The following is a 57,671-nucleotide window of genomic DNA, read 5'->3' on the forward strand; positions in this document are numbered from 1 at the left end:
ATTGCAATTGCAGATTTATTTGATGAAATTAGTTCAGGAACATACTCAAAAGAAGTTAGAGGACCTTTTGAAGTGCTTAATATAATCAGGGAAGAAAGTGTAAAAAAACTTGACTATAAATACTGCGATATGTTTTTAAGGCACATGATAAATTTCTATATTGGAGAAGAGGTAATTCTAAGCGATAAGCGAGTATGCAAGGTTGTTAAAGTGAATATGGATAATCTACTAAATCCTATATTGCTTCAAGGTAATGTGTTGATTGATTTAAGTAATGAAAAGGACATATATGTTGAAAGCTTTTTTAACGGGGTTAAAAATGAATAGTGCTATAGAAGAACCTTGAAAAACCAAGGTTCTTTTTTGAGTCTTGATTTATATATTGTTAATGCAGAAAATCATAAATGCATGATATATTAAGTAAAAAAATGCTATGGTATAATATGGATATAACCAATGTAACATGCAATGCAACTAAGGTGTTACATTTAGAAATTCAAAGTTGGTGGAGATTTAACTTGCTAAGAATTATTATAAAGTTGTATTAAGTAACGGAGGTGCTATATGAGTTTAGGAAGAAAAATAGCAGATGCTAGGAAGGAAAAAAATTTAACGCAAGAACAGCTAGCTGAGCTAATGTCAGTAACTAGACAGTCAATTTCAAGGTGGGAATCGGATCAGTCGTATCCGGAGATGGATAAGATAGTTTATCTGGCAGAAATATTGGGTGTAAGCTGTGATTATCTACTGAATGATAATTGTGATAAAGTGGAAGTGAAAAAAGAAAACAGCAGCGCAGTAACCCGTCTTTTATACGGTTCAAAAGGAAAAAAGGTTAAGTTAAGTTTTTATAATGATGCCATTGATTATGACCTTTTAAATATTACTTGTGTAATTGAAGATTTTGATGGGCAGTGGATTAATGTTCAATATACCAAGGGCAAGAAAACGGAAACAAAATTACTGCCTATTTCCTCAATACTTTCTATAAAGTATGTGAAGGAGGAAAAATAGTATATGGAATCAATAGGTTATATCTTTGGAATAGCTGCACTGATTTGGTGTGTAAGCTTATCATCAGAAGTTGCTAAGCTTAAGCGTATGATTAAAGAATGTGGTATAAGTAATTCTGAAAAAGCATCTTTAAGAGGTATTTTAGGAAAGAATATAGGCAGGCTTGGAAAAATTAAATTTGAAAGTGATGCTGAAGATTACGAGATATTATCAAAGTATTGTCTGCTTGAAGATATTGATGAAGATTGGTTATTGGTGAAAATAGAAAAATCCGAAATTGAAAAGCTAATAAGAATAGAATCAATAAAAGGTATTCAATTTAAATAATTCTAGATTTGTAATGAGAGAATAATTGGTATTGTCTCAAAATATTAAGCTCATATTTATATGGGCTTTTTTTATACAAAGAAATAATATTTAATTTAGCCTACTGATAACAACTTCCACTTGAAGCTATAGTGCAAGTGATATTAAAAGGCAAATGAAACAAAATCCCTTTATCAAATGATAATAATTACAATTGATAACTAATAGGTTAAATCGTTGGAAATAATATAATTTGGAAATATTTTATTATCATTTGATAACAAAATGGAAACTGCTGCATATACTATAAATATATCCGGATGAATAAAAAAATAATAAAGAGGTAAAAGGGATGGAGTGTGAAAATTTAAAAGGCTTAACTACTGATGAGGTTAAGGAGCTTCAGAAAAGGTATGGTTTAAATGAGTTTGTTAAAAATGAAAAGCCTAATCCAATTAAAAAGTTTTTGGGGGTTTTTAAGGAACCTATGTTTTTGCTTCTAGTAGGAGCAGCTTTACTATATTTTATTTTGGGAGAGCCAAGAGAAGCAGGCATACTGCTTATATTTGTAGTGTTCGTAGCTACAATAACCTTTGTTCAGGAATGGAAAACAGAAAAGACTATGAATGCTTTAAAGGAACTGACCTCGCCACATGTAACAGTTTTGCGTGATGGAAAGAAAGAGGTTATAAAGAGCTTTGAGCTTGTACCAGGAGATATAGTGTTTATATCTGAGGGTGAGAGAATACCTGCAGACTGTATAGTTATAGAGACTTCTAACTTTTCAGTGGATGAATCAGTGCTTACTGGTGAATCAGAGCACGTGTTTAAATATGCAGCTAAAGCAGAGGATGAAAGTAAAGGGGACTATTGGAGAACAGATATGCTTTATGCTGGAACCCTATCTGTTTTTGGAACCTGTACAGCAAAGGTTTCAGCTACAGGCTTCAGCACTGAATATGGCAAGATAAGCAAGGCCATCAGTGAGACTAAGGAAGAGCTGACACCACTCCAAAAGAAAACTCAGCATTTAGTAAAGATATTAGCTATTGCTGGGCTAGTACTCTGCATTATGGTAATAGCTTTAACTTATGTTTATAACCATGACATAATACAAAGTATTTTGTCTGGCATAACCTTAGCTATGGCTATTATTCCAGAGGAGTTTCCTGTAGTTTTAACTGTGTTTTTATCTTTAGGAGCTTTTAGATTAGCTAAGAATAATACACTAATGAGAAAGGTTTCAGCAGTGGAAACCTTGGGCGCAGCTACAGTTTTAGGAGTAGACAAAACAGGAACCATAACAAAAAATTTAATGGAAGTAAGAAAGATTTTTGAAGCAGGTAAGCTAAGTGACTCAAAGAGCTTTAGCTCAGAGAAGCTAGCAGAGCTTATGATTATGTCCTGTGAAAAAGATCCTTATGATCCTATGGAAAAAGCCATTGTAGATTGTACCAGCGGTGTAATAGCGGATAGACATAAAATATACAACCTAGATATAGCTCATAAAATAGCTTTTGATTCAAAGACAAAGAGAATGGCTAATATATATACTTTGGAAAATGGCTATTATGTGGCAGCTAAGGGTTCTCCAGAAACTATCCTGCCCCTTTGCAAGCTTCGGGAAGCAGAATTTAATAGAGTTCAAGCTGTTATAGATAATTTAGCTTCTAGGGGGCTACGGGTTCTTGCCTTTGCAGAGGATTACTCAGATGGGCTTTATGAAAATCTAGAAGAATATAGCCTGAGCTTTAAAGGACTCGTAGGGCTTCAAGATCCTCCAAAGGAAGGTGTAGAAGAGGCTATAGAGCTCTGTAGAAAAGCAGGTATAAGAGTAGTTATGATAACGGGAGATTATAGTAAAACAGCAATGGCCATAGGCAATGAAATAGGTCTTCAATTTAAAGATTTAGTTATAACTGGTGAAGATATTGATAATATGTCAGAGGAAGAACTCAAGGCTGCAGTTAAACACTGCGATATATTTTCAAGAGTTATTCCAGAACATAAGATGAAAATTGTTAAGGCATTAAAGGCTAATGGTGAAATAGTTGCTATGACAGGGGATGGAGTTAATGATGCTCCTGCACTAAAGAACGCTGACATAGGTATTGCTATGGGAAAGCGCGGTACAGAAGTAGCAAAGGAAGCTGCGCATATGATATTGATGGATGATAACTTTACTACCATAGTTAGGTCAGTGAAGGATGGCAGGAGAATTTTTGATAATATAAGAAAGGCTATGGTTTATATAATGGTTATCCATATTCCTATAATGGCCTTAGCGTTATTTTCTCCATTATTTAATCTTCCGCAGATTCTTTTGCCAGTTCACATAGTTCTACTAGAACTAATAATAGACCCAACTTGCTCCATAGTGTTTGAAGGTGAAGAAGCAGAGCCTTATATAATGGATCAGCCTCCAAGGTCACCTAATGAGCCACTTCTTACTAAGGTTATGGCTGTAAAAGTAATTTTGCAGGGGCTAGTTATGTTTGCAGCGGCCTTTGTACCTTTCCACTACTTAGTTGACAGTGGAATTTCAGTAGAAATAGCTAGAAGCTTTTCGCTAATGACACTAATTGTATCTAATGTAGTGCTGGTGCTTGTAAATAGATCAAATACTCAATATTTATATAAAGTATTTAAGGAGCCAACAAATAAAGCCAGACTATATATAAATAGTTTAGCTTTGGTTATGATATTTGCCATAGTCTACATTCCTGGACTGCAGTCTATATTCAAGACTGCAGCAATGGAACCGGCTATGCTTTTGGTATCGCTATTACTAGGCGTTATAGCTACAGGCTGGTGGGAAGTAGTTAAGCTGTTTTCAGCAAAAACAGAGATTGAAGAAGCAGTAGTTAAATTAGAAGATAAATATGATACAAATTAACTGTAAGGTGTTTCCACTTTAAAGTTGGATATAAGCTTAAGCTTTTGAACTTTTGTTAACTGCTTTATAGCGTATTCTCTCTTTTGAGCAGATATTTTATCTTCATAAGTCTCATAATATACAAGTTTTACGGGGAGTCTAGCTCTTGTATATTTTGAGGCTTTTCCTTTTTGATGGGTTTCTAATCTTTTCTCTAAATTGTTTGTCCACCCTGTGTACAAGGTTTTGTCAGAGCATTCAAGTATATAAACATAATTCACACATATCACCAATAATATTATAAACTAAAAACAACAGCATTAAAATGGATAAGTCATAAGAAGCTTTCATATGCAATGGTTATGCAGGGGTGTTAAATTTTTGTTATTTATTAAAATTATTTGCCAAGGTCATATTTAGATATGATATAATTTTCAAATATAACATTTTAATAATCAAAAGAACTTTTATGAATTATTGGGGGTACAGAGATGTTTGAATGGAAGAAAGAATACGAAACTAAGGTAGATAAAATTGATGAGCAGCATAAAAAGTTATTCGAAATTGGAAACAGATTGTACGAGCTTATTAAGAATGATTTAGTTATTGATAAGTACGACAAAATTATGGATATTATAGTAGAACTTAAAAATTACACTGTATTTCACTTTCAATTTGAAGAAAATTATATGATGGAAATAGGATATAAAAAGTTCCTATCTCATAAGGTACAGCATGATGATTTTATAAAAAAATTCAATGATATTGACTTTAAGAAAATTGATAATAGCCAAGATAAATATATGTTAGAATTAATGAATTTCATATACGAATGGATTGATGGACATATACTTGGTACAGATATGCAGTATGTTCAAAAATAATTAATTAAAGTTGTGGTAAAAAGTCAGTAATAATGCATATTTTGTTAGTGAGCAATATAATTATATTAAACAAATATGTAGAGGAGATATTATGAGATTTTTATTATGGCCCTTTGAGGCAATCTTCAAGTTAGCATCTGGCATAATAAAAACTACTGGAAGGCTTACAGCTATTATTTTAGGAATTGTTTTTATGATAGTAGGGGTAGCTGTTAGCTTAACTATAGTTGGTGCAATAATAGGTATACCATTAGCATTATTTGGATTTATGCTTATGGTTAAAGGATTCTTTTAGTAAAGCTCGAGTTTAAACTCGAGTATTTTATTTTTCAATTATATGTAACTTCTAAGCATCGCCATTAATAAACTGTTAAGGGGTGGTTTTATGCAAGCAATTAATATGAGCAATGCAAAGGGCATTGATGTTTCAAATTATGATACCAATGTGGATTGGGCCAAGGTAAAAGCTGCGGGGTATTCTTTTGCATTTATAAAATCTACAGAAGGGGTAACCTTTGTAGATCAAGAATTTAATAGAAGCTATAGCAATGCTAGGGCAAATGGTATCATTGCTGGTCCTTACCATTACGCAAGACCTTATAATGATGCCATAAAGGAAGCGGATTTTTTTGTGGATACTGTTAGATCTTTTAACGGTTTTCAAAATGGAGATTTGCCACCAGTACTTGATATTGAGTCAAATGCTGGTTTAGGGCGAGCAGAAATAGTTAGCTGGTGCAGAACCTTTATTAATAGGGTAAAGGACAGAACAGGTCTGCAGCCTATGTTGTACACATATTTATATTTTGCAAAGGATTATCTTGACGAATCCTTAGGTGATGTACTATTGTGGTTTGCAAGATATGGAGTAAATGTGCCAGAGGATGTTGCAGGATGGAGTAAGTGGACTTTTCTTCAGTATTCCGATACAGGAACAGTTGATGGCGTTAATGCCACTGCGGTAGATTTAAATCTCTTCTATGGAGATGAAACAGAACTAATAGCTTTTGTTAATGGCAAACAGGGCCTAGTTCCAAGTCCAAATCCAACTCCTATGCTTAGATTAGGGGATACAGGAAAGGCTGTAGAGGGACTTCAAAAACAGCTTGCAGAGCTTGGATATTATACTGACAATATAGATGGAATTTTTGGACCTAATACGGATAAGGCAGTAAGATTATTTCAATCAATAAATGGCTTAGCTGTAGATGGTATTGTTGGTCCAAATACTTGGGATAAGTTGATGAATTCTCCAATAAAAAATCCTGGAACAATAAATAATACCGGTGTTTTGAAATTAGGAGATAGCGGGGATGCTGTAACGAAGCTTCAAAGTAATCTAGCAAGCCTTGGATTTTCACCTGGAACTATAGATGGTATATTTGGACCGAATACTGAAGCTGCAGTTAGAGGTTTCCAAGGGGCATATGGAATAACCATAGACGGAATTGCTGGACCGCAGACCTTAAAAGCAATAGATATAGCTCTAAATCTATCAAAGCCAACCTTAAGTGTTGGAGATTCTGGAGCAGCTGTAGCTGAACTTCAGCAGTATTTATTAAATTTGGGTTATTCAGTAGGCCCAGTAGATGGCATATTTGGGCGAAACACTAAGAGAGCTGTACTGGCATTTCAAGGAACAGTAGGCCTTACTCCAGATGGTATTGTTGGACCAAAAACCTGGGTAGCTATTCTTGTTAGAAGTTAATAAAAGGATTATACTAGTGAAATTTTACTAGTATAGTCCTTTTTTTATTTGTGAAAAGCAATTAAACAAATATTACACTAAATGATATAATATGGTTGTACATTAAATTATAGCTTATTTGGGGGGGCTAGAGATGAATTTAAAGATATTAGTAGTGGAGGATGATTTTTCAATAAATGATATACTAACTTTTGCATTAAAGAGTGAGGGATATGCAATAGCAAGTGCCTTTAGTGCAAAGGAAGCTAGAACTAAATTTGAAGAGTTTAACCCTGATTTGGTGTTGCTTGATGTTAATCTTCCGGATGAATCAGGGTTTGAGCTCTGCAGATCAATAAGTGCCGAATATAAAATACCAGTTATAATGCTTACTGCAAGAAATGATATAATTGATAAAATTCTTGGGCTGGAATTAGGTGCTGATGATTATATAACAAAACCCTTTAATATAAAAGAGGTTTTAGCCAGGGTAAAGGTTGCTCTTAGAAGAGTTGATAGATATAGAGAACAAACTGAGGATAATGTATATATAAAGCTAAGTGATAGTGTAAAGGTTGATTTGGAAAAGAGAATAGTTTTAAGAGGTAGTGAAGAAGTTAAGCTAAAGCCTAAGGAATATGATTTGCTGGTGTTTTTTGTTAAAAATAGGGATAGGGTATTCTCTAGAGAAGAGCTTTTGGATAAAGTATGGGACTACGATTATGAGGGAGATTTAAGAACAGTAGACATTCATGTTAGAAGATTAAGAGCAAAGCTGGATTCAAGTGGCGGTCAATCTATAATAGATACAGTATTTGGGGTTGGGTATGTAATGAGGCGCAGAGATGAAAAATAGCATTAAGGCTAAAATTACTCTAGGATTAACTGTAATTTTTATTATATCCGGAATACTGTTAAATATTTTTATAAGACAAATATTCACTTCTAATTTAGAAAAAAGCATAAAAAGCACTATGTCCGATTTAATGAAAAGCTCTAGAGAGGTTATAGTAAGCAATATAAATAATGATAAAACACAATTTGATGAGCAGGCTCTCTATAAAAGCATATCTAAAGTAGTTGGGTCATCGGTAATAGGTAATTATTATCAATATGAACTAAGGGATACAAAGGGAAAAGTGGTAGATTCCAATATAATCGATGAAATGAGCGAGCTGCTTGAAAAGGGTACTAGTTCAGCCTTAGAAGGCAGGGCAGTGATAAATATTAAATATTCAGAGGAAGATGCTATTGGGATTTTGTCATATCCTATTTACAGCGACAGTAAGTTTATTGGAATAATAAATATAGCCAGCAGCTTTAGTGATATATATGCTGATAATATAAAGACAATAAATATGATAACACGTATTGAAATAGGTATTTTTGTATTCATTTTTACTGCAGCCTATCTTTTTGCTAGTAGTATGATAAAGCCTATACTAACGCTTACAAAGCAAGTGCAGAGTGTAGAGGAAGGCAACTACGATGGAAATATAGAAATTAAAAGTAAAGATGAAATAGGTATATTAATAAAAGAATTTATGCTGATGAAGGATAAGATAAAGGATCAAATAGAAACTATAAATAAAGAAAAGGAAAAGGTTGAAAAGCTTGAAAAAGTAAGGAGAGAATTTTTTAATAACGTTACACATGAGCTAAAAACACCCCTTACAGCTATATCTGGTTACTCTCAAATGCTGCTCCAAAATAGGACAGAGGATGAAGAGTTTAAGCATAGGGCTGAGGAAAGAATTTATCTTGAAAGTGAAAGGCTGCATAAACTAGTTCTAGATTTAATTGAAGTATCCAAGGGTACTTTGTTTTTGGAGGAGGACAAAATACAAATTGAAGTGGACAAGCTTTTAGGCGACGTATGCTCAGATATGAAAATTAAAGCAGATAAATATTTTGTAAGCATAAACAAGAATATAGCTGAAGGCAAAGTATTTGGACAGCAAAGAAAGCTGCAGCAGCTTTTTATTAATTTAGTTGATAATGCAATAAAGTATTCTTTTAAAGGAAGCACAATATATGTAACCGGAAAGAAAATAGAAAATGCATATGAGATAAAAGTTAAAAATACAGGTAAACCCATAGATGAAAATATATATAATCGCATTTTTGAACCTTTTATAAAGGGAAAAGATGAAGTGGAAAAGGGAAGCAGTGGCCTTGGGTTATATATTTGCAGCGAAATAGTTAAGGAGCATGAAGGACAAATAACTATTGAGAATGGAAATGAAATAACAGTTAAGGTGGAGATACCCCTTGTTAAATAAAATAAAAAATAAAAAGTATTTGGAAACACTTTGGAAACAACTGATACAATTTTAGAAAATAGTACTTGGTATTATTTATATATAGAGCAGGAAGCTGCCATAAATAATACTTTTAAAAGGGGTGCAACATTTATGAGAAAGGGTAAATTAATTATAGCTGTAATCTTATGCATTACTACTTTTATGTTAGCTGGGTGCAGCAGCAAAGAAAAAGAAATAGAACTAAGTAAAAATGTTAAGCAGCAGCTTATTGACGAGGAGAATGCTTCTATAAAGCTTCAAAAGCTTAATGAACTGGATTTTGGAAATGAAATATATTATCCAGTACTCTGGAAGGATGATGAAAATATCATAGCTACTAATAGTAATGAAAATTTGAGTTCTAGTTACGAAGATATTAACAAGCAAAAAGAAGGGGATATAAACATTTATAATATAAATATTAAAACTTCACAGCGTACTAAATTAAAAACCATAGAAAAGGCATATTGCGGTGATGTAGGTAAACAAGGATTTTATGGCAAGTTCTTATTTATGAAGGACAACGCACTATGGACGTATAGTGCTGGTGATAATAGTGAAAAGCTGATCTATGATTTAACAGAAGCTATTAAAGAATTTAAGGAACCGGGCTTTGGTGCTGCTAGTTCACAGCAAACAATTAAGGACAGTGACATTTTGCCTAAGATTAAATCGGGCTTTGTTAAAGGCAGTGATAAATATATTTATATCATGAGCTATGTTTCTGATGGTTCAGATGCTAATCAAGTACTAAGAATTCTAGATTTAAGTACGGGAAAAGTATATAAGAATCCATATATTAAGGGGTTGTTTGATTCTTTTGAAGAGCCTTATGTAGGTTGGGTATACAGTAAAGTAAGTGACAGCTTTTATGCTTGTTCAGCAAATAAAGGAAGGCTGTATGAGTATAACCTAGCAAGCCCTAATAAGATTAAAAATGTAAGAGCTATGAAAGGTCTAATATCAGATATAACAGAAGATGGAGATAAATTATTATTAATGGCAGTAAATTCTAGTAGTGCAAAATATAAAAATACAACTGCTATAGAGCAATATAATATTAAAAGTAAAGAGCTTACACAGCTGGTATATGATAAAACAAAAAGATCAGATTATAGTAAAGTTTCTGCTTACACTGGGATTTCAATTAATAATAATATAGTTAACTATGATGTAGAGACTATAACTATAAATAAAAATAAACCAACTGGTATTGATCATATAACTTATATAGGAAACTATGATGGAAGCTCAATAAAAAATGTAAAAACCATGCCTATAGAAAAGGTTGATAATAAAGGAAATGCAGACAGTATAGTTTTTAATGCTAAAGGTGATAAGTTTATATATTCTATATATTATTTTGATCAAGGAGAGGATTATTTAAAGCTTTCAAAAATAAGGTCTTGGGTTTATGAGGTAAAATAAAGCTGATAAGTACATTTTCGGAAATATTTTCAATAAATATCTTCTAATATGTGAACAAAGCGTGTATAATATGGGTATTAGATTCCCATAGGAGAGTGATTTTTATAAAAAATAAGAAGCAGATGGTATTAATTTCTTTAATGTTATTGGTACTTATAATAAAAATTACTTTTCCATCGGGTGTAGTAAAATACCAAAATAGCAATAGAAATGAAGTAAGTCAGAAAGTAATAAAACTTCCCAGCGAATCTAATACTTCTGTTCTAAATAAGGATGGAGAAAAATTTAGTGTAGGAAACGTATTTTTTAATATATATAACTTTTTAGCAATCTCATTATCTATAACTGTATATGTATTTGCAATATATTTTCTGTATCGAAGATTTTTATTTGAGGGTAACAAAAAATTATATTATATATCAACAATCTATTTTAATGTGAGTAAATATAAGGGCGTGAATATTTCTTTCTAATATTAAATTAAAAGGAGGAAATATGATGAATGCTCAAGATATATTAATTGCCGTTGTTATAGGAGTATTTGCAGTAGGCGGTGCTTGGTTTACAATAGCATCACACATAGAAGGCAATAAGCAAAGTAAAAATAATGATAATAAATAAAATAAAAATTTTAATGTATATGGAAATAACTTAATGATTTATGAAGAAGTTAGAGGGCGTAAGCCCTCTAGGCTTTTTTCTTTATTTTAAATATTAAAAGCGCAATTATAATTTTCATATATTCTATTTTAAATTATCCATTTTTAATATTTCTATATATTTAAATTTTAAATAATTAATTATGGCACGTACAAAATTAGGAGGATATTATGTTTGAAACTTTAAAACGATTATTAATTGGAAAGCCACTGAGAAATGATGCACTTAGTGGAGAAAAATACAGCGTTGCAATGGGACTACCTATACTATCAAGTGATGCTATTTCTTCAGTTGCCTATGCTACAGAGGAAATATTGCTTGTGCTATATCCTGTAGTTGGAATACTAGCATACAATAGCATGATAGGAGTTTCCGCTGCAATTGTAGGACTTTTAGTGCTATTAACTTTTTCCTATAAACAAACTATTCAAAACTATCCTAATGGTGGAGGGGCATATATTGTAGCTAAGGAAAACTTAGGACTTATTCCTGGTATTTCAGCAGGAGCTGCTCTATCAGTTGACTATATACTTACAGTTGCGGTAAGTATTTCAGCAGGAACATCGGCTATTATTTCCGCATTTCCATCTCTAGAAAGACATAGAGTGCTTATATGCCTATTAATTTTATTGCTTATAATGCTTGGAAACTTAAGAGGTATTACCGAATCAGCTAAAATCTTTAGCATACCACCTTATGCTTTTATACTAGGAATGGTTACTATGATATTAGTTGGAATTGTTAAATTTAAAGTTACTGGTATTGTACCACCACCACCAAGTAATGCAGCAATTGCAACACAAAGCTCAGTGACTATAATTTTGCTTCTTAGAGCCTTTTCATCTGGATGTTCTGCGTTAACGGGAGTTGAGGCTGTAAGTAATGCAGTACCAAACTTTAGAGAACCTTCAACAAAGCATGCTCAAATTACTCTTATGCTGCTGGCGTTTATAGTACTTATAGTTTTTGGTGGTATATCCGTTTTAGCTAGCATATATAAAGTTGCTCCAGTAGCAGGAAAAACTGTACTTTCACAAATTGCTATGGGTGTTTTTGGACAAGGTTTTATGTATTACTACATACAGGTTACTACTGCAGTTATACTTGCAATGGCAGCAAATACTGCATATTCAGGTTTTCCAATGTTAATTTCAGTAATTTCTCATGAGGGTTATGCTCCAAGACAATTTGCATTAAGAGGAGATAGACTAAGCTATTCTAATGGAATTATTGCTTTATCAACAGTAGCTGCTATTCTTATTGTTGTATTTAAAGGGGAGACACATCTTCTTATTCCACTATATGCAGTAGGAGTGTTCGTTTCATTTACCCTTTCACAAACAGGAATGTTTATGAGATGGGTTAGAACCAAAGAACCTGGATGGGTGCATAAAGCAATCATTAACGGAATGGGTGCTTTAGTTACAGGTGTAGCAGTAATAATCATCGGCGCTACAAAATTCACTCATGGAGCATGGATTGTTATAGTTATAATTCCAACCTTGGTAAAGGCTATGCTTAAAGTTAAAGATCACTATAATGCAGTTGCTAAACAGCTAAGAATTGAAGAAGATGAATTAGCTACCATAGATTTAGATAAAGAACTATATAGAAACCGTGTTATTGTTCCAATTGCCAGCGTGAATAGGGCGAGTATAAGAGCTCTTAGATATGCAAAAACAATTTCGGATCATGTAACAGCCTTTAATATAACTATAAATGAAGAAGAAAAAGAAAAAATAGAGAAAAAATGGGCAATACTTAATACTGATATTCCTCTGGTTGTAAGAAATTCTCCATATAGAAAGATTGTAAATCCTCTTATAGAATTTATTGAATCAGAAGAATACGATATGAAAAAAGGCGATATGATCACAGTTGTAATACCAAACTTTACTGTTAGAAATATGTGGCATAAATTGCTTCATAATCATACTAGAATGTTTATCAGCGGCGAACTATTGAAGCATAAGCACATAGCTATTGCAACAGTGCCTTTAAAGTTAAAGGACGACAATATTATTCTTAAGGATAAAAAGTAATTAAGTAATCACAGTTTTATTAGCTCCCTTAACTAATTATATTCAATTAGCTAAGGGAGTTTTTCTATTTTCTTTACTCTTCTATTATATATGGTACAGAAATTACTATAATATTTCTGCGCTTATAAAGCATATTCTTTATAAATAAGGAAGTCTGATTGTGAAGTATATTATGCCACCATTTTGTAATAACAAGCTGTGGTATAACTACAGTAACTGTTTCTCCAGGCTTTGAAGCATGTTCCTCTGAATTTATAAAATCTATTAGAGGGTCTATAATCTCCCTATAAGGCGATTGTCTTACAATTAGGGGAATCCCCACATCGTACTCTTCCCATTTCTTCTGTAACTTTTTAGCTTCTTCGCTATCTACAGAAACATAAAAGGCAACAATATTCTTAGAAATATACTTTGAATAGTTCAAGCATTTTAAAAAGGCCTTATTTAAAGAATTTACTAGGATAATTACGTGCTGCTTATCATCAGAGGGCTCAAGATTCTTTGGCCTTATATTTAGAGGAAGCTTTAGCTGCTCTGCGATTTTTATATAATGTCTCTTTATCCTAAGCATAACAAATACAAAGATAGGTATTAGAACACATACAATCCAAGCACCATGTTTAAACTTAGTTATTCCAATTATTATAACTGTTATAAATGTAACTAATGCACCCATACCATTTATAACTGCTTTATGTTTCCATCCAGGTGTTTTTTCTCTAATCCATTTGGTAAACATACCTGTTTGTGAAAGTGTAAAGGATATGAAAACTCCTACGGCATACAAAGGCATTAAGTTATGCGTATCACCGCTAAATACTATTATCAATAAGCATGAAGCAATGCATAATAATATAATTCCATTAGAGAAGCTTAATCTTTTTCCTCTCTTAGCAAATTGTCTAGGAACAAATCCATCTCTTCCTAGTAATGATAAAAGAAGTGGAAGATCAGCATAAGCAGTATTAGCAGCCATTATTAAGATAAATGCTGTGGTAACTTGTACAGCATAATACATGAAACTTGTACCAAAAACTTGTGTAGCAATTTGAGCAATAACTGTATTTTCTGGGTTCGGAACTGCATGATATATTGTAGCTAGATAAGATAATCCTCCAAATATAAACAATACAACTCCAGCAAGCAAACCAAGTACAATTTTAGCATTTTTTTGAGAAGGTTCTCTAAAGTTTGGAATACCATTACTTACAGCTTCAACACCAGTAAGTGCTGTACACCCAGAAGCAAAAGCTCTTAAGAATAAAAAGAGAGTTATATCTCCTATTGCCTTTTGCTGTATAGGGTATAATGGTTGTGGATTATATCCAAATACAAAGTGTCTAATAATTCCAGTAATAATCATAACTGCAACTGATACAATAAATAAATAAGTTGGAACTCCAAATAGTCTTGAAGAATCCTTAATTCCCCTTAAATTACCTAGAGTCATTAATATAATAATAGCAACAGAAATAACTACTTTATGTGCATATAACGCTGGTACTGCTGAGTAAATAGCTGCTGTACCTGCACTAACGCTAACGGCTACAGTCAAAATATAGTCAATTGATAGTGATGCTCCTGCTACAAGACCAGGAATTGTACCTAAATTGTCATGAGCAACAATATATGAACCACCACCACATGGATAATTGTCTATAGTTTGTCTATATGAAAATACCAGTAAAAATAATAAAAACACTATACATAGTGCAGCATAAAACATGTATTTATATGATAGTAATCCAAGTATAGGAATTAATACTATCAAAATCTCTTCTCCTGCATAAGCAACTGAAGAGATAGCATCGCTAGACAAAATTGGTAAACCCCAAAATACATTAAACTTTTCTGCTGTAAGTTGGTCCGTTCGTAATGTATCACCTATTAATAATCTTCGAATTCTTGAAAACATACTTTCACCTCTAAATTCCTAAATACCAATCAAGTATATATTAAGGGTGGGGTTTACTCAACCTTGCTTCAATGTCCATATATTCGCTTTAAAGTTAAATCCGATAACTCACAGATTAAGAGACTAAAAGAGGTTTATTAGAATTTAAAAAGCTTGTGTTACTTAAGTTTTACTATTAGTATTAAAAAATTTTTCAATGAGCATTTTTATAATTTAAGTTCTTAAAGCTCCAGTACCTTATTATCTATTTCATCTTTAATTCTTGAAATGAAGTCTGATAGCTCTACAAGCCCCTCCTCACCGTTCTTCCTGCTTCTTAAGGAAATTTTATTTTGATCTTGTTCCTTTTCACCAATAACTATTATATAAGGAACTCTTTCATTTCTAGCTTCTCTGATTTTGTAGCCTATTTTTTCAGTTCTGTTATCTAGAGACACCCTTATATTTTTATCTTCTAGAAGTTTAACAATACTTTCCGCATAGTTGCTAAATTTATCAGAGATAGGAAGCACATTTACTTGAACAGGCGCTATCCAAGTTGGGAACTTGCCGCCGAAGTGTTCAATTAAAATAGCTATAAACCTCTCAAGGCTTCCAAAGATGGCTCTATGAATTACTATAGGACGATGTTTTTCGTTATCACTTCCTATATAATGAAGATCAAATCTCTGTGGAAGCTGGAAATCAAGCTGAATAGTTCCGCATTGCCACCTTCTGCCTATGCTGTCTTCTAGATGAAAATCTATTTTTGGACCATAGAAGGCACCATCGCCTGGGTTGATTTTATAGTCCATGTTTATTTCGTCTAAGGCACCTTGAAGAGCGCTTTCAGCTATCTCCCAATCCTCGGCACTTCCCATGGAGTTTTCTGGCTTAGTTGAAAGCTCAACTTTATATTTAAAGCCAAACCTAGTATATATCTCATCTATCAGGGATATTACCCCTTTGATTTCATCCTTAATTTGTTCTGGAAGCATGAATATATGGGCATCATCCTGAGTGAAGGCCCTTACTCTCATAAGTCCATGCAGTGCACCTGATAGCTCATGTCTGTGAACCCTTCCCATTTCAGCAGCTCTAATAGGCAGCTCTCTATAGGAATGAGCTTCAGACTTGTATACTAACATTCCTCCTGGGCAGTTCATAGGCTTAATAGCAAATTCCTCTTCATCAATATTTACAGTATACATATTTTCCTTGTAGTGAAACCAATGTCCTGAAGTTTCCCACAGCTCTCTATTAAGTATGATTGGAGTTTCAATTTCTATATAGCCATACTTTTTATGAAGCTCTCTCCAATAATCTATCAGAGCATTTTTTAGCACTACCCCATTAGGTAAAAAGAAAGGAAAACCTGGACCTTCTTCCATTAGTGCAAATAGTTTAAGCTCTTTTCCAAGCTTTCTGTGATCCCTTTTTTTAGCCTCCTCCAGCATATTTAAATATTCCTTTAGCTCTTCCTTTGAAGCAAAAGCTGTTCCATAGATTCTTTGAAGCATCTTATTGTTTTCATCGCCTCTAAAGTAAGCTCCAGCAACAGATAAAAGCTTAAAAGCTTTAACTTTGCCAGTGGACTCTACATGAGGACCAGCACACAGGTCAACAAATTCACCTTGCTTGTAGAAAGAAAGCTCTTCATTTTCTGGAATGCCTTCAATTAATTCAACTTTGTAAGGTTCATCTTTTTCTTTCATAAGTTTCATAGCTTCTTCTCTTGAAAGCACAAAACGTTCTAGCTTTAAATTTTCTTTTACTATATTTTTCATTTCTTTTTCAATGTCTTCTAGCATTGCTGCAGTAAAAGTCTCATTAGAATCAAAATCATAGTAAAAGCCGTTTTCTATGGAAGGACCTATAGTTAGTTTTACCTCAGGATATAATCTTTTTACTGCCTGAGCAAGTATGTGTGCGGCAGTGTGTCTAAGAGCAAGTAGTTCTTTTTCATTATTCATAATAAAATCCTCCTTAAAATATAATCAAAAAAATAAAACTCATCCCTAAAAAAGGGACGAGTATCATCGCGGTTCCACCCAAATTACAGTAATAGAAAATTTATTACTGTCACTCAAAACCTATAACGCGGTTAACGGATATACCTACTAAAATTCAGTATTCAACTCAGAGGTGGTTTTCAGCAATACTTGCACAAGAAGCCTTGCACCCGATGGACTTCTCTCTCTTAGAACAGTAAATTGCGTACTCTTCCTCATCAATGCTTTAGATATAATATTTAATTAAAAATAAAAAAACTCCTCCCTAAAAAAGGGACGAGTATTATCGCGGTTCCACCCAAATTACAGTAATAAAAATATCACTGTCACTCAAAACCTATAACGTGGGCTAACGGATATGCTTACTGTAATTCAGCATTCAACTCAGAGGTGGTTTTTCAACAGCACTTGTTCAAGAAACCTTTCAGCCTATGAGTTTCTCTCTCTTTTAACAGTAGTCCGTTTACTTTTCCTCTTCACAGTTTTTATTTTCTATTATTATATGTCTGAGCAAAAAATATGTCAATATACTTTTGGAATAAATTATAAAAATTTTCTTAAATGTAATTTTGAAGCATTAATGTGGATAATTAGGGGGTACATTTTATGAAATTTGAAGTATAATAAATTGATGAAAGTATTTTAAAGACGAGGAGAAATTATAATGAAGATTTATAAGCAAAAGGATTATACATTTATAAAGCTTGTATTTTCAATTTTTATTGTAGCTATGGTCTTTGGAGTGATTCTTTATGCCATAAATTGTGCAAAACCTACAGTGAAAAATGATACTTTAAAAATATCTGGTTTATATAAAGTGGAACTAAAAATTGATGAGATTCAGGACATAACCTTGAAGGATGAATTGCCTAATGGATTCCATAAAAGTAATGGAATAGATCTCTTTGGCAGAGCATATCTTGGGAATTATACAGCAGAAAACTATGATAAGATTAAAGCATGTGTATTATCAGGAAAGGCTCCATACATTTATATAACTACAAAAAATGATGAAGTAAAATATATAATACTTAATCTTAAGGATAAAGCGCAAACAGAAGAAATGTATAATGCTATAAGTTCAAAGATAAAAAAGTAGTTAGGAACTTAAGTCAAGTATATTATTTTCAAATAGATTAAAACTAATAACAAAAAACAAAAGGAAGTGTTTGTTATGACCTTGAATGAGCTTAGGGAGCTAAACCCACATTTAGATATTAAAGGCGTAACTAACTTAGCCTTTAAAAAGTATGGTAGGATTGTAACAGGGTATGATTTTACAGAGCTTATAAAATATATGGAGAATAATACTGAAATACCTGAGGTGGGAACTATCTATTCTTCTTCTGAAGCTGTTATGAAAGCTGACGAAGTATCAGAACATATAGAAAAAGATATTTTTGGTGAGATGCCTATACAGGTAGGGTACTGCAATGGAAAAAGTTCTAACTTGAATGCACTTGAATACCATAAGAGCAGTGAACTAAATATAGCAGTTACTGATATGCTACTTTTTCTTGGAAGAGTACAGGATATTCAGGAATGGCAGTACGATGTAAAAAACCTAGATGCATTTTTTGTTCCAGAAGGAGTAGCAGTTGAACTATATGCAACTACACTTCATTTTGCACCTTGTAAAATAGAACCTAGCGGTTTTAAATGTATCGTTATATCACCAAAGGAAACTAATCATAAGCTCCAGCATGAATATGACAAGCAAGGTGAAAATAGGCTTCTATTTATGAAGAATAAATGGCTGCTGGTACACCCTTCTAGAGAAGATCTCTTGGAGAGAGGAGCTTACTCAGGAATTAATGGTGCAAACTTAGAGGTATTTATTGATTAAAAGTAAGGTTGGTTTAACATAATCATTTATTAAACAATAATAAATAATATGGAGTTCTTATAATAAAACCTGTGATTAATGTCGCAGGTTTTGTTATGTTAAAACCAGTGTGATGTGTTAGCGCTTACATGAGCTATATAATTTCCTCATTGAGTATAGCATATATAAATGTAAATAACTCTTTAAAACACATATAAGTCCAAGAGGCATAAAGTAAATATTGACTTTAAAGGAAGTATGGTATATATTTAATATGTTAACACTGTAAGCGGTTACACAAATTACATATTATAAATTGTTAGTAGTATAATAATTCTTAGTTATATAAATAAATTATTTTTTAAGGAGTGATTACTTTGGATTTAAGAAAATTTATCGACCATACTCTATTAAAAGCTGATGCTTCAGAGTCAGAAGTAGTAAAGATTTGTAAGGAAGCTAGAGAATATGGCTTTGCATCAGTATGTGTAAATGCTTTTAGAGTTCCAGTAGTAAGGAGAGAATTAGAAGGCAGCGATGTTAAGGTTTGCTGTGTTGTAGGCTTTCCTCTAGGAGCTATGACTAAAGAAGCTAAAGCTTTTGAAACTAAGCAAGCTGTTGAAAATGGTGCACAAGAAGTAGATATGGTTCTAAATGTTGGAGCTATGAAGGATAAGCAATACGATGTAGTGCTTGCAGACATAAAGGCTGTAGTAGAAGCTGCAAAGGAAAAGGCTTTAGTTAAAGTAATATTAGAAAACTGTCTATTAACTAAGGAAGAAATAGTTAAAGCATGTGAATTAAGCAAAGAAGCTGGAGCTGATTTTGTAAAGACTTCAACTGGCTTTAGCACTGGCGGAGCAAAGGCTGAAGATGTAAAGCTTATGAGAGAAACTGTTGGAACTCGTATGGGAGTTAAAGCATCAGGTGGAGTTAGAACTACTAAAGATGCTGAAGAAATGATAGCTGCAGGAGCAAGCCGTATAGGAGCAAGTGCTTCAATTTCAATAGTAGAAGGAACTGAAGCATCAAAATCAGGATACTAAGATATAGTTTAATATAATAAATTATATAAAAGAAGTGCGTACAGCACTTCTTTTCTTATATAAGCAATTATGATACTGCAGGAGAAAATTAAAATTATATTAAAACTGTGATAGTTATATTGACTATATAGCACATAAAAGATTATACTTTAAGAAAATGGGTGCTTAATAATATAGAAAATTTTCTATAGGAAATATAATTCTTAGAGGAATATAGGTAAAGAAAATGAAAATAATGAAAAAAATTTATGAATATATACCCCAATATGCTATAAAGCCTTTGATTTTATGCGTAATAGTTAATTTTTCTGTATATTCAGGGGCGCGTTTGTTTTATACAGATAGAGTTTTTCATGATTTGACATCCAATTTAGATGATAGGATTCCAGTAGTACCAATATTTGTAGTATTTTATTTAGGTAGTTATCTTTTTTGGATTTTTAATTATATATTAGTAAGCCGGGTAAGTAAAGATAATTGCTATCGTCTTGCTATTTCAGATTTATTAGGAAAACTAACTTGCTTTATTATTTATATAACTTTTCCTACAACTAATATAAGACCTGATATTACTACATCAGGCGTTTTTACCAACATGCTTAAATTTTTATATAATGCAGATGCAGCTAATAATCTTTTTCCATCAATTCATGTACTAGTTAGCTGGTATTGTTTCATTGGTATTAGGAATAATAAGACTATACCTGCTTGGTATCGATATTTTTCTTTATTTATGGCAGTAATGATAAGTATTTCAACCTTAACTACAAAACAGCATGTTATAGTTGACGTTATTGCTGGTGTGGTGTTAGCTGAACTAACATGGCAGCTTTCTTTACAGCTGCAGCTTTATAGGGCAAAAAAATTAATAAATCAGGAGGCATAAATGAAAGTTCTTAGTGTAGCAATACCTTGCTACAATTCAGCAGCTTATATGGATAAAGCAATAGAATCGCTGCTAATTGGAAGTGAGGATATAGAAATTTTGATTGTGAACGATGGTTCTAAGGATAATACTTCAATAATAGCAGACGAATATGAGAAAAAGTATCCCAATATAATACGGGCAATCCACAAAGAAAATGGTGGGCATGGAGATGCAGTAAACACAGGCTTGAAATATGCAACTGGAGTATATTTTAAGGTTTTGGATAGTGATGACTGGTTTGATAGAGCTAGTCTATTAAAGGTACTTGAAGTATTAAGAAGTATGATTAACACTTCTACATCATTGGACATGCTTATAGCAAATTATGTATATGAAAAAGTTAGTATAGGAAAATCAACAAGCATTAATTATAAGAGTGCAATGCCAGAAGAAAAGATATTTACATGGGATGATTTAGGACTTCTTAAAGCTAGCCAGAATATACTAATGCACTCTGTTATTTATCGTACAGAGGTTCTTAGACAATGTAAGCTAGAGCTTCCTAAGCATACTTTTTATGTTGATAATATTTTTGTATTCAAACCATTGCCCTACGTAAAGACAATGTACTATGTAAATGTGGACCTCTATAGATATTTTATTGGAAGAGAAGATCAATCTGTTAATGAAAAAATCATGATAGGACGTATTGATCAGCAGATTAGAGTTACAAAGATAATGATTGATAGCTTTAATCCTAAGGATATAGAAAGTAAAAAGCTGCGTAAATATATGACTCAATATTTGACAATGATGATGACAATTAGTACAGTACTTTTATTAAAAGCTAATACAGAAGAAAGTCTAGATAAGAAAGAAGAACTTTGGAACTATTTAAGTACTAAAAATGAGAAATTATATGAAGAAGTAAATAAAAAATTCTTAGGGCTAGTAGTGCAAATGAAAGGTTCTCTTGGAAGAAAGATAATATTATCAGGTTATTCCTTAACAAGAAAAATCTTTGGATTTAATTAATATATTATTTTAAAATACAGATGCCTGAAAATTTGATTTGTCAAGTTTTCAGGCATATCTTCATTTAATCTGCAAGTTCATTTTTTACACAATTTAAAGCCTCTGCTACAACGTTATGCATATCAAAATATTTGTACATTCCAAGGCGGCCGCCAAATATTACTTTATCCTCTTTATCTGCTAGGTTCTTATATTTTGCATATAAATTATTGTTCCTATCATCATTCATTGGATAGTATGGTTCGTCGCCATGCTGCCAGTTAGAAGGATACTCCCATGTGATCACCGTTTTTGGATTTACATTGCTACTTTGACATCCGAATTCAAAGTGCTTGTGCTCAATTATTCTTGTATAAGGAACTTCAAATTCTGTATAGTTCACAACGGCATTGCCTTGATAATTCTCCAGGTTTAAAACTTCTGTTTCAAAGCTAAGGGAACGATATTCAAGCTCACCAAAGCAATAATCGTAATATTCATCAATCATTCCAGTGAAAACAATCTTATTTGTAAGAGCAGCTAGTTCTTCACGATGCTTAAAGAAATCAGTATCAAGGCGGATTTCTATGCCGTCCAGCATTTTCTCTATGATTTGAGTATAGCCTCCAACGGGTATTCCCTGGTAGGTATCGTTGAAGTAGTTATTATCATAGGTAAAGCGAATCGGAAGCCTTTTTATTATGAAGCTTGGAAGTTCTGTTGCTCTGCGCCCCCACTGTTTCTCGGTATAGCCCTTAACTAGTTTTTCGTAGATGTCTCTTCCTACCAAACTGATTGCCTGTTCCTCAAGATTTTTTGGCTCTGTAATGCCTGCCTCCTTAATCTGCTCTTCAATTTTAGCTTTTGCCTCTGCTGGAGTAATTACCCCCCACATCTTATTAAAGGTGTTCATGTTAAAAGGCATATTGTATAATTCTGACTTATACCTGGCAACAGGGGAATTTGTGTATCTATTAAATACAGCAAACTGATTAACATATTTCCACAGTTCATCACTGCTAGTGTGGAAAATATGTGCTCCATATTGATGAACTTGAATTCCTTCTATCTCTGCAGTATAAATATTCCCACCTACATGAGAGCGCTTGTCTATAACAAGGCACTTTTTACCTCTTTTGTTAGCTTCATATGCAAAAATAGATCCAAATAGCCCGGCCCCAACAATAATATAATCGTACATTTATAATAGCCCTCCTTTTGTAGTTCTTATGTTTTAACTTTTTTGTTAAATTCTTTATTGTGCTATTTACTTGATACATATTATTACCTTTTTAATATATCATAATTTTGTTGTATCTTGCAAAAAAATGAAAAAGTATAATATTAACTAAGTTTTGGAGGAAAATTTAATATAAATGTAGAACTATATAAAATAATGTAAATATATGTAGCATTAGCATAAAAATTATAATTTATTCCAGAAATTTTAGCGCTTAAGGGTATTGGGGGGAATTCTATATGGAAAAATTGTCTGGAAAATTAGGAAAGAAATTAAAAAATTATGTAATTGATAAAAGTATTATTGAATTTTTAATTGTGGCAGTGGTAATAATATTTTTGACCTTTCATGTTGCATTAAGGAACTACATGCTATTTCATACAGTAGTAGAAACCTTTGGTGTTATAATAACATCCTGCATTTTTATTATTGCTATAAATACTTACCATATAAATAAAAACAGCTTTCTATTAATAATAGGTATTGGATATGGCTTTGATGGACTATTTTATATGCTTCATAATTTGACACTACTTAATATTGGTTTTTATACAAACAGCTTGGTAAATTTAAGCAGCCTATTTGCCTTGTATGCCAGGTTTTTTGGAACAAGCTTTACTTTAATTGCAACAGTTGTTTTATATAGAGGAAATAAAAAAGTTAATCCCAAGGCATGTCTATTGGGAGCAACTATAGTTGCCATTATATTATTGCATGGAGCGAATTATCAAGAAAAGCTGCCTGCAATTTTTATTGAGGGACATGGGTACACTAATTTTAATATCATATGCGTAGCTTTGCTTGATATAGCTATATGTGTCTGCTTTATTCTCTTTAGTATGATGGAGGATAAGATTGAGAGTAAATTATACTGCTATATTCAATGGGCTATTATAATAAAGCTGGTTTCTGATTTTATGCTTGCTGGTTTTAGCAATGAATATTCAATGGAAAATGTGGTAAGCCATGTTCTTAAAATAATTTACTATTATTTTATTTATAAAGCAATAGTTGAAAAGAGCATAAAAGAACCCTACAGGCTTCTATATGGCAAGCTGGATGAAACAAGTGCAAGTCTTGAAATAACAACCTCTGAGTTAAGGGAAACCAATGATATAATTGAAAAGGATAATGCTTATATAAATGAAATAGAAGAAATCTTGAATAGCAGTGAGCAGTGCTACAAATTAATTATTGAAAATTCCAGAGATGCAATATTTGCAGAGAGTAACGGTAAATTTATATTTTATAATGAAGGGGCTAGAAATATAGTTGGACTGAATAATAAATATGATATATACGGAAGTAGTATTAAAGATTTTATTGTTGATGAGGAAAAAGGTAATTTTGAGAAAAAATTAAGATGTATATATGAAGAAAAAATTACTGTACCCTTTTCTCAGACAATAATTAAAAAGGCTGATGGAAGTAAGATTGATGTTGAGGTTTCGGGAACCTTTTTTTTACATAGAGGAGAACCTGCGATATTGACTATAGTTAGAGATATCACGCAGGTAGAGGAACTTAAGAAGGATGCAGTAGAGAATACTAAGCTTTTAAATGAAAGCAGGGAATATAATAAACTTGTTAATGAGTTTTTTGTAAATATTTCTCATGAGGTTCGTACCCCTCTTAATGTAATTCTTGGAGCTATTCAGGTACTAGAGGTATACTCTAGTAATGGTGAAGGGATTGTTAATGAAGAAAAATTTAATGATTATCTTAAAAGCATAAAACAAAACTGCTTTAGATTACTAAGATTAATTAATAATTTAATAGATGTATCCAAGCTAGGTTCAGGCTTTTTACAAACAAACATGAAAAATGGAGATATTATATGCACTGTAGAGGATATAGTTCAATCCGTAGCGGAGTATATTAATGCTAAGGGAGTCGCTCTAGTATTTGATACTGAAGTAGAGGAAAAGATTATGGCTTTTGATGCTGATAAAATTGAGAGGATCATGTTAAATTTATTATCAAACTCAATTAAGTTTACTAGGCCAGGTGATGATATATCAGTATTTATAATTGATAAGGGCGGCAGTATATCTATATCTGTTAAGGATACTGGAATTGGAATTCCTGAGGAAAAGATAAATAGTATTTTTGATAGATTTGTTCAAGTGGATAAATCCCTAACAAGAAACCAGGAAGGAAGCGGCATTGGTTTATCCTTAGTAAAATCTCTTGTGGAGCTTCATGGGGGAACAATAGATGTTAGTAGTACTATGGGAGAAGGAACAGAATTTGTTATTAACCTTCCAGTAAAAATTATAGAGGATGAAAATAGTCCATCTGAAGAAATCATCTCACACACTAATGTGGAAAGGATAAGTATTGAGTTCTCAGATATATATACATATAATTAATAATGATTATTTGTGTCGATAGATTTTTCTATCGACATTTCATTTTTAAAGTAACATGTATACCTTCTTAAGCTTATTATATAACATGTAATAAAAGGAGGTGGTGGTATGTTTAATATAGGGATAATTACCTTTAGGGAAGGGTTAGAAATGCTAGTTGTTATTATGGCACTAGTAGCCTATGCGGGGAATATAAATAGAAAAGATTTGTTAAAGTTTATATATGGCGGTGCCATAAGTGGTCTTGGAGTTAGTATTTTAACAGGAGCAGTTCTTTTAATGCAGGCAAACAGACTTACAGGGTACTCTAAAAATCTTTTTAATGGGTCTATAATGATTTTTTTAGCATTCTTTATACTTTACTATATGGTTTGGCTAAGAAGACAGAGTAAATATGAGGACCTCAATATAGAAAGTAAATATAATGTAAAAGCAACGGGATATGGATTTTTTATATTTATCTTTCTAACAGTTTTTAGAGAATGCTTTGAGATTATTATGTTTACGCTGCCTACTATGACGGAAAATATATGGACCGTAATATTTGGCAGTATTATAGGACTTACTTTAGCTGTAGTTGTGGTTATGCTAATATACAAGGCAGCAATTAAAATAAGCCTTAAGATAGTTTTTGATTTGCTTACTCTTTTCCTAATTTATATTGGTTCTGAAATGTTTGGTGAGGGTATTCTAGAGTTATTCCCTTCTGCTAATAGTTCTCTGCAGATAGCAGGAATGTTAGTATTTGGTTTGCCAACTCTTTTCATATTTTTGAGGTGGAAGATAAAAGATTATACAAATAAAAAGTAGAGTAAGGGGTTTTGTTTCATAGCAATGCTCAGTTGGTGAATAGGAGATGAAAAAAATTAAGCACTCCATAGTTAATTATATATAACTATGGAGTGTTGATTTAATTACAATAAATTTTTATGGTTATCTATTTATAGACCTAGCCATTCGAGTATAGGTATGTCTCTTTCCTTTTATAGCTATGCTGTAATCCATAATGTTTTCTGGTATAGCTATGCCTGCATAACCTGCATCGCCTATGTGGTGTAAATCCGTACCAGTCATTTTACACATCAGAGCTATTTGCTTTATAGTCTGAGAATCTGCACCTTCCTGTGATGTACCAATAGCTGTTAAGGCAAGCCTTTCTTTACCATGAATAAAGGTAACCAAATCTTTTATATATTCTACTGTAATTCCAGGAACGGTTCCTGGGGCAGGCAGAAGAATTATGTCAGCTCCTGCTTCAATAAATTCAGCAACATCTTTCTTATTTATTATATTTTCTCCAGCTTCCTTTAGAGAGCCTGCAGCATGCATTTTTCCTGCAGCCAAAATTATTTTATCATTAAGTACACTATTTATTTCTTTTAGAGAGTTTATAATAGCTTTATTTGACACTCCTGTACCTGGGTTTCCTGTAAGCAGGATTAAATTAGCACCCATTTCATAGGCCTTTTTAGCTGTATCAGCTGTTGCAAGCCTTCCTTTTGAAATAGGACGAATTTCACCTATAGTTTCCTGTGACAAGTCTACTGGTTCTAAGTTTATACCTACAATTCTGCCAGTGAGACGTTTGATTTCTTTAATTATATCTTCGCCATTAACCTTAGGAATGCCATTGAATACCGGACTATATACATCGAAGAAGTTTAGAAGCAGAATATCTGAACCAAAGGCACAGGCAAGCTCTGCATTGCTTAAATTAACTAGAACTGGCTGTAATACACCTATGATTTCCGTTATTACAATTCTTCCTTCGCTTGCAGCAATAGCTTCTAAAAGTTCGCTTTTAGTCATAGCTGCATAATCAGAACTATTACAGTCTAATAATCTTTTTGCCATATTTCTTTACCTCCAGTGAAACCACATTCAATTACAATATGTGAAAAAGAGAGGATAAAAATCCTCTCTAATATTTATTGTTTTACTTACATAACTTTTTAAATTCATCAGCCACAAATTGTACTTGTGTTCCAACTATAACTTGCAGGCTGTTCTTACCAGGTCTTATAACACCTGCTACGCCAGCTGATTTAATAACCTTTTCATTTACTACAGCTTGGTCTTTGATTTCTAAACGTAATCTAGTTATGCAATTGTCTATAGAAGTAACGTTTTCTTTTCCTCCAACACCTTTAAGAATAAGTGCAGCTACTTCTGTATAATTGTTATTTGAAAGTTTTACATTCATTTCTCCATCTAAGTCATCGTCTTCTCTACCTGGTGTCTTTAAATTAAATGTAGTAATTACAAAACGGAATACTACATAATAAATAATTGCGAATATTAAACCTATTACAAGCAGTAAAAGTGGATTTCGTGCCATCGGAGCCTTGAAGCTTAAGAACCAGTCTACGAAACCAGCACTGAAGTTAAAGCCTGCTCTAACTGGTAATGCTGCACAGACAGCAACAGAAATACCTGTTAATACAGCGTGAACTACATAAAGTCCTGGAGCTAAGAACATGAATGCGAATTCTATTGGCTCTGTAACACCAGTGAAGAAAGAGGACAGTGCGCCTGCAAATAATAGACCATATACAACTTTCTTTTTCTTGTCTTTAGCTGTATGATACATAGCTAATGCACCTGCTGGCAAACCAAACATCATAACTGGGAAGAATCCAGTCATATATTGACCAGTTACTCCAAAGGTTCCTTTTCCTGACCAGAAGTTACCAAGGTCATTAATTCCAGCTACATCAAACCAGAATACGGAGTTAAGTGCATGGTGTAGCCCAAATGGTATTAACAATCTATTGAAGAATGCATAAACACCTGCACCAACAGCTCCTAAAGATATTATACCTTTACCAAAAGCTACTAGTCCGCCATAAACAGCTGGCCATATGAAGAATAACACTGCAGATGCAAGAATTGATGCCCCTGCTGTTACAATAGCAACACTTCTTCTTCCACTAAAAAAGGCTAAGAAGTCAGGTAATTTTGTTCCTTTAAATCTGTTATAGCAAGATGCGGCAATTAAACCGGCTACAATACCAATAAACTGTGTTTGAGTCTTTCCAAAAGCTGGTGCTACGTTTTTAGGATCAATATGTTTGAACATTCCAACTGAGGTTGTAGATAATAGGGTTGTAATTACAAGCCATGCTACAAGACCAGCAAGACCAGCTGCTCCATCATTATCATCTGACATTCCAACAGCTACACCAATTGCAAATAGAATTCCCATGTTATTAATTAATGCGCCACCTGCTTGTAACAAGAAAGCTGCAAATACATTGTTAGCACCCCAACCAGTAGGATCTATCCAGTAACCAATACCCATTAAAATACTTGCAACAGGCAAGCAAGCAACAGGAAGCATTAATGATTTCCCAAGTTTTTGTAGATACTTCATCATAATGAAGTTCCCCCTCCTTTAATTGTTTTCTTTTGATAAACATCATGCCGTACGCTCATGACATTTATCATTAATAAAAATGAGGCATGTTGTGAACCAATGGACTTAGTTTTAATAAAAACAAAAAAGAGCAGAAAAGGAATACCTTTTCAGCTCTTGCCCATTCGGTTACACGCTGATAAAAAATAAAAATATTACGTTGTTGTTTTAATTATATATATGCTCTATACATATGTCAATATGCCTTTTGAAAAAAATGTAAAGGTTTTTAATAAAAGTTCATTTCGTGATAGAGAATAAAATGTGAAATAATATTTTTGAAATTGAAATTTTTTGATATTGACAGAATAATAACAGGTAACTATAATTATTTGTATAACGTGTAACTGTTAAATCAGGCATGAGTTCTGTACTCGTGCTTTTTTTGTTATATAACGTAGATTACAGTAAAATTATAAAGATTGATTGCTTAATCAGGAGGTTTTTAGAATGTTTGAATTCTTTAAAAAAGCACATAATTTAGTAGCGCCAGTAGATGGAAAAGTAATTGATTTATCACAGGTTCCAGACCAGGTTTTTGCAGAAAGATTAGCAGGAGATGGAGCAGCAGTAGATTCTGTAGGAGATACAATAGTAGCACCAGCTGATGGAACGCTTGTGCTTATATTTAGAACAAATCATGCTTTTGGTATTACTTTAGATGATGGAGTAGAGCTTCTTGTTCACATCGGACTTGATACAGTTGCTTTGGAGGGAGAAGGATTTGAAAGAATAGCAGAAGAAGGTCAAAGAGTTAAAGCCGGTGATCCAATAATAAGGGTAGACAGAGAGCTTATTTTATCAAAAGGATATTCACTTATAACGCCAGTACTTATAACAAATCCTGATATAGCTAAAGATTTAAAGAGCTGTATTGGAGATAATGTAAGAGCTGGTAAGGATGTTATGATAAGCTACAAAACTAAATAGCCTAAAAATTTATAATAAAAATATCCCAGTTCAAAAATGAACTGGGATATTTATTTATTGTGATTCTTTAGAATAAGTCCTAAGCTTCTCTACGTGGATAGCTATATATCCTATCTCATCAGCAGCTACCTTAAGCTGCAGGCTATTTTCTATTATCTTTGCTGCCTTTTGAGCAAGCTTGTAAGAAACCTTATATTTTCGCTTTATTGTATTTAATAAGTCGTTCTTAATGGGTGAGTTGTTCATTATTCTCTCAATGGCAAATCTTAAATGAACAACAAATCTAGCATAATCTAGAGAGGATTTATCAAGTTCAATAGCAAGTTCATCCTCCAGCATTTCAGTTATACTGCTTGATAAAAAGGCATACTTTATGGTGTTTGAAAGCTTACCCTTATTTCTTGCTGAATGGATATGCAGTGCAATAAAGCCAGCTTCTCCATCAGGAATATACACCCCAGTTCGCTTTTCAAGAATTTCTACTGCTCTTAGAGCTATTTCGTACTCTTTTCTAAATAGTGTTTCTGTCTCAATAAGAAATGGATTTGTAATTTCATCATTTTCTTTAAGCCTTTTTAGAGTAAAGGATATATGGTCAGTAAGAGAAATATGTATTTTTTCATCCAACTCCTCTTTAAACTCACCTGCAATGAAAGATATTATTTCTTCACAAATAGCCACTGTTTCAGCATCTACTTTATTCATCAGTTCATTAAATTTACTTAGGTTTTCAGGATTCTGCATGGCGAAGATTTTATCAATGGCAGTAGTATTCGTTATTATATCGTCAGCGTGCCTTCCAAAGCCAATCCCCTTTCCGAAAAGTATTTTTTCCTCTTCAGCCTGAAGTGCCAAAACTACATTGTTGTTAAAGACTTTTACTACTTTATAATTTTTATCTTCCATGCACATCACCTTACTCCCATAATAATAGTTTCTGTAATTATTTTATGTAAAATTTATAGATTATAAGACAAAATTAGTTAATTATATAATCTTATTTAAAATGGAAAAAGTCAATATCCAATTTTATCATGTTACTATAAAGTTAAAATATATGATGATGCTTGTAGAAAATTGATAAGTTTCCATTTAAAAACCAGGCATTTAATATAAAAATCAAAACATGGAGAAATATAAGTTTTGGTGAAAAGATTTGCCACTACTAAAGAATAATTAATGTCATACGAATATTATTTATAGAGAACAAACTTGTTTTTGCGGTGAGGAGGAAGAAAATTGTCAGGTATAATAGCGATAATATTGGGGTTTGGGTGTTTAATAATAGCATTTATTTTTGAAAAAGGAACAGTGGGCGCTTTACTTTCACCAACGGCTGCTATGATAGTTTTTGGTGGTACTATAGCTGCTGTAATGCTTTCTTTCCCTATAGAGAATTTAAAGAGAATAGGAAAAGTAATAGGTATAGCATTTAAAACAAATAAAAAAGAATTGCCAGAGTTAATAGCTTATTTTAAAGACTTAGCCTTTAAGACAAGAAAGAACGGACTTTTGAGTATTGAATCTGAAATATCTGCAGATGAAAAGCTAGATCCTTTTATTAAAAAAGGACTTCAGATGGTAGTAGATGGTGTAGAACCTCAGTCTGTTAGAGATATATTAGAGCTAGAGGCAGATATGACTTCTGAAAGACATAGGTCAGGTGCGGCAATGTTTGACTCAGCAGGAGGGTATGCTCCTACTATGGGTATTATAGGTACAGTTATGGGTCTTGTACACGTACTTGGATCTTTGTCAACAAGCAATCCAGATGAGCTTGGAAGCAGTATAGCTACTGCATTTATAGCTACACTATACGGTGTTGCCAGCGCAAACCTTTTATGGCTTCCAATAGGCTCAAGACTTAAGAATATAGATAAAGAAGAGGTTACCGAAAAGAGTTTAATAATAGAAGCTATACTCTATATTCAAGAGGGAGTAAATCCTAATACTATTGCAGAAAAGCTTAAGGGCTTCTTGAACAAGGAGGAGCTTGCTAAGTACGAAACCTTAGATAAGAGGGTGGAAGCATGAGAAGGAAGAAGCGTGAAGAAGGACATGACAATAATGAAAGATGGCTTCTTACCTATTCTGACTTAATAACCCTGCTTATGATATTCTTTATAGTAATGTATTCTATGAGTAATTTAGATAAGCAAAAATATCAGCAAATAGCAAGTGGATTAAATAAAGCAATGGGCAGCGGTGGCGGAAAAAACATTATTGGTGTAGACAAGGGAGTGGCCGTGGACCAGGATTGGCAGCCAACTAACACAGAAGTTGTACAAGCAGAAGAAAAAAGCAAACTGGAAGAAGTAAAAAAGCAGGTAGATCAATATCTTCAGCAAAATGGACTTTCACAGAGCGTAGATACCAAGGTAGAAGAAAGAGGACTTGTACTAAGTTTTAAGGATTCACTGTTCTTTGATAGCGGTCAGGCTGATATCAAGACAGATGAGGTTAAAAAGCTTGTAGATATAGGTAAAATACTTAACATGAAGGCAGTAAGTGACAATTATATAAGGGTTGAAGGACATACGGACAATGTTCCAATAAGTACTTATCAGTATAAATCAAATTGGGATTTATCGGTTATTAGAGCTAGTAATGTTGCTCAGCTTTTAATAGCACAATCTGGAATTGTTCCTCAAAGGGTATCGGCTTTAGGCTATGGAGAATTCAGGCCCATAGCGGATAATAACACTGTAGATGGAAAAGCTAGAAACCGTAGAGTTGATATTATTATTATGAGTAGTAAGTATAATGAAGTAGAAAATAATAAACAATAACAAGAACCGTACTTTGCAAAAACAAGGTGCGGTTTTTTATACGGAAATTTAAAAGTAGTAATGTTTTTAATAACTCCCGCATATAATGAAATGCACGAAAGATTTATATCTAGTTTTTATAAGCGGGGTGGGGAATTTGAGTACTTATGGTAAAAAGGAGAAGGTATGTGCAGCTTGTATACACTGGAAGGGTGAAAGAAACGTAGATTTTTCCTTTATTGAAGCAATAAAGAAGCAAGGAAAATGTATGTCAGAAGAGGCATTTTACAATCTAACAACTTCAAAAGGCTGCAGCTGTGGCTGTTTTAAGAGTATTTATTGTTGAAAAAGTATAGGGTAGTAAGTCAAATTATTTGGCTAACTACCCTTATTTTGTTCTATAATATATAATATAACTTGATTAGAGTAACCTAAGGAAAAAATTAATAGGTTTTAAGTGTACTATTATTGATATAGAATGGTGCTGTGAATATATTAGAAAGAGTGATGTTATGTATTTTTTAAAAGAGGATGAAACCTTAGATGACCTTCAGTTAAATGGAATTCATGTAATACAGAAAAAAGAAGCTTTTAGATTTGGGGTAGATGCAGTATTACTTGCTAACTTTGCAAAGGTTAAAAAAGGAATGAAGGCTGTAGACCTTTGTACAGGTACAGGGATAATACCCTTCATTTTAGCTGGGAAGACAGAGGTCAAAAGTATTACCGGCCTAGAAATTCAAGATGAAATGGTAGAGATGGCAAATAGGTCCGTAGAGTATAATAAACTGGAGGACAGAGTTAGCTTTATTAACGGGGATTTGAAAAATTTAGAGCTTTTAAAGTCAATGGAAAAAGCTGATGTTGTTACTGTTAATCCTCCTTATAAGCTCCAAAATTCAGGCATAATTAATCCTAGTGACAAGAATGCTATAGCTAGACATGAAGTGTGCTGCACTTTAGAAGATGTAATTATAGCATGTAGAATACTTCTAAAGGATAATGCTAGAATGTTTATGGTGCATAGACCAGAGAGACTAGCAGATATTCTATGTCTTATGAGAAAGCATAAAATTGAGCCTAAAGTCATAAGAATGGTACATCCAAACACCAAAAAGGCTCCTAATATTGTGTTAATTGAAGGACAGAGAGATGGAGGAAAGTTTTTAAAGTGGGAAGCACCTCTTTATGTATATAATGATCAAGGTGGCTACTCAGATGAAATCAATAAAATATACGGAAGAGAAGGTGTTTAGATGAGCGGAAAACTTTATTTAGTTCCTACTCCTATAGGAAACTTAAAGGATATAACCTTAAGAGCACTTGAGGTTTTAAATAGTGTAGATTTAATAGCGGCGGAGGATACAAGGCAGAGTTTAAAACTTTTAAATCACTTTGATATAAAAAAGTCCCTTATAAGCTATCACCAGCATAATGAGCAGGGAAAGAGTGAAGATTTAATTGAAATTCTTAGAGAAGGAAAGAGTATAGCATTAGTAACTGATGCAGGCACTCCGGGTATTTCTGATCCTGGCAGTGTAATTGCAGTTAAATGTATTGAGGCGGGGATAAGTTTTGAAGTGCTGCCAGGGGCTACGGCTATTACTACTGCACTTGTGTATTCAGGCCTTGATACAACAAAGTTCTTGTTTAGAGGATTCCTTCCGAGAGAAAATAAGGATAGAAAACCTATCATAGAAGATTTAAAAGATAGAACAGAGACTTTGATATTTTATGAGGCACCACATAGGCTTTTAGATACACTAGAATTTTTAGAGGAGCATCTTGGAGATAGAAAAATATCAATCTGCAGAGAACTCACAAAGCTGCATGAAGAAATAATAAGGCTTCCGTTAAGTGATGCTATAAAGTACTATACCGAGAATTCTCCTAGAGGAGAATATGTACTTGTGGTTGAAGGCAAAAGGCAAGAGGAAATAATGAAGGAAGCTCAGGCTAAGTGGGATAGTTTGTCTGTAGAAGAGCATATTAAAAAGTATATTGAAGAGGGGCTAAGTAAAAAGGACGCTATTAAAAAAGTTGCTAAGGACAGAAATTTGCCAAAGTCTGAAGTTTATAGGTATTCCTTGGAGTTATAGAAAAATATGGCCAGCAGGGCCATATTTTTTTGTCTTTAAAATAAAAAAGTGTAATAAAAATTTAGAAGTACCCTGTAAAATTTAGCTGTATAAGCGTATAATATTAGGTAGCACTGTGGTATAAATTGCATTTTTAACAGAAAGGCCAAATTTACCATTGTTGTTTTTTAGAATTTGATGTTATAATAATAATAGCGGATTTAAGCGACATTTGTAAACAGAGAGAAATACAGTAATAATTAGATAAAATGTGGAATTTCCGCTGAGGAAAGGGGTGTTACTTTGAACAAAAAGATACTATCTCTTTTGGTAGCAGTAGGATTAGTATTTAGTGTTAGTAGTTCAGTTTTGGCTCAGCCAACAGAGCAAGACCTTCAAACACAACAGAGCCAATTACAAAAGGACAAGGCGAATTTAAAGCAAGTTCAGGATAAAAGAAATGATTTATCCAATCAGATAGAGATGCTGGACACTAAAATAGAAGCTGCTATGAGACAGCTTAATGATACTAAGAAAAAGATAGACTCTACTCAAAAGGATATAAAGCAAGCAGAAAAAGATGTTGCTAAGGCTGAGGATGATATTAAAGCAGAACAAGAATTATTCAATGACAGAGTCAGAGCTATGTACATAAATGGTACAAGCAGTTATCTAAGTGCTATATTTGAATCTAAAGGTATATCAGACTTTATTTCAAGAGTAGAAGCTATAAAGAAGATAAACGAATTAGATAAAAAGGTCATTAAAGAATTAAGGGACAAGCAGGAAGTGATTAATAAAAAGAAAGCTGATTTAACAGCTGAAAACGAAAAGCTTGTTGCTCTTAAAGCTGATAATGAGAAGACTTTAGCTGACCTTAATGTTAAGAAGGCAGATCAGGATAAGCTTGTACAAGATTTAAAAAGCCAAGAAAGATTATTTGCTTCAAAGGTTGATGCATCACAATCTGTAGTTAATGCAAGTTTAGCTGAGATTAAGAGAATAAGGGATGCTGCTTCAAAGGTAAATCCTTCTAGAGGAGGGGCAGTTAATCCTTCAAATGATAAAATAATTGCTTATGCATCAAACTTTTTAGGAACTCCATATGTTTGGGGAGGAACAACTCCATCAGGTTTTGATTGTTCTGGATTTGTTCAGTACGTATATAGATATTTTGGAATAAGTCTAGGAAGAACCACCTATGATCAAGTAGATGAAGGAGTGGCTGTTTCAAGAGATCAGCTTCAACCAGGAGACTTAGTGTTCTTTGGAAGTGCATCTGCACCACATCACGTTGGTATATATGTTGGAAATAATTCATATATACATGCGCCACAAACTGGTGATGTAGTTAAAGTATCTGCACTTACAAGATCAGATTTTTGTGCTGCAAGAAGAGTTAAATAATTTATAAAGGTTATTATAAAAGCTATAAGGCATTTGCCTTATAGCTTTTTGCATATTTATAAACTGTTGAAACTAGGCTGTTATAATAACATATTGGAGTTTGCTTCATTTGCCAGAGTGTGGTAGTTATTGTTATTATATAACTAAGTTTAAAATAAATACTTTTATTTATAATCTGGAGGAAAAGATATGTTAGCATTTTTAAAGCAGTCAAATAGAGGTTTATATGATTTAACAATTAGGCTTATTATGTTAACAATAGTAGCCGGCATGTTTGTATTTATTAGAATTGTTTATACTAGGTCCATAGGCTATATTTTTCTAATATGGAATGTATTTTTAGCGTGGCTTCCACTGTATTTCAGCTTGATTTGTACAAATATTAAATTTAAATACAAGTCCTGTGGTTATTTAGTTGGTTTATTATGGATTATTTTCTACCCTAATGCACCTTATGTACTAACTGATTTCATTCACTTATCAAGGTATAGATTTTATGAGGACATAGTATATGGAGAAATCTCAAGTTCAAATTTTGCCATATGGTATAACTTCTTTTTGATAAGTATTTTTATCATTATTGGTTTAGTGTTGAGCTATGTGTCCCTATCAATTATGCACAAATATATAAGGGAAAAATACAACACTTTTATAGGGTGGGTTTTTGTTGTTATAATTTCAGTATTAAGCGGGTTTGCTATTTATTTGGGAAGGTTTGTTAGAATAAATAGCTGGGAGATAGTAACCAGTCCAATGAAGTTAATTAAAATTATGATTAGTAGTTTTAATCTACAAGCACTAAGCTTTACGGCTCTGTTTGGCATATTAACATTGTTTATTTATATATCCTTCTTTTTGATGAATAAATATTATGCTGATTGTGCTGAAATGTATTAAAAAAGAAACTATAGAACAAAAAAACAAAGACCTCACAGATTTCTCTGTGAGGCGGGGATAGAGTGAGTTTATCTATTGAAAAAGTGGGTAAATGCAATTACTTATCGTTCTTTAATTCTGCCATACAAGCTTTGCAGATATTCTTACCTTTGTAGTTAATAACATCTCTAGCATCACCACAGAATATGCAAGCTGGTTCATACTTCTTTAATATTATTTGCTCTCCGTCTACATAGATTTCTAATGCATCCTTCTCAGCAATGTCTAAAGTTCTTCTCAATTCGATTGGAATAACTATTCTTCCTAATTCGTCTACTCTTCTTACTACGCCTGTTGATTTCATAATTTTTTTCCTCCTGTAAATTACATCTTTCGACATATCTTTAATTAAATAATAACAAATGTGTCATAAAAAGTCAATATCTGATTTAAATGTTTTTTGATAAAATTACAAATTTCTTATCAAATTCCATCTATAGTTAATATACTACCATATAATTCAAATGTCAATATTTTTTTATAAAAATATACAAATTTTTACTAATGCTATAAACACTGATAAATCAAGGGATATAGAGAGCAAAAGTGTTGATTTATCAATGTTTAACTTACTTATATTGGAATAAATATGTTTTATTGCAGCTACAAATAAAATAGTAATAATATGGATAAAAGAAATATTTAATGTCGAAGGCTTGTACACTATTAACGTTTAGCTGTCTATAAGATATAATTATTCTTATAATTGATACAAAATGTAAATGAAATATCATAATAAAAACATAAAATTGGCTAAAAATATAATTAATTTAATTAAAATAGTATAAAATTTGCATAAAATATGGTAACCGATATGCAGCTATTGTAAAATTTAAGTAATTTTTTTAAGTAAAGGCTTTCATAATTCTGGTGTTAACTTTTTTTCTTTAACGTTATAATAAAAGAAATAAAATTCTAATATAAATAAAAGCGGGTGAATAAATGGGTTATTCTTTTGAAAAAAAAGCAGCTAATATAAATGTAAATCATATTTTTAACTATATAATGCAAAGCATTCATGATGATAGTGCTGGAATAATTTTTGAAATTTGGGATAAAGAAAATGTTCTAATTGAATTGTTGCCCTATATGAACGAATTAAAGACTGTAGGAAAGTGCAAGTACCATATAGATGATGCCTTCACACATATGAATTATGTATATAAGAATTTTAAGGCATTTTTGAGAGGAGAAATTATTATAAGAGGAATAAGCAATGAAATGTTCAGCAGGAGTATTAGTGGTTTTTCAATTGGGGATTATATGTCTCTTGCAGCTTTTACTCATGATATAGGAAAATATAGGGCTTATAAAAATATAGGGGATAGTGTAAGCTTTAAGAATCATGAATTTTTTGGAGCTGAAATAATGGAGGAAGTGTGTACTAAGTACAATTTTCCAAGCGAAGCTAAGAATTTAATTATAAATTGTATACAGGCTCATATGTATCCTCTTAATATAAGTAAAAGTGATAAGAGCGAACTAATAATGAAGGAGTTTTTTGAAAAATATAAGGAATATGTTCCATATATATTAGTATTAGCTTATTGTGACTTGGAAGGAAAGAGATTATATGAGAATAAAATAGAAGAGAAAAATCACTATAGAAAATTGATAGAAAAAATATTTTTTGAGTATAGCACAATTATGAATAGTATAGATTAAAAACTATAGATATCACATATAGCATTAGGATATTGATATTAATGTATGGTTATATCTAATGATAGTAGTTGTAAAGAGGTCTAAATAGCATATGTAATATATTTAATGTTACCAATATTACAAGGTTTAAAAGCCTAATAATGGTCATACTAAATTTGAAAAAAAAAAGTACCATGATATAATATGCATAAGTAATGTAAAAGATTACGGACTCAAAAGGGGTAACATGCCGATGGGAATAGGCATGAATAAGTTACACAGTGTGACCAGTGAAAGGAGAAAAGAGTATGAAAATTTTTATTGACACCGCTAATGTAGACGAAATTAGAAAGGCTGCAGCTTTAGGGGTTTTAGATGGAGTTACAACAAATCCATCATTAATAGCTAAAGAAGGAAGAGATTTAAAAGAGGTTATTGAAGAAATATGTGGAATAGTTGATGGACCTATAAGTGCAGAAGTTATAAGTCTTGAAGCTGATAAGATGGTACAAGAAGGAAGAGAACTGGTAAAACTACATAAAAACATAGTTATAAAAATACCTATGTGTGAAGAGGGATTAAAAGCTGTTAGTGTACTTTCCAAAGAAGGAATAAGGACTAATGTTACTTTAATATTCTCAGCACAACAAGCTCTTCTTGCAGCAAAAGCTGGAGCTAGCTTTGTAAGTCCATTTATGGGAAGACTTGATGATATAGGAAATGGTGGAATTCAAGTTATAGAAGATATAGCTCAAATATTTGACTACTATGGATTAAATACAGAAATAATATCAGCAAGTATAAGAAATCCAATGCACGTTCTAGATGTTGCAAAGGCAGGATCACATATAGCAACTATACCTTATGGTGTTATCATGCAAATGATAAAGCACCCACTAACAGATGCAGGTATAGCTAAATTTATGGCTGATTATAATAAGTCACAAAAGTAATAAATTTAGTTTGTTTTAAAATTCTAAGTTTTTTATGATAATAAATTTAGTGATAGAGAAGAAAAAGAGAAAGTATTTTCTCTTTTTTTTTAATGTACCAATTTTGGGACAATTAAAGTAGTATAAATAAGACATGGGTAAAAACGTACTCGTGTCTTTATTTTTTTAACAGATTTATTGAATGAATTAAAAAATTTTTGTTGAGTAAAGGAATTAAAAAAAATATAAAATAATTTACATAATATGGATTGAGCTGTCTGAAGATAATAAATAAATGAAGGCATAAAAGGTAGAAAACATTAACTATTCCACAAACTATTAAACAAGTTATCAACAAGTTAATTGTGGATAATGTTAATAAAAAAATTGTCTGTTGAAGGGAGGATAAGTAAATCAAGTGTTAATAGTTATCCACAAAAACTGTGTATAAAAATTGCAAAACTGTGGACAAGTGTGGAATAATGTGAACAAATTGATGCTTTGAAAGGAATTATGTGCATAACTTCATTTTTTTGAATAATAAAAATGTCGAAAATTATGTAAAAAAAGCGTACGAAAATAATTGAATGCGAACATGAGTTTGCATTACAATGAAAACACGGCAAGGAATTATAGGATAGAATTATAGAAATAAGATACAAGAGGATTAATAAAGGGGGCGAAAATATGAATTGTGAATACATTGAAAAATTGCAAGGTGCTTGTGCTTTTATACCATGTTATTTAAAGGGAAAAGGAAAGGCTACAAAAATTTGTTATATAGATGGCAGGGAAGAATATATAGGATATTCCATAGACAAAACAATGAAAGATTATTGTGCCATAAATTTAAAGAGCTTAGATAGTATTAAAATAATGTGTAGAAAAATAACTGGTAAGAAGTCCTTAACTCCTCTTTATGTTCAAAAGGATGTAATATTCATACCAGTAAAAACTTTGAAGCCTATAGATAGAGGAGATAAGTGTATAGGATATGTTAATATCAATTTTATTGAAGATATGGATTTAGAAGAGGGAATTTTAAGTCTAGAAGGAGGGCAAAGCGTTTTCTATCTAGAAAAGTCTGAAACAATAAAGAAGAGAATTGCTGATTGTGCATTGATAAAGAAAAAAATTCGAAGGTAAACAGGAAAAAAATTGCTACTTAGTGTTATAATATATGATATCATTGAAGACTACTGAACTTTTGTTCAGAACTGTAAAAGAAAGGCAGGAGGAGAGTAATGCCTAGGCAGAGTAGCAAGGGATGTCTTGACAGAATTAGGGAAACATACAGCTCTTTAAATGGTGCAGAAAAAAAGGTTGCAAAATATATTTTAGATAATCCTAAGGATATTATACATTTTTCAATAACGGAACTGGCTGAGCATAGTGGAGTAAGTGAGGCCACTGTTTTTAGACTATGTAATAGGTTAGGGTATAAAGGGTATCAGGAGCTTAAGATTAATTTAGCTGGTGATATTGTAGGGCCTATGGAGAACATTTACGAGGAAATTAGCGAAGATGATGATATGTATATTATAATGCATAAGATACTGAAATCTAACGTTAATAGTATTGAGAGTACGATGAAAATCAATAAAAGTGAAACTATTGATGAGGCAGTAAACTTAATACTAAATGCAAAACAGCTTTTATTCTTTGGAATGGGTGGGTCAGGTGCAATCGCTGAAGACGCATATCATAAGTTTATCAGAACTGGAATTAGGTGTGCTGTGAATACGGATTCTCACTATCAGGCAATGCTGGCTTCCATGGCAGGTGAAAAAGATATTATTATAGCTTTTTCAAATTCAGGAAGTAACAAAGAGTTGATAGAATCTATTGAAATTGGTCGTAAAAATGGTGCTAAGATTATTTCGGTAACTAGTAATGCAAAATCTCCATTAACAAAGGTGTCTGATGTAGTTTTAGTGTGTTTTGGTAATGAATCCATGTTTAGAAGTGAAGCTATGGAATCAAGAATAACTTCTCTTATATTGGTAGACTGCATGTATATAGGGGTTGCTCTTAAGAGAAAAGAAGAGACCCTTACTAATTTGAAAAAAATAAGGCAGGGGATTGCTGTAAAAAGATTTTAAAACGGTACAAATTTCGTATCGTTTTTTTATTTAAAAAAATAATTTTCATATTGCATTTTATAAAGGACATGTTATAATAAATTTAAAGAAAATTTTTTTCATAATTAGGTTTAAAAAAATAACAATTATTCGAAATATGAAAATAATTTTCTGAATATGGTTTATAATTTAGATAAACTTAATTATAAGAGATATTAGGTTTATACATTATTAAAGGAGGGGGTAGCGTGAAGTATATAGTGGGTGTAGATATTGGGACTACAAGCACTAAATCTATTGCCTTTGATTTGAAAGGCAATGTAATTACTAAAAAGAATATAGAGTATCCTATTCTAAACCCAGAGCCATCTTGGAGTGAACAGGAACCAGATGAAATGCTTTCAGCTGTAGTTGAATCCATAAAACATGTGGTAGCTGAAAACGATGCCAGGGGAAATAAGCTAATAGGAGTGAGCTTTAGTTCTGCTATGCACAGTGTAATAGCTGTGGATGAAAAAGGAAAGACTTTAACAAACTGCATAATTTGGGCAGATACAAGAAGTAAAGAATACGCTGAAAAAATTAAAAGTAGTGAGTTAGGCCATGAAATTTACATGAAAACAGGTACTCCGATTCACCCTATGTCTCCTTTATGCAAGCTTTGCTGGATGAAGGATAATGCAAAGGATATCTTTGAGAAAGCGTATAAATTTATATCCATAAAAGAATATATATTTTATAAATTTTTCAATGAATATGTTGTTGACTATTCAATAGCTTCTGCTACAGGACTTTTTGACATATATGAGTTGGGGTGGAATAAAAAGGCTCTTGATTTAGCTGGCATAAGCGAAGATAAGCTTTCAAGGCCTGTATCAACAACTGAAGTGATTAAGGGTATGAGAAGTGAGTATGCTGATTATATGGGGATAGACGTTAATACTCCATTTATACTGGGAGCAAGTGATGGATGTCTTGCGAATTTAGGTGCAAATGCTATAAAACCTGGGGACGCAGCTGTTACCATTGGTACTAGTGGTGCCATAAGGATAATATCAGACAAGCCTAAAAATGATGAGGCAGAAAGAATATTCAGCTATATACTCACTGAAAATCACTATGTTTTAGGTGGACCTGTAAATAATGGAGGAATTATTTTTAGATGGTTTAGAGATAATTTTTCACCACTTGAGATAGAAACTGCAGAAAAAATAGGCATTGATCCTTATGAATTGCTTACAACTCAGGCATCAAAAGTAGAACCAGGTGCAAACGGGCTGATATTTCTCCCTTATCTTCTAGGAGAAAGAGCTCCGCATTGGGATGCTAATTCAAAAGGGGTATTCTTTGGAGTAAATATAACCCATAAGAGAGAGCATTTTTTAAGAGCTGTACTGGAAGGTGTTATTTATGGAGTTTATGATGTAGGAAGAGCTTTGGAGGAAACTACGGGAAGTATAGATACTATATATGCTACAGGAGGTTTTGTACGTTCTCAGCTCTGGGTACAGATGATGGCAGATGTATTTAATAAGAAAGTGGTGATAGCTGAAAGCTATGAAAGCTCATGTTTAGGGGCAGCAGTTTTGGCAATGAAGGCTTTAGGAGAAATTGAAGCTGTAGAACAGGTTGAAAAGCTGGTACCTATATCCAAGATATTTATGCCTAATAGAGAAAATCATGAAAGATACATGAAAAATTTTGAGATATACAGAAGATTATATTCAAAGCTTAAAGATGAGTTTGTGAATATTGAAATGTTACAAAAATAATTAGTTCGTGGGGAAGTTTAACTTTAAAAAATAAAAGGAGGAATATATTATGCCTTTATTTATAGTGGCTATTGGGGTTGCCTTGTTATTATTATTAATGATTGGTTTTAAATTAAATGGATTTATATCACTAGTTTTAGTTTCGCTAGTAGTAGGTATTATGGAAGGAATGCCTATACAAAATGTTGTTAATTCAGTTAAAAATGGTGTTGGCGGTACCTTGGGAAGCTTGGCTCTTATCCTTGGCTTTGGTGCAATGTTAGGTAAGCTTATGGCTGAAAGTGGGGCGGCTCAAAGAATTGCTGTTACACTAATAGACAAGTTCGGTAAAAAGAGAATTCAATGGGCTGTAGTTATTACAGGATTTATTGTAGGTATAGCTCTTTTCTATGAAGTTGGATTTGTACTTCTAATTCCTCTTGTATTTACTATTGCAGCATCTGCCGATATACCACTATTATACATTGGTGTACCTATGGCAGCTGCTTTATCAGTAACTCACGGCTTTTTGCCACCACACCCAGGTCCTACAGCGATAGCTGGGGTTTATAAAGCCGATTTAGGAAAGACTTTATTATATGGTATAGTTTTAGCAATACCAACCGTTATTATAGCTGGACCTCTATTTACTAAATTTTTAAAAAATATGGAACATCCAATTCCAACAAATCTATACAATCCAAAGATATTCAAAGATGAAGAAATGCCTGGCTTTGGAGTTAGTATATTCACAGGATTAATACCAGTTATACTTATGGCTATAGCAGCATTTGCTAATATGTATCTGCCAGCTAAGTCACAAGTAAGATTGATTTCAAACTTTATTGGGGATCCAGTAATAGCTCTATTAATATCTGTTTTAGTTGCAATATTTACTTTTGGCTTAAACACAGGAAAGAAAATGCCTGAAGTTATGAAAATAGTTTCTGAATCAATCGCATCAATTGCTATGATACTTCTTATAATTGCTGGTGGTGGTGCCTTTAAACAGGTGCTTATAGATAGTGGAGTTGGAAAGTATATAGCAACTGTTATGACAGGAAGTAAACTTTCACCACTTGTACTTGCATGGCTTATAGCAGCTATTTTAAGATTAGCTCTTGGATCAGCAACTGTTGCGTCCATGACTGCAGCAGGAATAGTTGCACCATTAATAGCAGCAACAAATGTTAGCCCAGAGCTAATGGTTATAGCTACAGGTGCAGGAAGTCTTATTTTCTCACACGTAAATGATCCTGGATTCTGGATATTTAAAGAATATTTCAACTTAAGCATACCAGAAACTTTAAAATCTTGGTCTGTAATGGAAACTATAATATCTGTTTCGGGATTGATTGGAGTTTTACTTGTAAACATGTTACTATAATTATTATAAAAATTTAACAATATATTGAAGATTATAAAGTTATATATAGCTTTAAAGCAGCAATTCAGTTTGAATTATGAGAGCTGCTAGGTTGCTCAGTTTTTCAGGAAGGGAGATAAAGCAATGAATATAGGACTCGTAGGACTAGGAAAAATGGGTTATAATTTAGCCTTAAATCTAATAAGGAATAATCACTCTGTAGTAGCTTATGACTGCATCAGTGAAAATGTGGATAATATATGTAAGGAAGGTGCAAAAGGGGCGTATACCTTGGAGGAAATGGTAAGAGCTCTATTCCATAAGCGTGTAATATGGCTTATGGTTCCTGCAGGAAAAATAGTAGATGATGTAATTGATGAATTAGTACCTCTCATAGAACCTGGAGATATTATTATAGACGGAGGTAACTCCAACTATAAGGACTCTATAAGAAGATATAAGAAGTTAAAAGAAAAGGGTATAGAGTTTATTGACTGTGGAACTAGCGGCGGAACTAGCGGAGCACTTAATGGCGCATGCACTATGATAGGTGGAGAAAGAGATTCTGTAGCTTATTGTGAGGAAATATTTAAGGATATTTCTGTTGAAAATGGTTATCTTCATGTAGGCGAGCCTGGAAGTGGACATTTTACGAAAATGGTCCATAATGGAATTGAATATGGAATGATGCAAGCCATAGCAGAAGGTTTTGAGGTTCTTGAAAAATGTGAGTTTAATATAGACTATGAAAAGGTTGCTAAGGTTTGGAATAATGGCTCAGTAATAAGAAGCTGGCTTATGGAGCTTACAGAATCAGCATTTTCTAAGGATAAGAATTTAGAGGCCATTAGAGGTGTAATGAATTCTTCCGGAGAAGGAAAGTGGACACTTGAAACAGCACTTGATTTAGGTGTTCCAACACCAGTTATAGCAATGTCTATCATGATGAGATATAGATCACTTCAAGAGGACACTTTTTCAGGAAAGGTAGTGGCTGCTCTAAGAAATGAGTTTGGTGGGCACAGCGTAGAAAGAACATAAAGCTATGTATTTTATTAATAAATAAAATATAAGGAATATCTATTTTATAGAATTGTTTCTATATCCACACTTGGGAATAATAAAATAAGAGTAATATTATTAACATGCCTTTACTATTAATTATAAGGGCATGTTCTTTTTTTAATATAGTACTTTATTTATATGAGAAAGATGTGTTAAAATATTATTAGGAAATAATTATTATTCATGGGAGGGTTTTGAAATGATTACTAGAAATCTAGATAAAGCTAGAGATGCATTTAAAAATAAGAATATAGAAGCTTCAGTTAAAGCTCACCAGCACAAAAATGTAAGGGCAGAAGAAAGGCATAGTGCTGCAGGTCAATATATAAAGAGTTTAGTGTATGGAGGCCTAGATGGAACAATTACTACTTTTGCAGTGGTAGCAGGAGTAGCAGGAGCAGCACTTTCACCTGGGATAGTCCTAATTATGGGATTTGCAAATCTAATAGGTGATGGTCTGTCCATGGCTATGGGGGATTATTTAAGCACTAAATCCGAAATGGAGTATCAAACGGCGGAAAGGGAGAGAGAAACTTGGGAGGTACAAAATTACCCAGAGGGAGAAAAGCTAGAATTAATGGAGCTGTACATAAATAAAGGGATGGATAAGGAAGATGCTAAAATCGTAACGGATATAATATCCAAGAATAAAGAAGCATGGGTTGATATCATGATGGTGGAGGAGCTTGGAATAATAGAGGAGAAAGAATCACCAATAAAAAATGCGTTAGTAACCTTTGCATCATTTTTAGTATTCGGATTTATTCCTCTTATAACTTATGTGGTTTCCAAACTAATACCTGGCCGTGGAATGAATTTGTTTGTAGCATCCAGTGTATTGACCGCAGCAACTCTATTTACTTTAGGAGCCTTAAAGGTTAGAGTAACAGGTAGGAATTGGATTGTTTCAGGTCTTGAAATGCTGCTAGTTGGAGGACTTACAGCAGCGGCAGCTTATGGCATTGGCACATTGCTTTCGGGAGTAGCGTAAGATTTAAAGAAACATGAAGATATTAATAAACCCCATGATTTTCAAGAAAATCATGGGGTTTATTAATATCTTAAAATGTATTGAAATAGCCTGGGTTTATAATTTTACCTAGGCTATTTATTTTACATATTATAGTACTATCTAGCCATTCCGAAGATAGCTCCTGATAGAAATGGAATTAGCCATATAACCCAAACAACTATGCTGAATTTATGGAAATTAGCTTTTGATTTTTCATCACCCTTCACTAAAACAGCTGTAGCCCATGCTGCGTGGAAAAGCATTAATACAATAGCTAAAAGACCAGTGATTCCATGAAAATTAAGTTCAAAGCCTTTGCCGGCTATCTTGCTCATAACGGTAGTTCCAAGAGTATCAAAGGTTAACCCTACATAAAATATTGCAGTGTGCCACTTTTTTAGTACTCCTTGTTTCTTTTCACTCCATACCCCTATGGTATAGAAAACTAAAGCTAGATTGATAAAAACTATTGCGTAGATTAACATAATAAAACCCTCCATTTATATTTATATTTTTTAATTGATAGATTTGTGATTTTATAAGAATTCAAAAGGTGATACTGCTGGTTTGCTAGAGGCTATAGAGAACCTTCAATAGTATCAAATGAACATTGTTCATTTGCGTTCATTTAAAAATCATATCATTTGATATGATTTAATTTAATAACTGTTTAAGGAATTTTTCAAAGGATAAATAATCAAAAAAGGGCATTTGTATCATTGTCATAAAATTCATAGCGATAAACTTTGCAGTTTCATAAGAATCAAGTTTAAGGTTTATTGCAGAATCTTTTTTGCTTGCTTCACTAATAAGCAAAGCTTCAAACCTTTTAATCAAGCCTTCAAAATATACATATTCTCTCTCTACACCTGTTTCTACAAATTCGGGAGTTGCATAAAACTCAGGTCTTAACCACATTTTCTTAAATTTTTTTGTAAAGTGATCTAAATTTATGAAAATATCATTTAGCTTTACATAAAAATCTCTTTTTGAATTAATTATTTTATCTAGTAAGAGAAAGTATTCCTCCCAGTACCCCTCCATCATTGCCATTACCAAGTCTTTTTTTGTGGGGTAATAATTGTATATTGTACCTAGAGCAATATCGCAGGCTTTAGCAACATTTCTCATGCTCAGCTTTGAATATCCTTCATGAATAAGTATTTCCTTTGATTTTTCCAAGATTAATTGTTTAGGATTTTCAATAATTCTAGACAACTGCAGCACCTCGATTCAATCATCTGAACACTGTTCATTATATTCTTATAGATTACTTTTGTCAACATAAATTTTTTAGAAAGTTTAAATAGAAAAGTGTAGCAGAATTAAATAAATTTTCAAAACGTTTACTAATATTTCTATTGAAATATTTAAAAAAATATTATAACATTATTATTACAACGGATTTTTTCTATTAGATTACAATGAAGTTTGAAAACTTAATAATGCGTAGAAGAGGCATAAAGGTTTTTATCTTTTGAACTCTTGGAGAGATAAGGAGGATATTATGAAGAAATTTACAGCTATAGGTGTTAGCAGTGGTGTTGTTGCTGGCATATGGGCTGGAGTTAGTATGTCTCTAGGACTTGGAACTTTTGCGGGATTTTTAGCTTGGTCTTCTTATTTTGCAGTAGGCGGAGGTAAAAAGGGCATAAAAGCAGGTCTTATTGCAAATTTATGTGGTATCTGTTGGGGGCTTGCGGAGGCTAAGCTAACAGCGGTTTTGGGACCTTATGTAGGAAATATTCTTGCAGCTGCACTAGCCACAGGAATTGGATCAGCAGTAATATGTTGGCAGTCAAAGATTGATTTGCTAAAGTTTATTCCAGGGACCTTTATTGGATGTACAGCATTCTTTGCCACTAACTTAAACTTCAAGCTTACTATAATCTCTATGATTATTGGTTCTTTACTTGGGTATGTTTCAGATATTCTTGTAAATGTACTTGCAAAGGAAGAAGAAGCTGAAGAAACAAAAGTATTTCAGATTAAAAGAGGAGCTCTTTTAAAGAAATATATGAAATAGAAGGTTTAGTAAGGTGATATAAAAATCACGTTTTTTTAAAGCGAAATGTGAAAGCGCTTACCTAATTTTCATATACCATATATTTCATTTAATGACAATGATATAAATAAAAAATATGAAAAAGCAGTAGGAGTAAAACATAATACAGCGTTGAAAACGTGATGACTAGGATGTAAAAGCTTTTTGAAAATGCGAATAAATTATGGTTGAGTTTTGTAAACCAATGTTGTATAATAATTGTGTAAGCGTTCACATTTAGGACGAATTACATTGTGAAACTTGGTAAAGCTCTTCTCCATTGAGGAGTGTTTCCTAATTGCATGGGGAGGGTACAAAATGCCTGTAACTATTAATGATATTGCTAAAAAAGCAGGAGTTTCCTTAGCTACTGTGTCAAGAGTTTTAAATGATTCTGGATATGTAAAGCAGGAAACAAGAGAAAAAATTTTAAGTGTAATAAAGGAATTGAATTACACACCTAGTGCTATTGCTAGGAGCTTATCAACAAGCAAAACTAATACTATAGGTGTTATTGTTCCAGAGATAAGCAATCCTTTCTTTGGAGAAGTAATAAAGGGTATTAGTGATGTAGCTGATGAGAATGGACTTAATATAATACTATTTGACTCTAATGAAAGTATGGAAAAAGAAATAAAGGCACTTAAAGTGCTAAAAGAACAAAGGATACAAGGAATTTTAATAGCTTCTACTTCTGTTGAAGACAAATTCAATAGTGAGTATATTGTAACTATTGAAACTATGGGAATACCAATAGTACTTGTAGATGGACATGTTACTCATGCTAATTTTAGTGGAGTATTTGTGGACAACATAAAAGGTGCTTATGAAGGCACTGAGGCCCTTATTAAGGCAGGACATAAGAAAATAGGAGTTATAACTGGACGTATGAATTCCATACCAGCACAAGATAGATTACTTGGATATAAAAAGGCACTGACCATAAATAATATACCTATAAATGATAAGTATATTTTAACAGGTAATTATAAGCTGGAAACTGCATACAAGAAGATGAAAGAACTAATAAGGATGGAAGACAGGCCTACTGCCGTTTTTGCTTGCAGCAACATGATGACTATCGGTTGTATAAAAGCTCTTCAGGAAGAAAAGTTGAAGATTCCCGAGGATATGGCAATTCTGGGCTTTGATAAAAATGATGTGCTTGATATGTTAGGCATGAATATTAGTAATGTGGTAGGTCCTACTATAGAGCTTGGAAGAGCGAGTATGGAAATGCTAATTGAATATTTAAACCATAAGCACAGCAAGGAACTTAGGAGAATAACTCTTCTTCCAGAATTAGTTTTGAAAGGTTCTGAAAGATATATACCAAAGAAATAAATGTGAATTCTATTCACATTTTTAAAAAGCTTTGCTGTAAGCGCTTACAAGCCCAAAAGAGATAATTTTAATTGGATTTAAGATAGCATTCGTTGATTTTACTAGTGTTTTGTAACATGTTAAAGTATGACATCTTAAATTTAACATTCCCCCTCTTGTGTAAGCGCTTACTAATTTTTCATTCTAAAACAAATTAATACGTAGGTTTTTGGGAACTCTATAATTATTTAATAATTGAAAATATGAAATAATATGATTGATAAAAGGAGACATAACAATGGAATTACAGGATAAGATTGCTAAAGCAGCGGAATACATATTAGAGCAAACTAAGTATAAGCCAGAATTTGCTCTAATTTTAGGATCAGGTCTTGGAGACATAGCTGATCAAATAGAAGATGCAGAGTATTATGCATATGAAAACATCCCAGGATTTCCAGTTTCTACAGTTCAAGGTCATGCTGGAAGACTTGTAATAGGAAAGCTTGAAGGTAAAGTAGTAGTTGCAATGCAAGGACGTTTTCACTACTATGAGGGATACAAAATGCAGGATATTACATTGCCAGTTAGAGTTATGAAAAAGCTAGGTGTAGAGAAGCTAATAGTAACAAATGCAGCTGGTGCTGTTAATGAAGGTTTTAAACCAGGTGATTTAATGCTTATAAGTGATCACATAAACTATTCTGGGAACAACCCGCTTATGGGAAGAAACCTAGATGAATTTGGACCTAGATTCCCAGATATGTCTAATGCTTATGATAAAGCTCTAAGAACAGAGGTTAAGAGAATAGCGGATAGGCTTAACATAGAACTTCAAGAAGGTGTATATGCTATGTTTAGCGGACCTACTTATGAAACACCTGCAGAAGTTAGAATGGCTAGAATTATAGGAGCAGATGCGGTAGGAATGTCTACAGTGCCTGAGGTTATAATAGCTAATCACTGCGGCCTTAAAGTTATAGGAATTTCCTGTTTAACAAACATGGCAGCTGGAATACTAGATCAGCCTTTAAATCATAGTGAAGTTATTGAATACTCTAATAAAGCAAGAGAAAAGTTTATAACCCTTGTGAAAAACATAGTTAAAAATTTATAAGATGGAGGTGCTTCTTTATGAGAATGTATGATTTGATTATGAAAAAAAGAAATGGAATGGAACTTTCCACAGAAGAAATTAACTTTTTTGTAGATGGATATACAAAAGGTGCTATTCCTGATTATCAAGTTTCAGCATTAATGATGGCAATATATTTTCAAAAGATGAATAAGAGAGAGACTGCTGATTTAACTATGGCTATGGTAAATAGCGGAGAAACTATTGATTTATCAGCAATAAAAGGAAAAAAGGTTGATAAGCACAGTACTGGTGGAGTAGGCGATACTACAACTTTAATTCTTGGACCAATAGTTGCAGCTGCTGGAGTTCCAGTGGCAAAAATGTCTGGAAGAGGACTCGGACACACAGGTGGAACAATTGATAAGCTTGAGTCCTTTAAAGGATTTTCAGTAGAAATGCCTATAGAAAAGTTTGTAGAAGATGTAAATACTATAAAGATTTCTGTAGTAGGCCAAACAGCTAATTTAGCACCTGCTGATAAAAAGCTTTATGCTCTTCGAGATGTTACAGCAACTGTAGATAATCTTTCACTAATTGCTAGCAGTATAATGAGCAAGAAAATTGCAGCTGGCGCAGATGCAATAGTACTTGATGTTAAAACTGGAAGTGGTGCATTTATGAAAGAAGGAAACAGTGCCTTTGAACTTGCAAAGGAAATGGTTGATATAGGCAATAATGTTGGTAGAAATACAATAGGTGTTGTAACTGATATGGATCAACCACTAGGATTTGCAGTTGGTAATATATTAGAGGTTGAAGAAGCAATTGATACTTTAAGAGGACATGGTCCAAAGGATTTGACAGAACTATGTTTAACTTTAGGCTCCCACATGTTGGTACTTGCTGATAGAGCAGAAAATGCAGGAGAGGCTAGAAAAATTCTTCAAAATGTTATAAAATCAGGAGAGGGAATCAAAAAGCTTAAAGAATTTGTTACTGCTCAAGGCGGAGATGCTTCCTGTATAGATAATCCTGAGTTATTTGAAAAAGCTTCCATAATAGAACCAGTACTTGCACCACAAGATGGTTATGTAAAGGGTATAAAGGCTGATGATATTGGACTTGCAGCACTTGTTCTAGGTGCAGGTCGTGAAACAAAGGAAAGCCCAATAGATTTAGCAGTAGGAGTTGTACTACAAAAGAAGATAGGGGATTATGTAGCTAAAGGAGAACCAATAGCAATAATCCATGCAAATGACAAAGCTAAGAAGGAAGCAGCTGAAAAGATGATTATTGATGCCTTCAATATAACAAGCGAAAAGGTTGAGGCTAGAGCTCTTATAAGAGGAATTGTTACAAAGAACGGCATTGAAAAATATTAATTTTTTGAGCATTTAGTGAATCCATAAGAAATGTGAGGAGAGAACTATGGAAAAAATTATTGAAATGAAAGGTATAACTAAGGTTTTCCCTGGGACTGTAGCTAATGACGATGTAAATTTCGAGCTTCTTGGGGGAGAAACTCATGTTTTGCTTGGTGAAAATGGAGCTGGTAAAACTACTCTTATGAATGTCCTATATGGATTATACCAAGCAGAAAAGGGAGACATATTCGTTAAAGGACAGCTTGTAAAAATTATGAGTCCTAATGATGCTATAGCTCTAGGTATAGGTATGGTGCACCAACACTTTATGCTTGTACACAACTTTACTGTAGCAGAAAATATAGTATTAGGTTCTGAGCCAAAGCAAGGTTTAAAGCTAGACATGAAAAAGGCTATAAGAAATGTTGAAGAAATATCTAAGAAATATGGATTCAATATTGACCCTAATGCAGTAATAGAAGATATCTCAGTAGGACAGCAGCAAAAGGTTGAAATACTAAAGGCTCTTTATAGAGGAGCAGAAATACTAATTCTTGACGAGCCAACTGCGGTTTTGACACCACAAGAAATTATAGAACTTGGGGTTATAATTGATAACCTTAAGGCTGAAGGGAAATCAGTTATACTTATCACTCATAAGCTAAAAGAAGTTATGAGTATGAGTGATAGAGTTACAATAGTAAGAAGAGGTAAGGTAACTGGTACTGTTAAAACTAAGGAAACTTCTATAGACCAATTAGCAGAACTTATGGTAGGAAGAAAAGTTAATCTAGTAGTTGATAAGAAAACTGCTAAGATTGGAGCAGCAGTACTTGAAGTAGAAGGCTTAGTAGCTCTTGATCACCGTGGATTACCAGCTGTAAATGGTATTGACCTTGTAGTTAAACGTGGAGAGATTCTTGGTATAGCCGGTGTTGATGGAAACGGACAAAGCGAATTCGTTGAAGTACTAACTGGACTTAGAAAAGCTAAAGAAGGAAAGATAGTTCTTAACGGAAAAGATATTCTTAACAAGAACCCTGAGGAAATAAATAATGATGGAATGGGACATATTCCAGAAGATAGACATAAAAGAGGACTTATACTTAAGTATTCACTATTTGAAAATGCAATTTTAGGAATTCATAAAAACAAGCCTTTTAGTAAAGGTATAGTTATGAATTATAAAGCTATAAGAGAACATTGTAACAAGCTTATAAAAGAATTTGACGTAAGAACTCCAAATGATGAAGTTGCTGCATCTGCACTTTCAGGAGGAAATCAACAAAAATTAATAGTTGCTAGAGAAATATCTAAGGACCCAGAATTATTAATAGCTTCTCAACCCACAAGAGGTCTTGACGTTGGTGCTATAGAGTATATCCATGGAAGACTTGTACAAGAGAGAGATAATGGTAAGGGAGTACTACTTGTTTCACTAGAACTTGATGAAATTATGGCACTATCTGATAGAATAGCGGTTATGTATGACGGAAAGGTAGTAGCTGTACTTGATAGAAAAGATGCCACTGAGCATAAGCTGGGAATACTTATGGCTGGTGGAACTCTTGAAGAAGCAGAGAAAGAGGGGAAGAAAGTTGAGTAACGTTAAAAATGAAAAAAATAACGCTGCTTTAGAATCAATTAAAGCGGGATTAAAAAGCTTAGCCTTTCCTTTAGTTGCCATAATAATATCCATATTTGTAGCAGTATTCTTTGTTATGTGGGCTAAAGGATATTCAATACTTCAATATTTTTCAGCACTAAGTAATTTGTTCAGCATAATTTGGTCTGGAAGCTTTGGTGATGCTAGAAAGACTATGGCTACTTTAGAATATGTTACTCCATTAATATTTACTGGGGTAGCACATGCTATAGCATTTAAAACAGGTCTTTTCAACATCGGTGTTGAAGGACAATTTATAATGGGTATGATAGCTGCAGCAGCTATTGGTGTAATACCTGGACTTAGCCCTGTTATACACGTTCCACTAATAATCTTTGGTGGTATTCTTGCTGGAGGACTTTGGGCAGCAATACCAGGTTATCTTAAGGCAAAGGTTGGAACAAATGAAGTTATTAATACAATAATGATGAACTATATAGGTATGTACCTTGCAAACTGGATAATATTAAGATCTCCGCTTGCAGTTAAAGGTAAAGCAAGCACTCCATTAATACAAAAGAGCGCTGAGCTTTTTAGATTTAATGATTTAAGCAGAGCTAACATAAGTATATTTATAGGTATAGCTTTTGCACTACTAGCATACTGGATATTATGGAAATCAACTACTGGATACGAATTAAGAGCAGTTGGTATAAACCCATACGGAGCTGAATACGGTGGTATCAGCATAGCTAAGAACACTATACTTGCAATGGTCCTATCAGGAGCAATAGCTGGTGTTGGCGGAGCTACTCACGTAGCAGGTATATTCCATCAAGCTCAAGACTTCATGGGCTTTCCAGGCTTTGGCTTTGATGGTATAGCAGTTGCACTGCTTGCTAAGAGCAACCCAATAGGCTGTATAGCTTCAGCAGTACTGTTTGGAGCACTTAATAGCAGTTCTAAGATGCTTCAGTTAAATGGTATACCAAAGCAAATAGTATACTTAATTCAATCAATAGTAATTATTTTCGTAGCTACTGACTATATTGTTAAGTACTTCACTGAAAAGAAGAAGAAGGAGGCAATGATAAATGGGTAGTTTAAATTCAATAGCAGCTTTAATAGCCTCCACATTATGTTTTGCAACACCACTTTTATTTGCAGGACTTGGGGCAGTATTTTCTGAGAGATCAGGAGTTGTTAATATAGGTCTTGACGGTATGATGACAATGGGAGCTTTCTTTGCGGTATATGGTACATTCATTACTGGAAGCCCATTTGTAGGTTTAATATTTGCAGCTATTGCAGGGGGAGCCATTGCGGCAATCCATGCAGTGTTAAGTATAAACTTAAAAGCAGACCAGGTTGTATCTGGTACAGCAATAAACTTATTTGCAACAGCATTGTCCTCCTTCTTAATAGTTAAGCTATTTAACAAGGGTGGTCAGACAGACGGTGTTACACCATTCCCATACCATGTACCAGCAGGTATAGAAAAGATTCCTTTTATAGGAACAATACTTGCTAATATAAATTGGTTTGTTATATTAGCACTAGTGCTTGTTTATGTATCTCACTTTGTTTTATACAAAACACCATTAGGACTTAGAATACGTTCTGTTGGTGAACATCCAAAGGCAGCAGATACACTAGGAATTAATGTATATGCTATGAGATATTTATGTGTTATTTTATCAGGTGTTCTAGCTGGAATAGGAGGAGCTGCACTATCTATAGGTATAACTCCACTATACAGAGAAGGAATGGTAGCAGGTAGAGGATTTATAGCCCTAGCAGCACTTATCTTCGGTAACTGGAAGCCAGTAGGAACCTTAGGAGCATGCTTATTATTCGGATTTGCTGAAGCATTCCAAATAAAAGCACAAGGCTTTGGATGGAATCTACCAACTGAATTATATTCAAGCTTACCATACATCTTAACAATGCTTGCACTTTCAGGTTTCGTTGGTAAGACAACTCCTCCAGCGGCAGACGGTGCTCCATACGAAAAAGGACAGAGATAAGGGATAAGTAAGAGGTAAGAAGTAATAGGGAATAGATAATAGATTAAAATATGGACCGACCAGCATTCCACTAATAAAATTCTTGGCAAAGATGTTATCAAGAGAGGAAGTTGGTCGGCTTTATATAACTCTAAAATGGGTTACATATACGTAAAGGTTAAAAAATTTACTTGGAGTGATTTATTTGGAAGAGGGAAGAGTGCTTGATAAAATTCCTAAGGTAGAGCTCCACTATCATGTGGATGGCAGTGTGCGGCCTGAAACTATTCTAGAACTAGCTTTGAAGGAAAATGTTAAGCTTTTGGAAACTGAGCTTAGTAAGTTTAAAGCTTATGTTCAAGTGTCAGAGGAGTGTACTTCCTTAAAGGAATATCTTCAAAAGTTTGATTTAACTTTAGTGATTATGCAAAGAGAAGAAAACATAAAGAGAATTGTAATAGAGTTATTAGAAGATTTAGCTTCTCAAAATGTAAAATACGTAGAGCTTCGCTGTTCGCCATATTTATTTATGAAAGGCGGCCTTTCCTTTGAACAGGTCGTTGAGAGCATTTTATCTGGAATGATGGAAGGTAAGCAGAAGTTCAACATAAAGTCTAATTTAATTTTAATTTGTATGAGACACCATTCTCCAGAGGAGAGCGTAGAAGTGGTGAAAAAGGGTAAAAAATATATTGGAAAAGGTGTTGTAGCAGTGGATTTGGCTGGAAATGAAGCTGATTTTCCACCAGAGCTTCACAAAGAAGCCTTTAAGCTAGCGAAAGAATATGGCTATCATATTACTGTGCATGCAGGGGAAGTAGCTGCACCAAAGAATGTTATTACTGCAATAAAGGATTTATATGCTGAGAGAATTGGGCACGGAGTTTATGCTGAGAAGGATGAGGAAGCTTATAGATTGATTAGAGAGTGTGGAACTGCTGTTGAGGTGTGCTTAACAAGCAATGTTCAAACTCATGCAGTTGAGGCTATGGAAATGCATCCAATAAAAAGTTACTTTGAAAAGGGAATCAAAGTAACTATTAATACTGACAATACCACTGTGTCAAATACAAATCTTAAAAAAGAGTATGAAATATTAATAAATGAGTTCGGATTTTCAATGAAGGATATAAAAGCTGTAATAATGAATGCTGTGGATGCAAGTTTTCTTTCTGAAGAAGAAAAAAAGCAGCTTGCAGCAGAGGTTGAAAAAGAGTTTAAGCTTTTGAATATCCAGTAATATTATAAGGTGTGCGAAAAAAGAGGAACAGCTCAGAGTAGAGCTGCTCCTTTTTTTTATTCTGCTACATTTTGATAAGTTGATACTACAAAATCAAATTCTTCAGGGTCTGAAATTTCGCCATAGCTATCATCAGATATTCCTGGAACATAATA

Annotated in this window: 54 protein-coding genes and 2 other annotated features (2 of these 56 running past the window's edge); of the genes, 43 read left to right on the top strand and 11 right to left on the bottom strand. The window is 33.0% G+C overall.

What is annotated here, in order from left to right:
- The 4 genes from bsdE14_RS11105 to bsdE14_RS11120 all read left to right on the top strand — a co-directional run.
- On the top strand, positions 1 to 327 hold the 3' portion of the coding sequence (locus bsdE14_RS11105; protein ID WP_264850000.1) for an HD-GYP domain-containing protein. It extends 762 nt beyond the left edge of the window; the window shows 327 of its 1,089 coding nt (coding positions 763–1,089); its start codon lies beyond the left edge, outside the window; it ends in the stop codon at positions 325 to 327.
- Positions 328 to 564: 237 nt separating this feature from the next.
- Positions 565 to 1,014 carry a helix-turn-helix domain-containing protein gene (locus bsdE14_RS11110; protein ID WP_264850001.1) on the top strand — a complete coding sequence of 150 codons (450 nt, stop codon included), beginning with the start codon at positions 565 to 567 and terminating at the stop codon, positions 1,012 to 1,014.
- Positions 1,015 to 1,017: 3 nt separating this feature from the next.
- On the top strand, positions 1,018 to 1,341 hold the full coding sequence (locus bsdE14_RS11115) for a hypothetical protein (RefSeq protein WP_264850002.1): 324 nt from the start codon (positions 1,018 to 1,020) through the stop codon (positions 1,339 to 1,341).
- 331 nt (positions 1,342 to 1,672) lie between these two features.
- Positions 1,673 to 4,216, top strand: coding sequence for a cation-translocating P-type ATPase (locus tag bsdE14_RS11120; protein WP_264850003.1), 2,544 nt, complete (start codon positions 1,673 to 1,675; stop codon positions 4,214 to 4,216).
- Here bsdE14_RS11120 and bsdE14_RS11125 read toward each other — a convergent pair.
- A complete protein-coding gene (locus bsdE14_RS11125; protein ID WP_264850004.1) occupies positions 4,213 to 4,476 on the bottom strand; it encodes a GIY-YIG nuclease family protein in 264 nt (87 codons plus the stop codon). The two genes, bsdE14_RS11120 and bsdE14_RS11125, sit on opposite strands and share 4 nt — an antisense overlap.
- A gap of 210 nt (positions 4,477 to 4,686) precedes the next feature.
- Here bsdE14_RS11125 and bsdE14_RS11130 point away from each other — a divergent pair, with 210 nt between their 5' ends.
- The 8 genes from bsdE14_RS11130 to bsdE14_RS11165 all read left to right on the top strand — a co-directional run bounded on the left by bsdE14_RS11130 (position 4,687) and on the right by bsdE14_RS11165 (position 13,199).
- The gene (locus tag bsdE14_RS11130; protein ID WP_264850005.1) at positions 4,687 to 5,079 is read left to right on the top strand and encodes a bacteriohemerythrin; all 393 of its coding nucleotides are present in this window, start codon (positions 4,687 to 4,689) and stop codon (positions 5,077 to 5,079) included.
- 91 nt (positions 5,080 to 5,170) lie between these two features.
- Positions 5,171 to 5,374, top strand: coding sequence for a hypothetical protein (locus bsdE14_RS11135; RefSeq protein WP_264850006.1), 204 nt, complete (start codon positions 5,171 to 5,173; stop codon positions 5,372 to 5,374).
- Between the two features lie 90 nt (positions 5,375 to 5,464).
- A complete protein-coding gene (locus bsdE14_RS11140) occupies positions 5,465 to 6,787 on the top strand; it encodes a peptidoglycan-binding protein (RefSeq protein WP_264850007.1) in 1,323 nt (440 codons plus the stop codon).
- Positions 6,788 to 6,920: 133 nt separating this feature from the next.
- Positions 6,921 to 7,622 carry a response regulator transcription factor gene (locus bsdE14_RS11145; protein WP_264850008.1) on the top strand — a complete coding sequence of 234 codons (702 nt, stop codon included), beginning with the start codon at positions 6,921 to 6,923 and terminating at the stop codon, positions 7,620 to 7,622.
- On the top strand, positions 7,612 to 9,048 hold the full coding sequence (locus bsdE14_RS11150; protein ID WP_264850009.1) for a sensor histidine kinase: 1,437 nt from the start codon (positions 7,612 to 7,614) through the stop codon (positions 9,046 to 9,048). The genes bsdE14_RS11145 and bsdE14_RS11150 overlap by 11 nt, the downstream gene beginning before the upstream one ends.
- Positions 9,049 to 9,180: 132 nt before the next feature.
- Entirely contained in the window at positions 9,181 to 10,497 is a 1,317-nt protein-coding gene (locus bsdE14_RS11155; protein ID WP_264850010.1) for a hypothetical protein, read from the top strand.
- 498 nt (positions 10,498 to 10,995) lie between these two features.
- Positions 10,996 to 11,118 carry a hypothetical protein gene (locus tag bsdE14_RS11160; protein WP_264850011.1) on the top strand — a complete coding sequence of 41 codons (123 nt, stop codon included), beginning with the start codon at positions 10,996 to 10,998 and terminating at the stop codon, positions 11,116 to 11,118.
- A 209-nt stretch (positions 11,119 to 11,327) separates the two neighbouring features.
- The gene (locus tag bsdE14_RS11165) at positions 11,328 to 13,199 is read left to right on the top strand and encodes an APC family permease (protein WP_264850012.1); all 1,872 of its coding nucleotides are present in this window, start codon (positions 11,328 to 11,330) and stop codon (positions 13,197 to 13,199) included.
- A 73-nt stretch (positions 13,200 to 13,272) separates the two neighbouring features.
- On the opposite strand, the gene bsdE14_RS11170 is transcribed toward bsdE14_RS11165, so the two are convergent.
- Positions 13,273 to 15,114, bottom strand: a complete 1,842-nt coding sequence (locus bsdE14_RS11170) for an APC family permease (protein WP_264850013.1) — start codon at positions 15,112 to 15,114, stop codon at positions 13,273 to 13,275.
- Between the two features lie 221 nt (positions 15,115 to 15,335).
- Positions 15,336 to 17,066 carry a threonine--tRNA ligase gene (thrS, locus tag bsdE14_RS11175; protein ID WP_264850014.1) on the bottom strand — a complete coding sequence of 577 codons (1,731 nt, stop codon included), beginning with the start codon at positions 17,064 to 17,066 and terminating at the stop codon, positions 15,336 to 15,338.
- A gap of 49 nt (positions 17,067 to 17,115) precedes the next feature.
- Positions 17,116 to 17,336: a binding site (T-box leader), on the bottom strand.
- A gap of 38 nt (positions 17,337 to 17,374) precedes the next feature.
- Positions 17,375 to 17,594: a binding site (T-box leader), on the bottom strand.
- A gap of 175 nt (positions 17,595 to 17,769) precedes the next feature.
- Between thrS and bsdE14_RS11180 the strand changes: the two genes are divergently transcribed.
- From bsdE14_RS11180 to bsdE14_RS11200, 5 genes are all read left to right on the top strand, one after another.
- On the top strand, positions 17,770 to 18,204 hold the full coding sequence (locus bsdE14_RS11180; protein ID WP_264850015.1) for a hypothetical protein: 435 nt from the start codon (positions 17,770 to 17,772) through the stop codon (positions 18,202 to 18,204).
- Between the two features lie 75 nt (positions 18,205 to 18,279).
- Positions 18,280 to 18,951 carry a DUF4867 family protein gene (locus tag bsdE14_RS11185; protein WP_264850016.1) on the top strand — a complete coding sequence of 224 codons (672 nt, stop codon included), beginning with the start codon at positions 18,280 to 18,282 and terminating at the stop codon, positions 18,949 to 18,951.
- 356 nt (positions 18,952 to 19,307) lie between these two features.
- A complete protein-coding gene (deoC, locus tag bsdE14_RS11190; RefSeq protein WP_264850017.1) occupies positions 19,308 to 19,976 on the top strand; it encodes a deoxyribose-phosphate aldolase in 669 nt (222 codons plus the stop codon).
- Between the two features lie 235 nt (positions 19,977 to 20,211).
- On the top strand, positions 20,212 to 20,862 hold the full coding sequence (locus bsdE14_RS11195; RefSeq protein ID WP_264850018.1) for a phosphatase PAP2 family protein: 651 nt from the start codon (positions 20,212 to 20,214) through the stop codon (positions 20,860 to 20,862).
- Positions 20,863 to 21,879, top strand: a complete 1,017-nt coding sequence (locus bsdE14_RS11200) for a glycosyltransferase family 2 protein (RefSeq protein ID WP_264850019.1) — start codon at positions 20,863 to 20,865, stop codon at positions 21,877 to 21,879. It begins immediately after the preceding gene.
- Between the two features lie 64 nt (positions 21,880 to 21,943).
- Here bsdE14_RS11200 and glf read toward each other — a convergent pair whose 3' ends face one another.
- Positions 21,944 to 23,059 carry a UDP-galactopyranose mutase gene (glf, locus tag bsdE14_RS11205; RefSeq protein WP_264850020.1) on the bottom strand — a complete coding sequence of 372 codons (1,116 nt, stop codon included), beginning with the start codon at positions 23,057 to 23,059 and terminating at the stop codon, positions 21,944 to 21,946.
- Positions 23,060 to 23,337: 278 nt separating this feature from the next.
- On the opposite strand from glf, the gene bsdE14_RS11210 reads away from it, so the two are divergent.
- A complete protein-coding gene (locus tag bsdE14_RS11210; RefSeq protein ID WP_264850021.1) occupies positions 23,338 to 25,470 on the top strand; it encodes a sensor histidine kinase in 2,133 nt (710 codons plus the stop codon).
- Between the two features lie 108 nt (positions 25,471 to 25,578).
- Positions 25,579 to 26,280, top strand: coding sequence for an FTR1 family iron permease (locus bsdE14_RS11215; RefSeq protein ID WP_264850022.1), 702 nt, complete (start codon positions 25,579 to 25,581; stop codon positions 26,278 to 26,280).
- Between the two features lie 123 nt (positions 26,281 to 26,403).
- On the opposite strand, the gene bsdE14_RS11220 is transcribed toward bsdE14_RS11215, so the two are convergent.
- A complete protein-coding gene (locus bsdE14_RS11220; RefSeq protein ID WP_264850023.1) occupies positions 26,404 to 27,324 on the bottom strand; it encodes a DUF7916 family protein in 921 nt (306 codons plus the stop codon).
- An 82-nt stretch (positions 27,325 to 27,406) separates the two neighbouring features.
- Positions 27,407 to 28,846, bottom strand: coding sequence for an N-acetylglucosamine-specific PTS transporter subunit IIBC (nagE, locus tag bsdE14_RS11225; RefSeq protein ID WP_264850024.1), 1,440 nt, complete (start codon positions 28,844 to 28,846; stop codon positions 27,407 to 27,409).
- A gap of 489 nt (positions 28,847 to 29,335) precedes the next feature.
- Here nagE and bsdE14_RS11230 point away from each other — a divergent pair, with 489 nt between their 5' ends.
- On the top strand, positions 29,336 to 29,815 hold the full coding sequence (locus tag bsdE14_RS11230) for a PTS sugar transporter subunit IIA (protein WP_264850025.1): 480 nt from the start codon (positions 29,336 to 29,338) through the stop codon (positions 29,813 to 29,815).
- Between the two features lie 54 nt (positions 29,816 to 29,869).
- On the opposite strand, the gene glcT is transcribed toward bsdE14_RS11230, so the two are convergent.
- Positions 29,870 to 30,721, bottom strand: coding sequence for a glucose PTS transporter transcription antiterminator GlcT (gene glcT / locus bsdE14_RS11235; protein WP_435382484.1), 852 nt, complete (start codon positions 30,719 to 30,721; stop codon positions 29,870 to 29,872).
- Positions 30,722 to 31,054: 333 nt separating this feature from the next.
- On the opposite strand from glcT, the gene bsdE14_RS11240 reads away from it, so the two are divergent.
- The 7 genes from bsdE14_RS11240 (at position 31,055) to bsdE14_RS11270 (ending at position 36,965) form a co-directional block, all read left to right on the top strand.
- Positions 31,055 to 31,849 carry a flagellar motor protein gene (locus tag bsdE14_RS11240; RefSeq protein WP_264850027.1) on the top strand — a complete coding sequence of 265 codons (795 nt, stop codon included), beginning with the start codon at positions 31,055 to 31,057 and terminating at the stop codon, positions 31,847 to 31,849.
- A complete protein-coding gene (locus tag bsdE14_RS11245) occupies positions 31,846 to 32,604 on the top strand; it encodes a flagellar motor protein MotB (RefSeq protein ID WP_264850028.1) in 759 nt (252 codons plus the stop codon). The genes bsdE14_RS11240 and bsdE14_RS11245 overlap by 4 nt, the downstream gene beginning before the upstream one ends.
- Before the next feature lie 136 nt (positions 32,605 to 32,740).
- Positions 32,741 to 32,929 carry a hypothetical protein gene (locus bsdE14_RS11250; RefSeq protein ID WP_264850029.1) on the top strand — a complete coding sequence of 63 codons (189 nt, stop codon included), beginning with the start codon at positions 32,741 to 32,743 and terminating at the stop codon, positions 32,927 to 32,929.
- A 166-nt stretch (positions 32,930 to 33,095) separates the two neighbouring features.
- A complete protein-coding gene (locus tag bsdE14_RS11255; protein ID WP_264850030.1) occupies positions 33,096 to 33,839 on the top strand; it encodes a tRNA1(Val) (adenine(37)-N6)-methyltransferase in 744 nt (247 codons plus the stop codon).
- Positions 33,840 to 34,682, top strand: coding sequence for a 16S rRNA (cytidine(1402)-2'-O)-methyltransferase (gene rsmI / locus bsdE14_RS11260; protein ID WP_264850031.1), 843 nt, complete (start codon positions 33,840 to 33,842; stop codon positions 34,680 to 34,682).
- Positions 34,683 to 34,964: 282 nt separating this feature from the next.
- Positions 34,965 to 36,068 carry a C40 family peptidase gene (locus bsdE14_RS11265; RefSeq protein ID WP_264850032.1) on the top strand — a complete coding sequence of 368 codons (1,104 nt, stop codon included), beginning with the start codon at positions 34,965 to 34,967 and terminating at the stop codon, positions 36,066 to 36,068.
- Between the two features lie 189 nt (positions 36,069 to 36,257).
- Positions 36,258 to 36,965 (top strand): DUF1361 domain-containing protein, encoded by a 708-nt coding sequence (locus bsdE14_RS11270; RefSeq protein WP_264850033.1) that lies wholly within the window; start codon positions 36,258 to 36,260, stop codon positions 36,963 to 36,965.
- 97 nt (positions 36,966 to 37,062) lie between these two features.
- Here bsdE14_RS11270 and bsdE14_RS11275 read toward each other — a convergent pair whose 3' ends face one another.
- Entirely contained in the window at positions 37,063 to 37,308 is a 246-nt protein-coding gene (locus bsdE14_RS11275; RefSeq protein WP_264850034.1) for an AbrB/MazE/SpoVT family DNA-binding domain-containing protein, read from the bottom strand.
- A 638-nt stretch (positions 37,309 to 37,946) separates the two neighbouring features.
- Between bsdE14_RS11275 and bsdE14_RS11280 the strand changes: the two genes are divergently transcribed.
- The 8 genes from bsdE14_RS11280 to bsdE14_RS11315 all read left to right on the top strand — a co-directional run bounded on the left by bsdE14_RS11280 (position 37,947) and on the right by bsdE14_RS11315 (position 46,834).
- Positions 37,947 to 38,669, top strand: a complete 723-nt coding sequence (locus bsdE14_RS11280) for an HD domain-containing protein (protein WP_264850035.1) — start codon at positions 37,947 to 37,949, stop codon at positions 38,667 to 38,669.
- Positions 38,670 to 38,956: 287 nt separating this feature from the next.
- Positions 38,957 to 39,601 (top strand): fructose-6-phosphate aldolase, encoded by a 645-nt coding sequence (gene fsa / locus bsdE14_RS11285; protein ID WP_264850036.1) that lies wholly within the window; start codon positions 38,957 to 38,959, stop codon positions 39,599 to 39,601.
- A 666-nt stretch (positions 39,602 to 40,267) separates the two neighbouring features.
- Positions 40,268 to 40,726 carry a hypothetical protein gene (locus tag bsdE14_RS11290; RefSeq protein ID WP_264850037.1) on the top strand — a complete coding sequence of 153 codons (459 nt, stop codon included), beginning with the start codon at positions 40,268 to 40,270 and terminating at the stop codon, positions 40,724 to 40,726.
- Between the two features lie 98 nt (positions 40,727 to 40,824).
- Complete coding sequence (locus bsdE14_RS11295) at positions 40,825 to 41,682, top strand: MurR/RpiR family transcriptional regulator (protein ID WP_264850038.1); 858 nt, start codon at positions 40,825 to 40,827, stop codon at positions 41,680 to 41,682.
- A gap of 227 nt (positions 41,683 to 41,909) precedes the next feature.
- Complete coding sequence (gene gntK / locus bsdE14_RS11300; protein WP_264850039.1) at positions 41,910 to 43,433, top strand: gluconokinase; 1,524 nt, start codon at positions 41,910 to 41,912, stop codon at positions 43,431 to 43,433.
- Positions 43,434 to 43,482: 49 nt separating this feature from the next.
- On the top strand, positions 43,483 to 44,799 hold the full coding sequence (gntT, locus tag bsdE14_RS11305; RefSeq protein ID WP_264850040.1) for a gluconate transporter: 1,317 nt from the start codon (positions 43,483 to 43,485) through the stop codon (positions 44,797 to 44,799).
- 123 nt (positions 44,800 to 44,922) lie between these two features.
- The gene (gnd, locus tag bsdE14_RS11310) at positions 44,923 to 45,819 is read left to right on the top strand and encodes a phosphogluconate dehydrogenase (NAD(+)-dependent, decarboxylating) (RefSeq protein ID WP_264850041.1); all 897 of its coding nucleotides are present in this window, start codon (positions 44,923 to 44,925) and stop codon (positions 45,817 to 45,819) included.
- A gap of 223 nt (positions 45,820 to 46,042) precedes the next feature.
- Complete coding sequence (locus tag bsdE14_RS11315) at positions 46,043 to 46,834, top strand: VIT1/CCC1 transporter family protein (RefSeq protein WP_264850042.1); 792 nt, start codon at positions 46,043 to 46,045, stop codon at positions 46,832 to 46,834.
- 137 nt (positions 46,835 to 46,971) lie between these two features.
- Here the strand turns inward: bsdE14_RS11315 and bsdE14_RS11320 are convergent, their stop codons facing one another.
- Entirely contained in the window at positions 46,972 to 47,340 is a 369-nt protein-coding gene (locus bsdE14_RS11320) for an HsmA family protein (protein WP_264850043.1), read from the bottom strand.
- 169 nt (positions 47,341 to 47,509) lie between these two features.
- Entirely contained in the window at positions 47,510 to 48,073 is a 564-nt protein-coding gene (locus tag bsdE14_RS11325) for a TetR/AcrR family transcriptional regulator (protein ID WP_264850044.1), read from the bottom strand.
- 289 nt (positions 48,074 to 48,362) lie between these two features.
- On the opposite strand from bsdE14_RS11325, the gene bsdE14_RS11330 reads away from it, so the two are divergent.
- The 8 genes from bsdE14_RS11330 to add all read left to right on the top strand — a co-directional run bounded on the left by bsdE14_RS11330 (position 48,363) and on the right by add (position 57,516).
- A complete protein-coding gene (locus tag bsdE14_RS11330) occupies positions 48,363 to 48,881 on the top strand; it encodes a DUF1097 domain-containing protein (protein ID WP_264850045.1) in 519 nt (172 codons plus the stop codon).
- A gap of 336 nt (positions 48,882 to 49,217) precedes the next feature.
- A complete protein-coding gene (locus tag bsdE14_RS11335) occupies positions 49,218 to 50,243 on the top strand; it encodes a LacI family DNA-binding transcriptional regulator (RefSeq protein WP_264850046.1) in 1,026 nt (341 codons plus the stop codon).
- Between the two features lie 277 nt (positions 50,244 to 50,520).
- Complete coding sequence (locus bsdE14_RS11340) at positions 50,521 to 51,339, top strand: purine-nucleoside phosphorylase (protein WP_264850047.1); 819 nt, start codon at positions 50,521 to 50,523, stop codon at positions 51,337 to 51,339.
- A 17-nt stretch (positions 51,340 to 51,356) separates the two neighbouring features.
- Positions 51,357 to 52,682, top strand: a complete 1,326-nt coding sequence (locus bsdE14_RS11345; protein ID WP_264850048.1) for a pyrimidine-nucleoside phosphorylase — start codon at positions 51,357 to 51,359, stop codon at positions 52,680 to 52,682.
- A gap of 46 nt (positions 52,683 to 52,728) precedes the next feature.
- Positions 52,729 to 54,270 carry an ABC transporter ATP-binding protein gene (locus bsdE14_RS11350; RefSeq protein ID WP_264850049.1) on the top strand — a complete coding sequence of 514 codons (1,542 nt, stop codon included), beginning with the start codon at positions 52,729 to 52,731 and terminating at the stop codon, positions 54,268 to 54,270.
- Entirely contained in the window at positions 54,263 to 55,372 is a 1,110-nt protein-coding gene (locus bsdE14_RS11355; protein WP_264850050.1) for an ABC transporter permease, read from the top strand. Before bsdE14_RS11350 ends, bsdE14_RS11355 begins: the two co-directional genes overlap by 8 nt.
- Positions 55,365 to 56,297: an ABC transporter permease gene (locus tag bsdE14_RS11360; protein ID WP_264850051.1), complete on the top strand. Its 933-nt coding sequence runs from the start codon at positions 55,365 to 55,367 to the stop codon at positions 56,295 to 56,297. Before bsdE14_RS11355 ends, bsdE14_RS11360 begins: the two co-directional genes overlap by 8 nt.
- Before the next feature lie 184 nt (positions 56,298 to 56,481).
- The gene (add, locus tag bsdE14_RS11365) at positions 56,482 to 57,516 is read left to right on the top strand and encodes an adenosine deaminase (RefSeq protein WP_264850052.1); all 1,035 of its coding nucleotides are present in this window, start codon (positions 56,482 to 56,484) and stop codon (positions 57,514 to 57,516) included.
- A 56-nt stretch (positions 57,517 to 57,572) separates the two neighbouring features.
- Here add and bsdE14_RS11370 read toward each other — a convergent pair whose 3' ends face one another.
- Positions 57,573 to 57,671, bottom strand: partial view of a DUF1292 domain-containing protein gene (locus tag bsdE14_RS11370; RefSeq protein WP_264850053.1) — the 3' end only. 558 nt of this gene lie beyond the right edge of the window; the window shows 99 of its 657 coding nt (coding positions 559–657); its start codon lies off the right edge, out of view — the gene reads right to left on this strand; its stop codon occupies positions 57,573 to 57,575.

The sequence above is a fragment of the Clostridium omnivorum genome (assembly GCF_026012015.1).
Lineage (GTDB): Bacteria > Bacillota > Clostridia > Clostridiales > Clostridiaceae > Clostridium_AX > Clostridium_AX omnivorum.

Excerpts from the sequence above, each read along its gene's own strand:
- bsdE14_RS11185 (WP_264850016.1), top strand. The coding sequence starts at position 18,280 with ATGACCTTGAATGAGCTTAGGGAGCTAAACCCACATTTAGATATTAAA.
- bsdE14_RS11290 (WP_264850037.1), top strand. The coding sequence starts at position 40,268 with ATGAATTGTGAATACATTGAAAAATTGCAAGGTGCTTGTGCTTTTATA.
- bsdE14_RS11230 (WP_264850025.1), top strand. The coding sequence starts at position 29,336 with ATGTTTGAATTCTTTAAAAAAGCACATAATTTAGTAGCGCCAGTAGAT.
- gnd (WP_264850041.1), top strand. The coding sequence starts at position 44,923 with ATGAATATAGGACTCGTAGGACTAGGAAAAATGGGTTATAATTTAGCC.
- bsdE14_RS11315 (WP_264850042.1), top strand. The coding sequence starts at position 46,043 with ATGATTACTAGAAATCTAGATAAAGCTAGAGATGCATTTAAAAATAAG.
- bsdE14_RS11275 (WP_264850034.1), bottom strand. The coding sequence starts at position 37,308 with ATGAAATCAACAGGCGTAGTAAGAAGAGTAGACGAATTAGGAAGAATA.
- gntT (WP_264850040.1), top strand. The coding sequence starts at position 43,483 with ATGCCTTTATTTATAGTGGCTATTGGGGTTGCCTTGTTATTATTATTA.
- bsdE14_RS11110 (WP_264850001.1), top strand. The coding sequence starts at position 565 with ATGAGTTTAGGAAGAAAAATAGCAGATGCTAGGAAGGAAAAAAATTTA.
- bsdE14_RS11345 (WP_264850048.1), top strand. The coding sequence starts at position 51,357 with ATGAGAATGTATGATTTGATTATGAAAAAAAGAAATGGAATGGAACTT.
- bsdE14_RS11280 (WP_264850035.1), top strand. The coding sequence starts at position 37,947 with ATGGGTTATTCTTTTGAAAAAAAAGCAGCTAATATAAATGTAAATCAT.
- bsdE14_RS11140 (WP_264850007.1), top strand. The coding sequence starts at position 5,465 with ATGCAAGCAATTAATATGAGCAATGCAAAGGGCATTGATGTTTCAAAT.
- bsdE14_RS11295 (WP_264850038.1), top strand. The coding sequence starts at position 40,825 with ATGCCTAGGCAGAGTAGCAAGGGATGTCTTGACAGAATTAGGGAAACA.
- bsdE14_RS11165 (WP_264850012.1), top strand. The coding sequence starts at position 11,328 with ATGTTTGAAACTTTAAAACGATTATTAATTGGAAAGCCACTGAGAAAT.
- bsdE14_RS11320 (WP_264850043.1), bottom strand. The coding sequence starts at position 47,340 with ATGTTAATCTACGCAATAGTTTTTATCAATCTAGCTTTAGTTTTCTAT.
- bsdE14_RS11350 (WP_264850049.1), top strand. The coding sequence starts at position 52,729 with ATGGAAAAAATTATTGAAATGAAAGGTATAACTAAGGTTTTCCCTGGG.
- bsdE14_RS11130 (WP_264850005.1), top strand. The coding sequence starts at position 4,687 with ATGTTTGAATGGAAGAAAGAATACGAAACTAAGGTAGATAAAATTGAT.
- glcT (WP_435382484.1), bottom strand. The coding sequence starts at position 30,721 with ATGGAAGATAAAAATTATAAAGTAGTAAAAGTCTTTAACAACAATGTA.
- bsdE14_RS11135 (WP_264850006.1), top strand. The coding sequence starts at position 5,171 with ATGAGATTTTTATTATGGCCCTTTGAGGCAATCTTCAAGTTAGCATCT.
- bsdE14_RS11155 (WP_264850010.1), top strand. The coding sequence starts at position 9,181 with ATGAGAAAGGGTAAATTAATTATAGCTGTAATCTTATGCATTACTACT.
- bsdE14_RS11270 (WP_264850033.1), top strand. The coding sequence starts at position 36,258 with ATGTTAGCATTTTTAAAGCAGTCAAATAGAGGTTTATATGATTTAACA.
- bsdE14_RS11360 (WP_264850051.1), top strand. The coding sequence starts at position 55,365 with ATGGGTAGTTTAAATTCAATAGCAGCTTTAATAGCCTCCACATTATGT.
- bsdE14_RS11330 (WP_264850045.1), top strand. The coding sequence starts at position 48,363 with ATGAAGAAATTTACAGCTATAGGTGTTAGCAGTGGTGTTGTTGCTGGC.
- bsdE14_RS11170 (WP_264850013.1), bottom strand. The coding sequence starts at position 15,114 with ATGTTTTCAAGAATTCGAAGATTATTAATAGGTGATACATTACGAACG.
- bsdE14_RS11145 (WP_264850008.1), top strand. The coding sequence starts at position 6,921 with ATGAATTTAAAGATATTAGTAGTGGAGGATGATTTTTCAATAAATGAT.
- bsdE14_RS11255 (WP_264850030.1), top strand. The coding sequence starts at position 33,096 with ATGTATTTTTTAAAAGAGGATGAAACCTTAGATGACCTTCAGTTAAAT.
- bsdE14_RS11195 (WP_264850018.1), top strand. The coding sequence starts at position 20,212 with ATGAAAAAAATTTATGAATATATACCCCAATATGCTATAAAGCCTTTG.
- bsdE14_RS11160 (WP_264850011.1), top strand. The coding sequence starts at position 10,996 with ATGAATGCTCAAGATATATTAATTGCCGTTGTTATAGGAGTATTTGCA.
- bsdE14_RS11200 (WP_264850019.1), top strand. The coding sequence starts at position 20,863 with ATGAAAGTTCTTAGTGTAGCAATACCTTGCTACAATTCAGCAGCTTAT.
- bsdE14_RS11120 (WP_264850003.1), top strand. The coding sequence starts at position 1,673 with ATGGAGTGTGAAAATTTAAAAGGCTTAACTACTGATGAGGTTAAGGAG.
- bsdE14_RS11220 (WP_264850023.1), bottom strand. The coding sequence starts at position 27,324 with ATGGCAAAAAGATTATTAGACTGTAATAGTTCTGATTATGCAGCTATG.
- bsdE14_RS11115 (WP_264850002.1), top strand. The coding sequence starts at position 1,018 with ATGGAATCAATAGGTTATATCTTTGGAATAGCTGCACTGATTTGGTGT.
- bsdE14_RS11180 (WP_264850015.1), top strand. The coding sequence starts at position 17,770 with ATGAAGATTTATAAGCAAAAGGATTATACATTTATAAAGCTTGTATTT.
- bsdE14_RS11150 (WP_264850009.1), top strand. The coding sequence starts at position 7,612 with ATGAAAAATAGCATTAAGGCTAAAATTACTCTAGGATTAACTGTAATT.
- nagE (WP_264850024.1), bottom strand. The coding sequence starts at position 28,846 with ATGATGAAGTATCTACAAAAACTTGGGAAATCATTAATGCTTCCTGTT.
- bsdE14_RS11340 (WP_264850047.1), top strand. The coding sequence starts at position 50,521 with ATGGAATTACAGGATAAGATTGCTAAAGCAGCGGAATACATATTAGAG.
- bsdE14_RS11215 (WP_264850022.1), top strand. The coding sequence starts at position 25,579 with ATGTTTAATATAGGGATAATTACCTTTAGGGAAGGGTTAGAAATGCTA.
- bsdE14_RS11210 (WP_264850021.1), top strand. The coding sequence starts at position 23,338 with ATGGAAAAATTGTCTGGAAAATTAGGAAAGAAATTAAAAAATTATGTA.
- fsa (WP_264850036.1), top strand. The coding sequence starts at position 38,957 with ATGAAAATTTTTATTGACACCGCTAATGTAGACGAAATTAGAAAGGCT.
- bsdE14_RS11335 (WP_264850046.1), top strand. The coding sequence starts at position 49,218 with ATGCCTGTAACTATTAATGATATTGCTAAAAAAGCAGGAGTTTCCTTA.
- rsmI (WP_264850031.1), top strand. The coding sequence starts at position 33,840 with ATGAGCGGAAAACTTTATTTAGTTCCTACTCCTATAGGAAACTTAAAG.
- thrS (WP_264850014.1), bottom strand. The coding sequence starts at position 17,066 with ATGAATAATGAAAAAGAACTACTTGCTCTTAGACACACTGCCGCACAC.
- bsdE14_RS11245 (WP_264850028.1), top strand. The coding sequence starts at position 31,846 with ATGAGAAGGAAGAAGCGTGAAGAAGGACATGACAATAATGAAAGATGG.
- glf (WP_264850020.1), bottom strand. The coding sequence starts at position 23,059 with ATGTACGATTATATTATTGTTGGGGCCGGGCTATTTGGATCTATTTTT.